The organism is Paenarthrobacter sp., from assembly GCF_031180005.1.
Lineage (GTDB): Bacteria > Actinomycetota > Actinomycetes > Actinomycetales > Micrococcaceae > Arthrobacter.
In genome coordinates this window covers 1-55,792 of sequence record NZ_JAPSHI010000023.1, presented here as the reverse complement: position 1 = coordinate 55,792, position 55,792 = coordinate 1, and the positions used below count along the sequence as shown (strand labels likewise).

The following is a 55,792-nucleotide window of genomic DNA, read 5'->3' as shown; positions in this document are numbered from 1 at the left end:
CCTACCAACCCCGGTGACAACACTCTCAAGATCATCGGATCGACAGAGCGACGCAATCATGCCGGGATCAGCAGGCCAGCACACCCATATCCTGCACCAGGAAACAGGCTACGAAAAAGGTAACGAGAGCGTTCCGCGTTAAGGGTTGTTATGTGCGAGAGGGTCGGGGTGAAAGAGCGGTTCATGGAATGCGATTCACGTCACGACTTCGCTAATCGATGGATTAACCCGGTAGTCTTAGCGTTGTTTGTGTCGTGGATTGCCGTGGGGTTCGGCACCGGCTGCCTCGTGCTGCCTAATTTGTGGGGGAATGTGGATGGTTCTGCCTGACGGGTCCGGGAATCGCCGTGCCAAGAACCGCCGCCGGAAGCTCATCGCGGCAACCGCCCTTTCTGTTGCCGCCGCAGTCCTGGTGACCGGCGCGATCCTCTACCCGGGGTTCAAGACCACCGAGGTGGACCTCAACGATGGCGGCGTCTGGGTTGTTAGCAAGTCCAAGAATGCGGCGGGACGGCTCAACTACCCTTCCAAGTCCCTGGACGGTGCCGTGACGCCGGCGAGCAAGGATTTCGACATCCTCCAACAGGCCGGCGACGTCTTCATTGACGACCCTGAAGGTGGCACCATCAATCCGGTCAGCGCCGCAAACATGCGCCTGGGCGGTGACCAGAAACTGCCCGGCTCCGCGGAAGTAAGTTTCGGCCACAAAGTGCTGGCAGTCACCGACCCCTCCAAAGGTAAGGTCTGGGCGCTGTCGCCTGGCTCAGTGGGCGGCTTCAGCGACGAATCAGAGCCACTGTTCGAGCAATCGCCCGGAATCGTTTCTGTGGTGGGCGCAGACGACACCATTCACACTGTGGATCCGGAGTCCGGGAGCGTGACCGCCACCAAGGTGGACGCCAACGGCAGGTCAGTGGATTCGCAAGTCCGCAAGGATGATGCCCTCAAGGGCGCAGGGGACCTGCAGCTCACCGCCGTGGGTGACAGGTCCGTGGTCCTCAACGAAGCTACGGGAGACATCGTTCTTCCGGGTGGCGCAACCGTTCACCTGGATGACGCCCGCGATGCGAAGCTCCAGCAAAGCGGACCAGCCGCAGATTTTGTGGCTATCGCCACCACCAAAGCGCTCCTGCTTCAGCCATTGGACGGTGGAACAGCCAAAACCGTCCGGCCCGACGGCGAAGGCATTCCCGCAGCCCCCGTGCAGTTGGGCACCTGCACTTACGGAGCATGGTCCGGTGCCAACAAGTACATCCGCGAATGCAGTAACGAGGCTGACAACCGCCGCGCCGACGTTCCCAAGGCGAGTGCGTCGCCGTCGTACGTTTTCCGGGTCAACCGCGATCTTGTGGTTCTGAACGACGTCAATTCCGGCAACGTCTGGATGGTCAACCGGAACATGCAGTTGGTCAACAACTGGGACGACGTCATCCCGCCCCAGCAAACATCGGACGACGCCGACAAGGACTCCGCGGACGAAGTCCAGCAGACGGTCCTCCCGGACCGAAGCAAACCGAACACTCCGCCTGTGGCCAAGCCGGACGCCTTTGGCGTGCGTGCCGGCAAGACGACTCTCCTTCCTGTCTTGGATAACGACGCCGACGCCGATGGAGACGTCCTCACGGTCAGCGCCAGCGAGCCGCTGAAGTCGGGCGCATTGTCCGCCGTGTATGGCGGTACGGGATTCCAGATCACCGTGCCCGCGGGTGCCACGGGTTCGGAAACGTTCAACTACTCCGTGGACGATGGCCGTGGCGGAACAGGTGCCGCAGACGTGGACCTGCGGATCGTCCCTACTGAAGAGAACAACGCGCCGCAACCCAAACCGAACCGCAATAATGCGTTGGTGGTGCAGTCCGGCAAGATCGCCAACCAGTACATCCTCAGTGACTGGATAGATCCCGACGGCGATGACATCTTCGCCGTCGCTGTCTCCAGTAGCGATCCCGCCGACCAAGTACGCATCAGGCCGGACGGGTTACTGACCCTGCAGGATTCGGGCGCGGGTCCCGGGAGAAAGACCCTGACGGTGAGCGTCTCGGACGGGTCGCTCACCACTCAAGGGCAAATCAGCGTGGATGTTCGTGCCCCTGGTGCGTTGCCGCCCATTGCGAATGCAGACCATGTGGTGGCTGTGGCGGGTCAGGACACTGTCATCGCTCCGCTGAAGAACGACACCGACCCGCAGGGCGGCATCCTGCGGCTGGCGCAAGCCCAGCCTGACGAGCAGTCGACGGCAGTAGTTGGACCGGACCAGCAGACATTCACGTTTAACTCCACGTCGGTTGGTGCCCACTACGTCACCTACATGGTGACCAACGGCCCCGCGAGTGCGCAGCAGTTGGTGCGTGTGGACGTAGTGTCCGGCAATAACGACGGCGCCCCTGTAGCTGTCCGCGACATCGCCCTCCTGCCCAGTGGTGGCAGCACAGTGGTTGATGTGTTGGGCAATGACTCGGATCCGGCCGGTGGGGTGTTGGTGGTCCAGTCCGTGACAGCAGTGGATGGGCTTCCCGTCAGCGTCGCCGTGCTGGACCATTCGGTCATCAAGATCACCGACATTCGTGCGCAGGGCCAGCTCTCGCTCAAATACACGATCTCCAACGGCAAGGCCTCGGCAACAGGGGACATCTCTGTCCAAGTAGTCCCGGCACCCACCAAGCTTCAGGCACCCCAGGCCAAGCCCGACGAAGTGTCGGTACGCGTCGGCGACGTTGTGACCATTCCGGTCCTGGAAAACGATTCGGACCCCAACGGCGGAGAGCTCACCCTCGACCCCGCGTTGGCGCAACAGCCCGACGAAGCGGACGGCAGGACGTTTATCGCGGGCAATTCCTTGCGCTTCATCGCAGGCGAGGTCCCCAAAACCGTCTATGCCATCTACAAGGTCAGCAATGCGTCGGGCCAGACCGATTCGCAGCAAGTCACTATCCGTATTCGCGCCAGGGACGACGCCACGAACACCCGCCCCGAGCCACGAAACCTGACCGCACGGGTGGTGGCGGGAATGACCGTCAAGATCCCCGTGCCATTGGACGGCATTGATGCCGACGGCGACTCGGTGCAGCTTATAGGCGTCGACAAGGCGCCCGCACTTGGCACAGCCGTGGTGCGGGATGGGTATATGGAGTTCACCGCTGCCGCCACTTCTGCAGGGACTGACACGTTCAGCTATCGCGTGCGGGACCGCATCGGAGCCGAAAACACCGGCACAGTGATTGTGGGCATCGCACCGGCAGAAGCGAACAACCAAAAGCCGATCGCCGTGGACGACGCCATTGATGTACGGCCCGGCCGTCGGATCGCAGTAAATGCGTTGAAGAACGACTCGGATCCTGACGGCGATCCCATCGGCCTTGTGAATTCGTTCGAAGCCAATCCTGAACTGCAAGTTGAGGCTGCCACCGGCAAGATTCTGTTGACTGCGCCCGGCGTTGCCGGAAATGAAAGCATCAGCTACAGAATTCAAGACGACAAAAAGGCTGAAGCCAGCGCGGTGGTCAGGGTTCAAACGAGTCCGACGGCGGCCCTCCACGTTCCGATTGCGGTCGACGACCGCATCACCTTGGCCGAGACGCTGGGCAAGACTGCAGTCGACGTCCCGGTACTGAAGAATGACTCTGATCCGGATGGCGTTGCGGAAGACCTGACCATCACGTTGCCGGACGCGAATCCAAACGCCCGGGTAGGGACCTCCGGGAACGTTGTGGTGTCTCTTACTCCCCAGGACCAACTGATTCCGTACACCGTGACGGACATGGATGGGCAGTCAGCAACAGCAGTGATGTGGATCCCCGGCCAAGGCCTGCAATATCCAACTCTTGCCAAAACCGAGCCCGTCGAAGTCATGTCCGGCAAGGAAATCACGCTCTCGCTCCAGGAATACGTCCGTGTGCGGGAAGGGCGCCAACCACGGCTTACTGTGGCGGACAAGATCCGTGTCCAGGGAGCCGATACCACCAACGTCATCTCCGGCGATGGGAATGCTCTGCGGTATGCGGCACAGGCGGACTACGTTGGCCCGGGATCCATCACCTTCGAGGTGACTGACGGATCCGGCCCGGACGACCCGCAGGGGCTGAAGTCCACGTTGACCATTATCACCAAGGTGATCCCGGACCCCAACGCGAACCACATCCCCACCTTCAGCGGAGCTTCCATCGAGGCTCCCAAGGGAGAAACCACGGATCTGGAACTGGGGAACCTGGCCAAGGACGTGGACGAGCGCGATCAGGGAAACCTCAAGTTTGAGCTCGACGGACAGCAACCCGCGGGCTTCCAAACCAAGGTGGAAGGAACCGTCCTCAAAGTCACCCCGGACCTTTCTGCTAATCCGGGCGTGGTGGGCACTTTCCCGCTAAAGGTCACTGACGGACGGTCTGACGCTGTCCGTGCAACGGTTACCGCCACCGTAGTCTCGTCCAACAGACCGCGCCCTGCTGCCAACGACGACGCTGTTGAGAAGGCCAACGCCGGGCGCTCCGAGACCGTCAATGTGCTGGCGAACGACTTCAACCCCTTCAACGATTCACCACTGACCATCGAGAGCGCCGCTGTGGAAACGGGCTCCGCGGCTGGTCAGCCGACGATCTCCGGCGACTCGGTGACAGTGACTCCTGCCGACGGCTTCAAAGGCGTCATGGTGGTGAGGTACACCGTGCTGGACAAGACCAAGGATCCATCCAGGCAGGCCGTGGGGCGTGTCCGGATCACAGTCCGGGACAAGCCCGACGCTCCGTCGGCGCCCGTCGCAACCGACGTCCGCAGCCGCACCGCAGTGCTCAAGTGGGCGCCGCCGTCGGACAATGGCGCAGCCATCACCAAATACACGGTGAAGGCGGCCGGCTTTGAACAGGTGTGTCCCACCACTACCTGCACACTCTCGGGGCTGACCAACAATGTGAAGTACGTCTTCACGGTGTTCGCCACCAATGAGGTGGGGGACTCGCCAGCGTCCATCGCGTCCAATGAGATCCGCCCGGATGAGAAGCCGTCACCGCCGGACGCCCCCACGGTCAAAGCCGGGGACAAGAACATGGCTATTACGTGGACCCCCGCGAAGACGGAGGGCTCACCTGTGAAGCACTACAACCTGGAGATCTCTCCGCCTCCGGCTAACGGCATTGCCGTCAAGAACGAGGTCACCGGCCTGAGCTACACGTGGCCCGGACTCAGCAACGGCGTGAAATACAAGGTCCGTGCCCAGGCCGTCAACGAGCTCGGTCCGTCGGACTGGGGCATGTACTCCCTTGAGGACAATCCCGCTGGCCTTCCGGCGGCCCCGGCTGCTCCCACCACCGCTGTGGTGGAGTCCGTGGGAACAAATAACCAGATCCGCGCGGACTGGGTCGAACCGGACATCAATGGTGATCCCATCAAGACGTACTTCGTCACCATGAACGGCGGAAACGGCGTCTCCCAGACCCAAACAATCCCGGGGAACGTCCGCTCAGCCACCTTTACCGCCCAGAACGCCGAAGCCGGCTACACGTTCACAGTGCAAGCTGAAAACAAAGCCGGTAAGGGTGGCGTCAGTGCTGCCTCGGCCCCGCGCCGTGCCACAGGCAAGCTCGGCACCGTTAACAACGTCTCGGCCACACCGGCAAATACCGGGGGAGCGGGCAAACAGGTGACTATCAACTTTGCGGTCCTCACTCCACAACAGCGGAACGGCTCCACCCAAAGTGAAGTCAGCTACCGCTATAACGCCAGTACCGGGCAGTCAGGCCCCATCACCCCTGGTCAGACGGTGGGTGGATTCACCAATGGACAGGCATCCTCCATCACAGTGACGGCGGTTTCCGCAGTCGCGCCAAGTTCAGACGCCAGCGCACCCGCTACTGCTACGCCGTACGGTTCGCCCGGAACGCCGTCCGCTTCCGGTGTCAATGGCGGCCAGAACCAGACCACACTGACGCTGAACTGGTCATCACCCTCCACGGGGAGCAACGACGTTGCTGTGACCAAGATCAGGATCAGTGGCGGTGAAACGGACGGCTGGATCACTGCACCAGCATCCGGCAGCCGAGTGGTCAACACCGGTGGCTACAACCAGACCCGCACCATTGAGGTCCAGACGTTCAACTCCATAGGCCAAGGCGGAGGCGTGGCTTCCGCTAGTGCTCAGAGTGGGCCGCAGAAGACCTCGTGGGATGCGACACTGCCTTCCGGTAGTTACCGTACCTGCACGGACACAGCACCATCGGGCCAAACCTCGTGGGATCCCAATACTCCGGGACACCGCTGCGACGGAAACGTCAATGGTCCGCCATGGCAGTATGAATTCAACGGCGGATTCACCGTTAACTGCTACATCAACCGCAGCACCCCGTACCTGAACTATGCGGCGTGGTACCGCCTGACCAGCGGTCCCAACGCCGGCCGCTTCATTGCCCAAGGCAACACAACCCTGGGAGACCCCGGACCTCATCAGATTCCGCAATGCTAGGCTCATCGACGCCGGGGCGGCGCCGGGCAGTTGTCCCCATCGCGCCCCGGGCCAAAGAGACAGTACGCTGTCAAAGCCAATGGATAGCCCGGTCTCGGGTTTCCTTGGCTGACCGCAGGGCGCGTGGGATAGTCTTAGGGACTGAAAATTCCGCCGCCGTATGGGGGTACTGCGAAATGTACGGCCGCCGGCATCTGTCGGTTGGCTTGGAAGCCACTGTGGGGGCGGCTGAAACAAAGGGAATTCTGGGGCTGTGACAACTTTCTTCGGCAAGCTGGGGCTGAAAAAGCGTCAAAACAAGAAATTCATAGCGGGAACTGCTGCGACTGCGGCAGGCGCTTTGCTGATCACCGGGGCGATTCTGTACCCGGGGTTCAAGACCACCGAGGTGGACTTGAACGACGGCGGCGTGTGGGTGGTGAGCAAAACCAAGAACGCAGTGGGACGGCTGAACTATCCGTCCCGTGTCCTTGACGGTGCCGTGACACCGGCCACCACTACCTTTGATGTGCTGCAGCACGACGGTAACGTCTTCGTGGACGACGAATCCGGCTCCACCATCAACCAGGTTTCCGCCGCAAACCTGAAGCTCGGCGGCGATAAGCAGCTGCCGTCGTCGTCGCAAGTCAGCTACGGCTCCACTGTGCTCTCCGTTACGGACCCGGCCCGCGGCAAGGTATGGGCGTTGTCGCCGTCCACCGTTAACGGCTTCGACGAAGAAGGAACCGAACCCGTACTGACCGGTTCCCCTGGCATGGTCTCCGCAGTGGGATCCGACAACCGGATCTATACGGCGGACCCGGGCAAGGGCGAAATCGCCGTCACCACTGTTGACGCCAATGGTGAGCGGACCGACTCCCAGATCAGCAAGGTGGACGAGCTCAAGGGCGCCGGCGACCTTCAACTGGCTGTGGTGGGCGATAAGCCCGTGGTCCTTGACGCCGCGTCGGGGAACCTCTTCCTGCCGGGCGGGCGCAAGCTGCAACTTCAGGATGCGCGCGAAGCCAAGCTCCAGCAGAGCAGCGAAGACAGCAGTTACGTCGCTATTGCCACACGAAAGGCCCTGCTGAAGCAGCCCTTGGATGGGTCCACAGCCGCAACCGTGAATGCTGACGGTGAAGGCGTCCCCGCAGCTCCGGTTCAGGTCAGCAAGTGTGTCCACTCAGCGTGGTCCGGCGCCAACAAGTACGTCCGCGACTGCGACAACGACGCCGACGACAAGAAGAACGACGTCCCCAAAGCCAGTGCCTCCCCAAGCTACGTTTTCCGCGTCAACAGGGACTTGGTTGTCCTCAACGACGTGAACTCGGGCAGCGTATGGCTGGTGAACCAGAACATGCAGCTGGTCAACAACTGGGACGAGGTTGTTCCGCCCAAGAACCAGTCCGATGACCAGGACCAGGAGTCCGCGGACAACAACACCATCAACGTCCTCCCGGATCGCACCAAGCCCAACCGTCCGCCTGAGACCAAACCGGACGAGTTCGGTGTCCGGCCGGGCAGGACCACCATCCTGAGTGTTCTGGATAACGATTCAGACCCCGACGGCGATGTCCTCACCGCAGCGGTTGGCGCCAACGGCCCCAAGTCCGGTGCCCTCGAAAACATCTACGGCGGCTCTGCCTTCCAGATCAAGGTACCGGCGGATGCGAAGCCGGGCACAGAAGTCTTCGACTACAACGCCTCTGATGGCCGCGGTTTGTCAGCCGGTGGCCGTGTGACCCTACGCGTGGTTGCTCCCGAGGAGAACAAACCTCCGTTCTTCAAACGCGGGGAGCCCACCACCATGCTTGTCGAACAAGGCAAGTCCGTGAGCCAGAACATCCTGACCGACTGGATGGACCCCGACGGCGACGACCTCGTCCTGTTGGATGCAAAATCCGACAACGACCAGGACCAGGTAAAGGTCCGCCGCGACGGACTGCTTACATACCAGGATTCGGGTGCGGCGCCGGGCAAGAAGAACGTCACCATCACCGTATGGGACGGCAAGGCAACCACCACCGGCCGCATCGTGGTAAATGTGCAGCCGCCGGGTGCCCTCGCCCCGGTGGTCAATGCAGACCACGTCACCGCGGTGGTGGGCCAGGATCTGGTCATCGCACCGCTGAAGAACGATGTGGACCCCAACGGTGGGGCCCTGCGCGTCGCTCATGTTGAGGCCGCCGGCCCTGCTGAACTCGGCCCGGTAACCGACGGCGGCACCTTCACCTTCCGGAGCACCACACCCGGCCCGATCTACTTGACGTACATCGCCAGTAACGGCCCCCAAAGCAGTCAGGGGCTGATCCGCGTGGACGTCGAGTCCGGCAAGGATGCGGGAGCTCCCGTTGCCGTTCATGACGTTGCGCTGCTCCCGGTGGGTGGCAGCGTGCTGGTGGATCCGCTGGCCAACGACTCCGATCCTTCTGGCGGCGTGTTGGTACTCCAATCCGTCACCGTACCCGACGGCTCATCGGCATCCGTGAGCGTGATCGATCACAGCGTCCTTCGCGTTACCGATGTGCTGGGAGCCAAGGAACCGTTCGTCTTCAGCTACACGATGTCGAACGGCCGCGCCTCTGCCACCGGCACGGTGGGTGTAGTCCCGGTGCCGGCTCCCGCCGTCGTCGAGGCTCCCCAGCCCAAACCCGACGAAGTCAACGTCCGCGTGAACGACGTCGTGACCATCCCGGTCCTGGACAATGACACCCACCCGCAGGGTGAGGAGCTGTCCGTGGATCCGGTGCTGGCACAGAGTATCCCGGAAGAGGACGGCAAAGCGTTCATTTCCGAGAAGACCCTGCGCTTCATTGCCGGACCCACGCCCAATACCGTGCGCGCCATCTACAACGCCGTGGATCCGCAGGGGCAGAAGAGCGCCGCAGCGGTAACTATCCACATCCTCCCGCTGGAAGGTACCCAGAATTCACGTCCACAGCCGCAAAACCTGACGGCACGCGTTGTGGCGGGCGGCAGTGTCCGGATCCCGGTTCCGCTGGACGGCATAGACCCCGACGGCGACTCGGTGCAGCTCACCGGCATCGATAGCACACCCACCATGGGAACCGCGACGGCGGGTAGCAGCTTCATCGATTTCGTCGCCGCCGGTGACGGCGCGGGTACCGATACGTTCCGGTACAAGGTGATCGACCGGCAAGGTGCTGTCAACACCGGAACGGTGACCGTGGGCGTCGCGCCGCGCGGCGAGGACAACCAGAAACCTGCTCCCGTCGATGACGAAGTCAAGGTCCGCCCTGGCCGCCAGATTGCCGTGGATGCGACCGCGAACGACACCGACCCCGATGGTGACATCATCCGGATCCTGACGGACAGCATCGAAGCCGACGCAGGACTCGACGCCAAGGTCAGCCAGACCAGCGGCCGCGTCCTGGTGACCGCTCCCGCTGCGGAGGGCACCGTCAACGTGCGCTACTCGGTTGCCGACGACCGTGACGCAGTGGGTCAGGCCACCATCCGGGTGGTAGTCCGGAACGATTTGCCATTGCAGGCACCGATTGCCCGCGATGACCGTGTGACCTCGGCACAGACGCTCGGCAAGACCGCGGTGGACGTTCCCGTCCTGAAGAACGACGAGGACCCGGACGGTGTGGGGGAGAACCTCAAGGTGGCTACCGGGTTGGAAACCGCGCGTCCCGGTCCCGAAGGCAACGTCATCGTTGACCTCACGGAGCAGCCGCAACTGGTGCCTTACACCGTGGAGGACGTGGACGGCCAGAAGTCCACTGCCATTATTTGGGTTCCCGGTATTGGCCAGCAGGTTCCTACGCTCGCCAAGGACGACGTAGTGGAACTTGTCTCAGGTCAGTCCGTCACGGTAAACCTCGCGGAGTGGGTCAAAGTCCGTGAAGGACGCTCACCTCGCCTGACCCAAACTGACCGCATCAAGCTCATCGGTGCCGACGGCAGCGATCCCGTGGCCAATGGTGGCACGTCCATCAAGTACACCGCTGGCGCGGAGTATGTCGGGCCCGGATCCATCAGCTTCGAAGTCACCGACGGAACCGGCCCGGACGACCCCAATGGCCTGAAGTCGACTTTGAGCATCCGAACCAAGGTGCTGCCGGATCCCAACAAGAACAACCCTCCCGTTCTGCTGGGTAGCGACGTGGAGGTACCGAAGGGTGACTCCGCGAGCCTTGACCTGGAGAAGCTGACGTCGGATCCGGACTCGGATGACGTGCAGAACATGAGCTACGAGCTTGTGGGCGCAGCCCAGGGCGGTTTCCGGGTGAGTGTCGAGGGCAAGACTCTCAAGGTCTCCGCTGATGACTCCGTACAGATCGGACAGTCGGGCACTGTCCAGGTCAAAGCAAAAGACCGCCGCGGGCTCGAGGCTGTGGCTACCTACAAGCTGTCCCTGTCGGCCTCCAACAGGCCCAAACCGGTGGCCAATGACGACACCGAGCCGGAGGCGCAATCCGGGAAGCCAGTGACGGTCAACGTGTTGGCAAATGATTCCAACCCGTTCCCTGAGACGCCACTGAAGATCGTCTCAGCGGTCACGGAGACGGGCCAGGGCACGGCCGAAGCCGGCGGTGACAGCGTGACCGTCACACCTGCGGGCGGATTCACCGGAACCATGGTTGTTGCTTACACCGTGGAGGACAAAACAGGCGAGATCTCCCGGTATGCCACTGCCCGCATCCGTTTGACGGTAAAGGACAAGCCGGCAGCACCAACGACGCCGCTGGCGCAGTCCGTGGGCGACCAAACTGCCTTGCTCACATGGAATGCGCCAGCTGACCGTGGTTCGCCTATCACCAAGTACACGGTGTACGGAGAGAACGGCTTCAAACAGGACTGCCCCGCGAATACCTGTACGTTGACCGGCCTGACCAACAATGTGAAGTACCACTTTGCCGTCACCGCCACCAATGCGATCAATGAATCCGAGCGCTCTCCGGTGTCTGCTGAGGTCCGTCCGGACGTCAAGCCCGACACCCCTGTTGCACCGACGCTGAAGTTCGGCGACAAGCAACTGTCCGTGGCGTGGGTTCCGCCTGCAAGCAAGGGTTCGCCCATCAAGTCCTACGATCTTGAGATTTCGCCTGCTCCTGCCGGCCAGAACCCGCAGATCCAGAACCTCACGGGAAACAGCCATGTTTGGACCGGCCTGACCAATGGGGTGGCCTACAAAGTCCGGGTCCTGGCCAGGAATGACGCCAAGGAGCCCTCGGAGTGGAGTACCTACTCTGCTGCCGAAACTCCTGCAGGAGTGCCGGCGACCCCTGCGGCTCCTTCAGTGACCGGCGCAGGCTCCGTGGGTACGCAGAGCCAGTTGCAGGTCAGTTGGGCAGCGCCGAATAACAACGGTGACGCCGTATCCGCCTATACGCTGACCACCTACATGGGAGGCGCCGTCGTAGGTACGCAATCTGTGGGGGCGACTTCGCAGAACGTCACAGTTGCGAACTCCGAAGCGGACTACTCGTTCACGGTGTCAGCAACAAACAAGGCCGGCGTCAGTGGTGTCAGCCAACGGTCGGCCCCAATCCGGGCTGCAGGCAAGCCCGGGATGGTGGGGAGTGGATCCGTTAAGGCGACCGGCGACTCTGGTCGGCTGGAGATTGCCTTCACGCCACTTACTGCAGCTGAGCGCAACGGCTCACAGGACAATGAGATCACTTACCGCTGGCAGACCGCTCATGGTTCCGGGCAGATTGCCCGCGGAGGCGGAATCATCGGTGGGCAGCCTAATGGAACCGACGTGGTGGTAAACATCATCGCCACTTCGGTGAAGAATGGCATGGCCGGCGATGCGAAGGCGATCGGCACAGGTAACCCCTATGCGCCCCCGAACGCGCCGAATGTCTCGGGCGGAAAGTCCGCCAAGGGCGACGGCCAGGTGCACTGGAACTGGAATCCACCGAACATGAATGGCCGCCCCCTCGACCACTACGAGGTCAATCTCGACGGCGGCGGCTGGACCAGCGTGGGCAAGGCAACGAGCTTCGACGCCGCAGGTGGCGGGTGGGACAAGACGAGGAAGCTCAACGTCCGGGCCGTCACAGTAGTGGCTGGCGCACATAGCGGCCAAGTCAACGCGACAAGTGGCGACGACCCCACGCCACCGCCGCCCCCGCCGCCTCCGTCCACAACGATTCAGGCCCACAACAACACATGCCCGGGCAAACCGAACCAACCGGACACGTACAACCCAAGCGGGCCGTCGTGTGGAGTTGGCTGGGTCTCCCGCTCTGAAGGACGCCTCAAGATCGATTGCACGAAGAACATTTACGGTGGGAGCACCAAATGGTATCGAGTCACGGAGGGAAGCCACCCCGGATGGTTCGTGAAGGCCATCACCGTGGACCGCTTTGGCAATGAGCCCGGCGGTTGCTGATGCTCCGACAGGCCGTTCAACAACTCCATTCGCACCCATACACAAGGAACAGGATCAACCGATGACCATGACAAACGAGCAGGCCGCGTGGTTTGCAGAAACGTTCGAGAAGCTCGTTGCCAACGTGGGCAAGGCCGTGTTGGGCAAGGAACACGTCATCCGGCTGACGTTCACGGCGATGATGGCGGAAGGCCACGTCCTGTTTGAGGACGCGCCGGGCACGGGTAAAACCTCCCTCGCCCGCGCCTTGGCCGCGACGGTCCAGGGTTCGCACAACCGTATTCAGTTCACGCCTGACCTTTTGCCGTCTGACGTGACGGGTGTGACCATCTACGACCAGAAGACGCAGAAGTTCGAGTTCCACAAGGGCCCGGTGTTCAACAACATCGTCCTGGCTGACGAAATCAACCGTGCTTCTCCGAAGACGCAGTCCGCGTTGCTGGAAGTCATGGAAGAATCCCGCGTGACCGTGGACGGCACCACGTACGAGGCCGGCCGCCCGTTTATGGTCCTGGCAACCCAGAACCCCATCGAACAGGCGGGCACCTACCGCCTGCCCGAGGCTCAGCTTGACCGCTTCCTGATCAAGACCTCCATCGGCTACCCGGATCACGCTTCCACTGTTCGCCTCCTTGGTGGGGCGAATTTGAAGGACCGTTCAAAGGACCTGACGCCGTTGATCACCACCCAGGCAGTGGCTGACATGGCGGACCTGGCGGCCACCACCCACGTGGACACCGCGGTGCTGGAGTACATTTCGCGCCTGTGCGAGGAAACCCGCAATGCCAGCGAAACGCGGCTTGGCGTTTCCGTTCGTGGTGCTCTGGCCATGGTCCGCGCCGCGAAGGTATGGGCAGCCAGCCAAGGCCGCAACTTCGTGCTGCCGGATGACATCAAGGAGCTCGCGCCCGTGGTGTGGACCCACCGCTTGGTGATGGACCCCGAAGCTGAATTCTCCGGCGCAACGCCCGAGGTGGTACTCAACCGCGTCCTCGGCGACGTCGCCGCCCCGCAGCAACGCGCCAGCGCATAAGCACCGCACGCCGCTCCATCGCACCCCAGCTCAAACAAAGGCCCCCACATGTCCTCCAGCACACCCCTGAACAGGGCTGCTGACTCGCTCAAGCGCGCTAAGTCCGCTATTGGCGGCAAGGTGCGCTCCCTTCGCGGCCCTGTCAACGAACCGGGCAAGCGCCCCGGCCGGTCAAGCCAACCCAGCAAGACCAGCAAGCTTCACCCCGCAGCCGTATGGTCGGAAGCAGCCGGAACTGCGGGCGACTTCCTTGCACCAGGGTTGACCAAGGTCAAGGCTGTTTGGTTGAGGTTCGTCTGGCCCGTCCTTGCTGTGGTGAGCCTGCTCGGCTGGGTAGTTTTGGCTGCCTCGATCGGGCTCTGGTGGGCGGGACAGGCGTGGGGTTGGCAGGAAGCCAAGTCAGCTGCCATGGTGGCTTTCCTGCTGTGCCTCCTTGCCATCGGCTTCATCGTGGGCCGCTCGGCCTATGGAGTGGTTCTGGACCTTGCCCGCACGCGGGTGGCAGTGGGGGATGACGCCGTGGGCAGCATCGCCGTGTCCAACGTGTCCACGAGGCCGTTGTTGCCTGCGGCGTTGGAGCTGCCCGTGGGTTCCAACACGGCCGTTTTCCATTTGCCCCGCATGAAGCCGGCCCAGGTGCATGAGGATCTCTTCACCATCCCCACGGCGCGGCGTGCAGTAATTGTTGTGGGCCCGGTCCGCTCTGTTCGCGCCGACCCCCTCCACCTGCTGCGTCGTCGCGTGATGTGGACCGATCCCGTGGACCTGTTCGTCCATCCCCGGACTGTGTCTCTAGGTAGCTCGGCGGCCGGGTTTATCCGCGACCTTGAGGGCATGCCCACTACGGAGCTGTCCAGCGCGGATGTCTCCTTCCATGCTTTGCGAGACTACGTTCCCGGGGATGACCGCCGCCACATCCACTGGAAGACAACGGCCCGCACCAATAAGCTCATGGTTCGCCAGTTCGAGGAGACCCGGCGCGCACACCTGGCCATCTCGCTCTCCATCAACACAGACGAGTATGACTCCGAGCCCGAGTTCGAAATGGCCATCTCTGTGGCCGCTTCCATTGGCAGGCAGGCCATCCGTGAGCAGCGTGAGCTGGACGTCCTGACCCAAAAGGGGCCGCTCCGCTGCGAAACCGGCCGGAACTTGCTCGACGACATGACCCGCATTGTCGGGGCACCCCTGCGGAAGACCGCCGTCGACCTCGCCCGCACCCTTTCGGACACTGTCCCCAACGCCTCCGTTGTGTTCTTCGTAGTGGGCAGCCATGTGACGGCCACGCAACTGCGCTCTGCGGCCTCGTCCGTTCCTCCCGGTGTGCGGAGCCTGGCGGTCCGCGTCCAACCCGGAGCGGCGCCGTCGAGGGCCAACATCGCGGACCTGACGGTCCTCACGGTTGGCGACTTGGACGATCTCGCCATAGTTCTTCGAAAGGCGGCAGCATGAGCACCGCTCCCAATCTCCGCGTGCGTCCCCGCGCAGCCAACGGAAGCCGGTCCGCTTCCCGCGGCACCGGAGGATCGATATTCGACGACGGCCGCCCCCTGTGGCATTTCGCCGTTGACTGCGGGGCGCTCCTGGTTCTGCTCTTCCTCGGCGTCCTCGGTTTCACGCTGAGCTTCGGGGGAGACGCCCACTACCTGGTCGCAGGTCTGGGCGGTGTGCTGCTGGGGCTGGGCATCGCTGTCCTCAACGCGCACTTCCGACTGGGACTGCTTATCACTACAGCCGTGACCTTCGGCGCCTACATGGTGTTGGGCTCTGCGCTGGCTGTGCCGGATTCGGCTGTGTTGGGTTTCCTGCCCAGCCTCGACTCCTTGCGTACGCTCCTGCTGGGCATCGTCTTTGCCTGGAAGGACATGCTCACCGTTGGCGTTCCTGTGGGAACAGCGAATGGCATGCTCATTGTTCCGTTCCTCAGTTCATTGGTGACCGCTCTGGCCGCCGGTCTGCTGACGTGGCGTTTGAAGAGCCCGTATTGGCCGTTGCTGCCGGTGCTGGTCCTCTTCGTCACGGGAATCGCCTTCAGTACCAGCGCGGGCTTCCTCAATGTGGAGCGCGGCGTCTCGCTGACCATCGTTTCCATCGTGTGGGCGACGTTCCGCCGTGACGTGCTCCGGCAGAACAGCACCAAGACCGTTTCGGCCAACAGGCCGGGTTCCGACGCCGCTACAGCCCGACGTGGCCAGCTCCGCCGTCTGGGGACTGCTGCAGCCGTGATCGCTGTTGCGGTGGGCGCCACCGCAATTGCCTCGCCGTTGGTCACCGCCAGCGATGACCGAAAGGTGCTCCGCAACACGATCGTTCCGCCGTTCGACCCCCGGGACTACATCACGCCGCTGGCAAGCTTCCGCAGCTTCGTCAAGGATGAGAAGGACAGCACGCTGTTTACAGTCAAGGGGCTGCCCAAGGATGCCCGCGTGCGGCTGGCTGCACTGGATGCGTTCAACGGCTTGAACTACACCATGGATCCCAACAGCTCCGGCAACTTCAGCAAAGTGGGCGATGCCCGCTCGCTGAACACCCTGGCTGACGCCGGAAGCCCGGTGGAGGGCACGAATTACACGCTGGACATCACCGTGGAGGATTACCAGGGCTACTTTGTGCCGGGTGGCCGGCACACCACGGGCATGAGTTTCGCGGACACTTCCGGTGCCGCTTCCGGTCTCTACTTCAACGCCGGCACGGACACGGCCGTAACCACCAAGGGCCTGGTCAAGGGCGACACCTACACCGTGCAGGTCTCGGACCCCGGCACACTGGAGCACGGCCAGCTTACGCAGTACGACTTCGCCAAACTCACGCTGCCCGAGGCAGAGGAAGTGCCACCCATCGTGGCTTCCCAGGCGAACCAGCTTTCCGCGGATGCTCCTACGGCCATTGACCGTGTCCGGCAGATTGAGGCGCACTTCCAGAAGAGCGGTGCTTTCAGCAACGGCCTGGTGGCCGAGGGGCAACTCCCGAGCCTTCCCGGTCACAGTGCTGCGCGCGTGCGCAACATGCTCTCGGCCAAGCAGATGCTGGGCGACGACGAGCAATACGCAGTGTCCATGTCCCTCATGCTCCGCCACCTTGGTATTCCTTCCCGCGTGGTCATGGGGTTCTATCCCGATCCCAAGAGCCCTGAGAACGGCGCTGGAGATATCAAGATCACGGGTAAGGACGTCCACGCCTGGGTTGAAGTCGCGTTCGACCGAGTGGGATGGGTTGCCTTTGATCCCACCCCGCCCAAGGACAACGTGCCCATCCCGCCCGACCCGGAGAACAAGTCCAAGCCCAAACCGCAGGTGCTGCAACCACCGCCCCCGCCGCAGGAACCCGCGGACCTGCCGCCGGATTCCACCCCGGACGCCCTGGACGCTGACGAGAAGAAGAACAACCCGTGGCTCTTCTGGGGCCCGCTGCTGGCGGCCATCGGCGTGGCGCTGATTCCGCTGGGGATCCTTGCCTTGCCGCTGCTGCTGATCCTCCTGCTGAAATCACGACGCCGGAAGGCGCGTTTCCGTGATGGGCACCCCGCCCAGCGGGTGGGCGGCGGCTGGAACGAAGTGCTGAGCCTGGTCACCGACATGGGTGCCTCGATTGACACCAAGTCCACACGCCGAGAATCGGCCACGGTCATCGCTGACGCATTCCCCACTACCGGGACTGCCACCACGATGCTTGCCCACCGGGCCGATGCTGCTGTCTTCGGCGCTGGTCAGCCCAGCGAGGATGAAGTCAAGGAGTACTGGGAGATCGTTGATACGTCACTGACGGATATCACAGGAAGCGTCGGTTTTTGGAAACGGCAGCAGGCACGGTTCTCACCGCGGTCCTTGCTGTCCGATGGCCGCGCGGCCCTTCGCCGCCGGCAAGAGACACCCGGCGACCCGGCCAAGCCCCGCTTCACGTTGCCGTTCAAGAAGGACACCACCAATGAGTAATGAGGCAGAACTCTGCCCCGCTTGCCGGCACGGGGTCCGTCCTGGCGCGACTTTCTGCACGCAGTGCGGTTCACCGCTGAACAACCGTGGTGCCCGGAAGGAGGGCAACATCAACCATGCCCGGAAGGCAGCGTTGGAGTTCGCCAACCAGCAGGGCTTCTCCGAGCCCGGTAGTATCTCGGTAGTGTCGGCGCCGGCATCGCCGATGCCGCACGGACCAAAAAACACGCCGGACCGTATGCCGGGGCCAGGGGGAGGGACCACGATGACCACCAAGCTTGAGTTGGCGCCCGCCTCTGCCGGGAAGCGCATGGGCGCAGCTGTGCTGGACTGGTTGGGTCCCGTCGCTGTGCTCGCCACCACGTTCGCCATTGGAATTGCGGGCATCACGCAAACCCGACGGAATGGCTTCATCGTCTATGACACCGGCCTTCTGGTCCTCTTGGGCAGCATCGGCCTGGGTGTGACAGTGGTTTACACCTTCGTCCTCCTCGGAATCGAGGCGAAGTCCGGTAACACCATCGGCAACCAGCTCATGGGTATCCGCAGTGCGGACTCGGACGGCTACGCTCCGGGCGCTGGTGTTGTCTTCGTTCGGGGAATACTCACCGGTGGCCTCCTGGTGCTGGGATCCATCGTTGCCGTCATCCTGTCGGCGCTTGGACAAATCGGGCTGGTCCTGTGGATCGCCCTGCCACTGATGTTCCTCGGTGTTGTCTGGGCCTTCCTTGTAGTCGTCTCAAACGTTTGGGACACCAACGGCAAGCTGCGTGGCTGGCACGACAAAGCGGCAAAGTCTTTGGTGTTCGATGTGAACGCCGGTCGTAATCCGGTGACCACGGGAGGCATCCAAGGTCCGTACAGTTTCGCGCCAATGGATCTTCCGCCGGTACAACCCGTTGCTTCCCCGGTGCCTTCCGGGCATGGCCAGGGCGTCCGTCCGAGCGCGAATCCACTGCCGGCTCCGGCGACTGCTGCGGCACCCGCTGTGCAGCCTTCCCACGATCCGAATCAGTGGCGCCCACCCACGGCGCCCTTCACGCCGACGCCCCGCTCACCAGCGGCATCGACCGGGTCAACAGCATCGATCGCATCAGAGTCATCGAACCCCGCCGCGGTCGCACCACAACAAGCAACCGCGCCCGTCGCCCATCCGGACGACGACGTGGAGCGGACCCAGATGCGCCCAGGGGCAGCCCGTGCCCAGGCCGTCCTGCGGATTCGGATCGACGATGGCCAGGACATCCAGTTGGGCGGCTCAGTCCTCCTCGGCCGTAACCCGGCGCCGCAGCCCGGTGAAACCGTGGAACAGTTGCTGCCCGTGTCAGACCCCGGCCGGTCCATCTCCAAAACACATTTACACCTGCGCGTTGATGGCGACGGTGTCTGGGTCACGGACCGTAACTCCACCAACGGCAGTGCTGTCACCACCCCTGACGGCATCCAGACCAGGCTCAACCCCGGCGAAGCCAGCTTCGTCCGTCCCGGTTCCACCGTTCACTTTGGGGACCGTTCCTTCCACCTAGGACAAGCATGAATTCACAGCCGGCCACACCCGCCAACGCCGAACTGGGACCCGCCGCGGGCGGTTCCTCTTTTCGGCTCAGCTACGGGTACGGAACGGACCGCGGGCTTCGCCGCGAACTGAACGAAGATTCGTTCATTGCTTCCGATCCCGTCTTCGCCGTTGCCGACGGCATGGGCGGGCATGAGGCAGGCGAGATTGCCAGCGGCATGTGCGTCAGGGCTTTGGGCGGCGCCCCTGAATTGTCGGCCGGCGTGCGCACCGCTTCAGCGGCCGACCTTCAGTCATGCTTGCTGAAGGCCGATGCTGCCATCCGCAACGCAACCGGAGCCCGCGCCGGGACCACGTTGTCCGGCGTTGTGGTGGTGGAGCAGATGGGCCTGCCCTACTGGCTGGTGATGAACATCGGCGATTCCAGGACTTACCGCCTCAGCCAAGGGGAGTTCGCGCAGGTAAGCGTTGACCACTCCGAGGTGCAGGAACTGGTGGACTCCGGGGATATCACCGCGGAGCAGGCTACCGTCCACCCGCGGCGCCACGTTGTTACCCGTGCCTTGGGCACCGGCGATGAAACCGAGGCCGATTTCTGGTTGCTTCCCATCCAGGAAGGTGACCGGATCATGATCTGCTCGGACGGTCTCAACGGGGAGCTGGGCGATGACCACATGTTCCGCATCCTTAGCACTGTTGCCCATCCGCAGGATGCCGTGGACGCACTGATCCAGGCTGCCCTGAGAAGCGGTGGCCGGGACAACGTGACCGTCATCGTCGTGGACGCCAAGAACGTTTTGAACGACGCCGGAATCGCCACCACTGCGCCGCGCCCTGAAGTTGCGTCCGAGGTTGAAGAAGACACCCTTCCCCGGGCTTGGGTGAACGGCGCCGACGAGGTTACAGGGGCTGAGCAGGAGGAAGGCGTCGATGGCAAGCAGTAACCACCTTTCGCTGACCCGCTATCAGCAGGGTGACTGGATCGGCGTAGTGCGGAGCGGAACCGTGGTGCTTCTTGGCCCGGACACACCGCACGCACTGATTGACACTGTTTGGGAGTTGTTGGCATCCGAGCCCGAGGCCCACGAGGTCCTGCATGAGGTGACGGATGCCTTTGGCGTTTCCCTCAGCCGCATCCCGCCTTTCGGAATCATCGACTCGAAGGACGCACTTCGTGTGTTCCTCCGGGGGGACCTCGAACTCGTGGTGCAGACGCCCGGCGGCGAGGAAAGCCTCACCGGACGCGACGTCACCACTTGGACCGAACGACGGCTCGCTGAGGCCAAGTCCTACAGTGTCCGGATCGGTCGCAACTCTGTCCCCTCTGCGGGTATTCCGACGTCGGGCGGAGGCCTGCCGCTGAACGGCTCGCCCTTGAACAGTCTTCCGCTGGGAGAAGGCGTGGTACTTCTGTCCTCGCTCGAGGCCTCGCCCAATGCTGCCGGTCAGACGGACACTAAACCTGAAGTCCGGCCCGCAACGGTGTCCGACGAAACCATGATCGGCTACACCGAAGCGGACCTTGGCCTGACGATCGCACCAGGTCACATGATTCCCGCCAGCGAATCACCCGCCAGCGAGTCTGCCGCTCCCGAGTCGTCCATTGCCGAGTCGTCAACTGCCCAGCAGCCTGCTGCCGAGGTAGCTGCGTCGGAGGAGCCGCCTGCGCTCGAAGAACCGGAGCTGGAACTCGAAGAACCGGAGCCGGAACCAGTCAGCGAGGCAGATTCGGAAGCATCCGGGATACCCGTCCATACGAGTACCACTGATCCGATACTTCCGTCGCTGGAAAACACCACCAACTATGACCACCTGTGGGACAAGACGGTGATGCGCAACATTGAGGACGCTGCAGTCCGCACGGATGAAGGGTCTGAGGACCACGACTCGCCTGCGTCCACTACACCGGATGCCCCACCAGCTCCGGAGCCGCCGGCGGCACCGGAAAGCCCCCCTCCTGCCCCGTCCGCCGAAGCACCAAGCGGGCTGATTGACTCCGTCCCGTGGCTGCGCAGCAGTTCCTCCGCCCCTGAACCGGGCAGTGACCATCAAACAGTTCCACCGGGGCCCGCACCCGATCCCGCAGCGCAAGTACCGGCCGCTTGGTCATCGGCTCCAGCAGCCATAGCCGCGGACGACGACTCTGACCATGACGGGCAGACCATCATGAAGAGCAGCCTTCCCACCGAGGAGTCCGGCGCAAAAGCTGTTGTTGGACGCGTAGAGACGTCCGCCGTCAACGGTCCGAGCGTTTTGGCGCGGATGTGCTCCCAAGGCCATGCCAATCCGCCCACGTACCCACAATGTTCGGTGTGCGGGGTTGCTGTCTCCGGCGACGCCATCCAGGTCCCACGTCCACGGCTGGGCCGTATGCGGCTGTCTACAGGTGAGTTGATTGATCTTGACCAGTCGCTCATCATCGGCCGCCAACCGTCGGTTTCCCGCGTGCAAGGTGGCATCATGCCGCGTCTGGTTCAAGTGGACAGCCCTGGTGGGGATATTTCACGCTCCCATGTGGAGGTCCGGCTTGAGGGCTGGCATGTCATGTTGTGCGACCTGAAGGCAACCAACGGGACCGTGCTCATCCGGGAAGGCCAGGCACCCCGCCGGCTTGCCCAAAACGAAATGGCCATCCTGCTGGACGGCGATATCGCCGAGCTGGGCGACAACATTTCATTGCGTTTCGAGGAGATTCTTTGAGTTCCAAGAGGCCCCCCGCGCCGCCTCCACCCATCCCGGGTTTCAAGTACATCAGCCTGCTCGGCTCCGGTGGCTTCTCGGATGTCTACCTTTATGAGCAGGACCGGCCGCGTCGAAAAGTAGCGGTCAAAGTGCTGTTGTCGGATCTGAAGACCGAAGGGGCCCGCCGCCGCTTCGAGTCCGAAGCCAACCTTATGGCGCAGTTGTCGTCGCACCCCTACATCGTGACGATTTTCGAAGCTGAGATCACCGAGAACGGGCACTCGTACCTCGCCATGGAGTACTGCTCCCGGCCGAGCCTTGACGTCCGCTATCGTCGCCAGCGATTCAGTGTGGATGAGGTCCTGGCCGTCGGCATCCAGGTGGCCTCCGCCGTCGAAACCGCTCACCGGGCCGGAATTGTGCACCGGGACATCAAACCTGCCAACATCCTGGTCACCGATTACAACCGGCCTGCCCTGACTGACTTTGGCATCTCCGGCACCATCGGCGCCGACGCCGAGGACGACGCCGGCATGTCTATCCCGTGGTCTCCGCCGGAACAGTTCCGCGGAGGCGCCGTGGACGGTGTTCCTGTGGACATCTGGGCCTTGGGTGCAACGCTGTACACGCTGCTGGCAGGTCGTTCTCCGTTCGTCCTTCCGGGACAGGACAACTCGCAGCGGGAACTCATCTCCCGCATTACCAACTCGCCCCTGCCCAGGCTGGGCCGTGCCGACGTTCCGGAGTCCCTGGAACTCGTTCTGGCTACGTCCATGGCCAAGTCAGCAGAATCCCGATATTCGTCAGCGCACGCTTTCGCGCTGGCACTCCAGCGGATCCAAGCTGAACTGAACCTGTCCGTGACGCCGTTTGAGGTTCTTGAAGAACCGGGGCACGGGGACGACCAGCATCCGGACGACAACTTCGAGGAAACCCGGGTCCGGAGCATCGCTTCGATCGATCCCGACGCCTCGGGAACCGCCACCACAGGGTCAGCGCCCACGTTTCCGGCACGAACATTCCCTTCCACCGTTCCTGGCGCAACCCAACAGCCGAAACAACAACCAGCCCAACCCGCCAACCCTCCGCAAACAGTCCAGTCCCATACGGGGCTATCGACTCCGCCGCAGTTTCACGCTCCGGCGTCGGGACACACAGCGTCGGGATACACGGCACCGGGATCGTACACAGCCCCCGGCAGCCACAACGCTCCCGCCGAGCCTGACACCGCAGAGTCCACAGTGCTGCGTGGTTGGCAGCCTTCACGTCCCCAGGACGATCTTGGCGCAACGATCAGCCGTTCCACTGCTGGCTCCACAGGGGCACCCCAAGAGGACGTTTCCCCCGCAGACCACAGCAAGCGCAACCTATGGCTGGCCGCCAGCGGCGCTGCAGTACTGGTAGTGGCCATCGTGGTGGGTGTGGTGTTGGGCGCACAGGCGCAGCCCAAGGTGGCACCAACGGAAACGTCAAGTAAGCCGCCAGCCGATCCCTTGGGGGACGGCGGCGTACCGGATGTGGAGGGCCTCGTTGGCGTCCGGGACACCGAGAAGCCGGAGTTCGCTGATTTCCGCTGGGAGAACCCGCAGCCGAAGCCCGGCGACACGTACATGTGGCGTTACCGGACCGTCCTCATCCCGGAAGGCGAGTATTCCCCCGAAAAGGAGCCTCACGCACGACCCTATTTTGGCGGGGAGGATGAACTCTGCATCCAGGTAATTATTGTCCGTGCTGACGGTACTGCCTCGCCCGGAGGCCCGGGATCCATCGCCTGTACGGATTAGGGGCCCGCATATGAGACTTACTTACCGCCGACTGAGGAGGCACAGATCATGGGGGATCTAGCAATAGATTTCTGTGGGGAATGGTACGAACCATCCGACGAGGACATCTTCGATATTGGACGCGAAGGTGACTTGGAAGTGGACGACAACCCCTATCTGCACCGACGCTTCCTGCAGATCGCCCGCTATGACGGCATGTGGTGGCTCAGCAACGTTGGCAGCATGCTGTCCGCCACCATTGCTGACGGTTCCGGCGGCATGCAGGCCTGGCTTGCGCCGGGGGCGAGGATCCCACTCGTTTTCAGCCACACCAATGTGATTTTCACAGCCGGACCTACCACCTATGAGTTCGCTGTCCACTTGAAGACGCCGTCCTTCCGGCACGAAGCACGCGACGACGACCAAGCGGGCGACACAACCATCGGACCCGTGGTCTTTACTGATTCGCAAAAGGCGCTCATCGTGGCCTTGGCCGAGCCTATGTTGCGACGCGACGGCACGGGATTCAGCGCCATTCCGTCATCTGCCGAGGCCGCGAAACGACTGGGCTGGGCTCTGACCCGTTTCAACCGCAAGCTCGATAACGTCTGCGACAAACTGGACCGCGTAGGGGTAGTTGGACTGCGTGGCGGGGTCGGAAAACTCGCCACCAACCGCCGGGCGCGGTTGGTGGAGCATGCCGTGACATCGCACCTGGTGACTCCGGCTGACCTGCATCTCCTTGAAAAAATGAGTGGAGTCGACGAAGGATGAAGTTCCGCCTGACCTTGCGGCGTGACCCCGCGGAAGCAAAGGACCTCGCCGTAACGGTGGATGGTCGTGCCACCGTGGCCGATATTGCCACCGAACTTTGGGCTGCCGACCCCGCACGAAAGGGGACCGAACCGCCGTCGAACCTGTCCATCAGCGTGGACGAGGCTTTTGTAGGCGGCGGGCTCTCCGGGCACATCCTGCGGCCCATGGACAACCTGCTGGAATCCGGGCTGCGGCCTGGGTCCAAAGTTTCACTCGCACAGGTCAGCGAGCAGTTCGCCTCCAACGGGCACGCCAACGGCAGTGGCAGGGGACCGGCAGCGGCGACGTTGCGCGTGATGTCAGGGCCCGACGTCGGACGGGAATTTTCACTGCCTTTCGGCACCAGCTACATCGGCCGGGACCGGGACGCCGACATCCGGTTGTCGGACCCGCTGACGTCCAAGCGCCATGCGCGGATCACGGTGGGCGAAACCGTGGAAATCGTGGACACGAACTCTGCCAACGGCCTCCTCATGGATGGGTTGCCGGTAACCCGGGCAACGCTCGAATCCTCCGACACCGTCACTTTGGGCGATACTTCCGTAGGCGTCGTCGCCCTGTCCCGTAACCACGGCGGTGGTCCGTCGTCGCCGCTGGTGGATTTCAACCGTTCGCCGCGTGTGGTGCCCAGGTTCGAGTCACCCAAACGCGTGCCGCCAGCCGGACCCAAGCGCCCGGAACACCAGCCCTTCCCGTATATCATGCTGATCGCGCCGCTTCTGATGGGTGGTGTGCTCTTCGCTTTCACGCAGAACCTGCTCTCCGTCATTTTCATGGCGATGATGCCGCTGTTCATCGTGGGGCACTATGTGGACCACAAAATGCAGAGCAAGCGGCAGGCCAAGGAAGGCCACAAACAGTTCAAAGCCGCCATGCTGGCGTTCCGCGAGGACATCGACAAGCAGCAGAACATTGAGCGCGCCGTAAGGCTCCAGGAAGCGCCGTCCGTGAGCGACACAGTGGACGCGATCTACAAACTAGGCCCCCTGCTTTGGACGCACCGCCCGGAGCACCAGCACTTCCTGGGGGTTCGCTTTGGACTCGGCTCCGCACCGTCGCGCATCCAGTTCGACGAACCGGGCGCCAATGAAACTGAACCGCAGTACATGCGGGAAATTCAGGAGTGCTTGCAGCAAGTCCGTGTCATTGAGGGCGTTCCGATCGTGTCGCAACTGCGAATCTCGGGATCCTTTGGCGTTGCGGGGGACCGCAGCGTGGTGGATGACGTGGCCCGCGGCATGGTGCTCCAGCTGGTGGGGCTCCATTCACCGGCCGAAGTTGTCCTCACAGCACTGACCTCGGCACGTTCCCGTGAGCGCTGGGACTGGCTGCAATGGCTCCCGCATGTCGGTTCAGGCCACAGCCCCATCTCCGGCGATCATCTCGCTGCCGGCCCCGGTGCCGGTGCTGCCCTGTTGTCGCGGCTTGAAAACCTCGTGGAAGAACGCGAATCCATGGCCAAGGAGCCGGGCCCGCATCCGCGGCCTGGACTGAAGAACGAGCACGAAGAAGTTCCTGGTCCCGTGGTTCCTGCCATCCTGGTGATCGTTGAAGACGACGCTCCCGTGGATCGCGGCCGACTCACGCGGTTGGTGGAACGCGGCCCAGATTACGGCGTGCACATCATGTGGGTGGCGGCCAATGTACAGTCCCTTCCCGCGGCGTGCCGTGACTTCCTCTCAGTGGACGGCGATCACGGCACCACTACTGGCCAGGTCCGGTTGGGTCGCCACACGTACCCGGTGAGCTGTGAAAGCCTTGACGCGGACCTCGCCACACAGTTGGCGCGCATGATGTCGCCGCTGGTTGATGTCGGTAACCCGCTCGACGACGATTCCGACCTCCCGCGCGCCGTTTCGTACGCCACATTGATCGGCAAGGAACTGATGGACAATCCACAGGCCGTGGCCGAGCGTTGGCAGGAGAACAACTCTGTCCATGCCACGGCTGTGCCCAACCGTAAGGACAACGGCAGCCTCCGCGCGCTGGTTGGTTCCAAAGGTGTGGAACCGTTCTACCTGGACCTCAAGAACGAAGGTCCGCACGCTCTGGTCGGCGGAACCACAGGAGCCGGTAAATCCGAGTTCCTCCAGTCCTGGGTGATGGGCATGGCGGCCGCGTACAGCCCGGACCGCGTCAGCTTCCTGTTCGTGGACTATAAGGGCGGCGCCGCATTCGCCGACTGCCTGCACCTGCCGCACACCGTTGGCTTGGTGACCGACTTGTCCCCGCACCTGGTTCGGCGTGCGCTGACATCCCTTCGCGCTGAGCTTCACTATCGCGAGCGACTCCTGAACCGCAAGAAAGCCAAGGACCTCCTGGCGCTGCAACGCGAAGCCGATCCCGAGGCGCCCCCGTACCTCATCATCATCGTGGACGAATTCGCGGCGCTGGCTACTGAAGTTCCCGAGTTCGTTGACGGCGTGGTGGATGTCGCGGCCCGTGGCCGGTCCTTGGGCCTGCACCTGATCCTGGCTACACAAAGGCCGGCCGGTGTCATCAAAGACAACCTGCGCGCCAATACCAACCTCCGCGTTGCCTTGCGCATGGCCGACGAGGTGGACGCAACGGACATCCTGGGCGTCCCTACTGCCGCCTACTTTGATCCGTCCATTCCCGGCCGCGGTGCCGCCAAGACCGGTCCCGGCCGTATCCAAGGCTTCCAGACCGGGTACGCCGGCGGTTGGACGACGGAAAAGCCGCAGCGACCCCGGATCGACATCGTTGAGATGGCGTTCGGGTCCGGCCCCACATGGGAACCGCCGCTGGTGTCGCAGGTAGAAGAAGAACCCGCCGGCCCCAACGACATTGCCAGGATGACCGGAAACATCATCCGTGCAGCTGATGTGCTGTCTATCGAGCCTCCCCGGAAGCCATGGCTTAACGAGCTCGCCACAACCTACGATTTCTCCAAGCTTCCCAACCCCCGGACCGATGAGCGGCTGCTGCTCGGCGTGGCGGATGACCCCGCACACCAGGACCAGCCCACGGTGTTCTACGAGCCGGACAAGGACGGCAATATGGCCGTCTACGGCACGGGCGGATCCGGTAAGTCGGCGGCGCTCCGCGGGATCGCCATCGCCGCGGCTGTCACGCCGCGTGGTGGGCCGGTTCACGTTTATGGCATCGACTGTGGTTCCTCGGGACTCAAGATGCTCGATGGCCTTCCGCACGTCGGCGAAATCATCAACGGCGACGACGTGGAGCGCGTTGGGCGGCTGCTGCGGTGGCTCAAGGAAGTGGCCGATGACAGGGCAGCACGGTTCGCTGAGGTCCGGGCCTCCACCATTGTCGAGTACCGGCAGTTGGCCAACCGTCCGGAAGAGAAGCGAATCTTTATCCTGGTGGACGGCATGTCTTCCTTCCGCGAATCCTACGAGTACAGCAACTTGTCTGCCCTGTGGGACATCTTCCTGACACTGGCTACCGACGGACGTCCCTTGGGCATCCACCTGGTAGTCAGCGGTGACCGCACAAACTCTGTTCCGGCGTCGCTCCTTGCTTCCATCCAGAAGCGGCTGGTCCTCCGTCTCAGCTCCGAAGACGACTACATGACCCTCGACGTTCCCAAGGACGTGCTCAACGCAGCCTCGCCTCCCGGGCGTGGCCTGTTGGACGGGCTGGAAGTTCAGCTCGCCGTGCTGGGAGGCAACTCGAACCTCGCGCTTCAGGCCCGGGAAGTGGCCAAGCTCAGCCAGGCGATGCTGCGCCAGGGTCTCGAGCAAGCACCGCAGATTCAGCGGCTCCCGGAATTGGTGGACTTGGACATCCTGCCCACCGGTGCCCCGGACAACCCAGTGATTGGTGTCGACGACGAAACGTTGGGTTCGGCGGCCATCGCCGCCAAGGGATCACTCTTGTTGGCCGGACCTCCGGGTGCCGGACGCACAGTGGCTTTGGTCACCTTGGCATACGCCTTGCGGCGTTCCAACCCGCGCACGGACTTGATCTATATCGGTTCCCGCCGCTCCGCCGTGGCGTCACTGAATATCTGGAGCAGGTCTCTGGTGGGGCCGGACGAAGTCTCGGACGTGGTGGATGACCTGATTGACAAAGCCTCGGACAACCCTGGCACTATGGCCATCTTCATCGAGGGCCTCACCGAGTTCACGGACACCTTGGCTGAATCCGGCGTGGGACGTCTGGTCACGGCTGCGATCAAGGCCGATCAGTGGGTGGTTGGCGAGTCGGAGACTTCCACATGGTCTCAAGCCTGGTCCCTTGCGCAGCCGTTCAAATCCGGACGCCGCGGGCTTTTGCTCAACCCCGGAGATGTGGAAGGCGACAGCCTCCTCAACACCTCCTTGGGCCGCATCAGCAAGGACTTCATCCCGGGCCGCGGGTACATCGTGGGACGTGGAAAGGTACGCAAGCTTCAGATCGCCATGCCGCCGGAAAACCGTAGCTAGGAGACTACCGACATGCGACACCCAGTAGTTCCAGCCGTGGTGCTGGCCGTTGGATTGCTGTTTGCTTCCGCTGTTCCTGCACACGCTGCGCCGTGCGATGGGAAGGCCCTCTGCTTGCCTTCGGAGGCACCCACGGAACCGGAACCCACGCAGCCCGGGCTCGCTCCGGAAGCGGACAAGATTCCGTCGTCCAAACCGGAGCCGACACGGGTCAGGGAACCGGAGGTTGCTCCTGCGCCTGCCCCGCCGGTTCAAGCACCGGTGCAAGCCACTCAGCCTGTTCAGGTTCCGCAGCCTGTTCAGGTCCCGCAACAATCCGCGGTGACCCAGTTCGTCACAGTGGCACCCCAGGCGACCGGTGCGGCGTCGAACTCGTCCGAACCCACCGCAACCTCTGGTACGGCGTCGGCGTCAGCAACGCCGTCGCCCTCTCCGTCCACTGGCTCCGCAAGCGCAAGCCCGGGCAAGTCCTCCAACTGGAACACGCCTGTGGACAAGGGCAAGGAGACGGAAGCGGCCGCGTTGGCTTCGAGCTCATTTTCGGGTCCCAACATGCTCGGCCTGTTCGCCCTCCTGGGCGCCGTCCTGGTGGTCGGCCTGGGAGGACTGGCGTTCGCGTTGTGGAGCAAGAACCGGCTGTCGTCCCACTAGCAACTCTTTAATGTCCGTGGGTTACGGCAAGATAGACCTGTGAGCACACCAGAGAATCCGGATCCGGTCGACACCACAACCCAAGACGCAGCTGCGGCAATCGTCGCGGAGGAAGGGACTCCGCCGTCGGAGTCCCTGCGGGATGAGTACGAGCAATTAGCGGACCTGGTCCGCAAGTACCGGTATGCCTATTACCAGGAAGACTCGCCTACGGTTTCGGATGCCGAGTTCGACGAACTCTACCGTCGGCTCGAGGAACTGGAAGCACTGCACCCGGAGCTCGTCTCCAATGACTCGCCCACCCAGGAGGTCGGTGGCGAAGTCTCATCTGCTTTCGCGGCGGTGGAGCATCTGCAGAGGATGTACAGCCTTGACGATGTCTTCTCCCTGGACGAGCTTGAAGCCTGGGTCCGCAAGGCTGAAGCGTCGGTGGCGAAACTCGGCGTTTCCGTCCCGCCCATCGCGTGGCTGACTGAACTGAAGATCGACGGCCTCGCGGTCAACCTGCTGTACCGGGACGGGAAACTGATCCGTGCCGCAACCCGAGGCGACGGCACCACGGGAGAGGACATCACTCACAACGTCCTCACCATCAAAGAGATCCCGCGGCAGCTCAGTGGTTCGGGCTATCCGTCGGAAGTGGAAATCCGTGGCGAGGTGTTCATTCCCTCCAAGGCCTTTGTCGAGTTCAACGAGACACTCGTCGCCGCCGGCAAAGCGCCGCTTGCCAACCCCCGCAACGCCGCCGCTGGTTCGCTTCGCCAAAAGGATCCCGCTGAAACTGCCAAGCGTCCGCTCAGCATGTTCGTCCACGGCATCGGCGCCCGTGAAGGCCTGGAGGCCAAGAGCCAGTCGGAAACGTACAAACTCCTCGAGGAATGGGGGCTCCCTGTCAGCCCGTACCTCAAGGTATTGGACACGTTCGACGACGTCCTGAAGTTCATCGCCGACTACGGTGAGCGCCGTCATAAGCTCCTGCATGAGATCGACGGCATCGTGGTCAAGATCGATGACTTCGCTACCCAACGTGCACTTGGTTACACCTCCCGGGTTCCGAGGTGGGCTGCTGCCTACAAGTACCCGCCCGAAGAGGTCCACACCAAGCTCCTGGACATTGCAGTCAACGTGGGCCGCACAGGCCGCGTGACCCCCTTCGGCCTGATGGAGCCCGTGAAGGTGGCCGGTTCCACGGTGGGAATGGCTACCCTTCACAACCAGGACGTGGTCAAAGCCAAGGGGGTCATGATCGGCGACATCGTCATCCTGCGCAAGGCAGGGGACGTCATTCCGGAGATCGTCGGCCCGGTGCTGGCCCTGCGTGATAAGCAGAATCCGCCGGTGCGCGAATTCGTGATGCCCACGGAATGCCCGTCATGCGGCACGCCGTTGGCTCCGTCGAAGGAAGGCGATGTAGACATTCGTTGCCCCAACGCCAAATCCTGCCCCTCGCAGCTTCGCGAGCGCGTGTTCCACCTCGCGGGCCGCGGCGCGTTCGATATCGAAGCGCTGGGGTGGGAGGCAGCTATTGCCCTCACACAGCCGGCTGAGCCTGAGACGCCGCCCCTCACCAGTGAGGCCGGTCTGTTCAGCCTGACGCGTGAGGACCTGGCGGACGTCAAAATTCGCAGGGAAAAGCGGTCCAAGGGCGTGGGAACCGGCGAATACGAACTCGTCCCGTACTTCTACACCAAGGGAACTGCCAAGTCTCCGTCCAAGCCCACTGCAACAACGGAAAAGCTGTTTGTGGAGCTGGAAAAGGCGAAGACGCAGCCGCTGTGGCGAGTACTGGTGGCGCTCTCCATCCGCCACGTTGGGCCGACTGCGTCACGTGCTCTTGCCACCGCATTCGGGAGCATGGATGCCATTCGCAACGCCACGGAAGAGCAAATGGCTCACGTTGACGGCGTGGGACCCACCATTGCAGTGGCGCTCAAGGAGTGGTTCGCCGTGGACTGGCACAACGAGATCGTGGACAGCTGGGCTGCTGCCGGCGTGCGCATGGAGGATGAACGGGACACCTCGGTGCCGCGGACCCTTGAGGGGCTCACCGTGGTAGTCACCGGTACGCTGCCCAACTTCAGCCGCGACGAAGCCAAGGAAGCCATCATCATCCGCGGCGGCAAAGCCTCCGGCTCCGTCTCTAAGAACACCAGTTACCTGGTGGCCGGTGAGAGCGCCGGTACCAAGCTGGACAAGGCCGAGCAACTCGGCGTACCGGTGCTGGACGAGGACGGCTTCCGCGAACTCCTGGCAAACGGGCCGGCACAGACCGGGACTGAATCAGCGGCAACGGATGAAGCAACCGTAGTGGATGAAGCAGCAGCGGAAATGGCCTCCGAATGATGGACTCCAACGAGTTGCTTGCTGTAGCCAAACGAGCCGCGGCTGCGGGCGCCGCTGTCCTTGCGCAGCGATCCGCAACCGGCACGGGCGGCGACGGCCTGGAAACCAGCAATAAGGGCGAGGCCGGCGACTGGGTCACCGCTTTTGACGTCGCAGCAGAGAACGCGGTCCGTGAAGCGATCATTGCCGAACGGCCCCACGACACCATCACGGGGGAGGAACACGGTACTACCCGGCCCGAACAGCCCTCGGGATACCGCTGGTCCATCGATCCCCTGGACGGGACTACCAACTTCATCCGCAACATCGTCTACTACGCCACCTCCGTTGCCGTAGCAGATTCCGACGGCGTCTGGCAGGCCGGCGTGGTTCACGCGCCGGCGTTGGGGCGCATCTATTCCGCGGCCCGCGGACATGGCGCGTGGATGGAAGCCGGGGGAGAGGCGACGCGCCTGGCGGGTCCGGTTCCCGGGCGCACCGGCCTCATCCTGGCCACCGGCTTCAGCTACGATCCCGCTACCCGGGCCAGCCAATCTGAAGGCCTCGCCGGGCTTATGGACGGATTTGCCGACGTGCGACGCCTGGGATCGGCTGCACTGGACCTCTGCTTGGTGGCGGACGGAACCTTCGACGCCTACGGTGAGCGGGGCCTCAACGAGCACGACTTCGCCGCAGGTGCGCTGATTGCGGAAGAAGCGGGTTGCTGGGTGCGCCGGCCTCGCCTGGAGAGCCCACTGGATGGCGGTCCGAGCACAAAAGACCGATTATCGGCCTGGATGTGCGCAGGGACCTTGGAGCTGTCCGGAAAATTCCCCCTGTGAACATCAGACAGTGACCATTAGCCAGTGATAAAAGCCCTCGCCATCGCCAACTACCGTTCCATCCGGGATCTCGCCATCGAGTTGCATGGCCTGGACGTCGTGACTGGGGCCAACGGCAGTGGGAAGTCCTCCCTCTACCGGGCACTTCGGCTGCTCGCCGAATGCGCCGGCGGTGACTCCGGAAACGTAGTGGGCTCCCTGGCCCGCGATGGTGGATTGGCCTCCACGCTGTGGGCTGGGCCCGAGTCCATCAGCGAGGCCATGCGCCGGGGTGAAGTGCCCGTTCAGGGGACGGTCCGCAGGGAGTCGGTGAACCTGAAGCTGGGCTACTCCAGTGACGACTTCGGTTATCTGGTGGACCTTGGAATGCCGGCATCCAGCGGCGCCGGGTTTGACCCGGAAACCGGCCGTTCCCGGCCTTCGGCCTTCAGCCTGGACCCAGAGATCAAACGGGAACAGATCTTTTCCGGTCCCGTGGCACGGCCCGGTTCGCTGCTGGTGGACCGCAAGGGCAGCCTCGCCAAGCTGCGCGGACCGGATGGCGAGTGGACCGAACTGTCCCGGCGCTTGGACACCTTCCAGAGCATGCTGACAGAGGTCTCGGACCAGGACCGTGCACCGGAAGTCCTGCGGGTCCGTGACTCGGTTCGTTCATGGCGCTTCTACGATCATTTCCGCACTGATGCCGAGGCTCCTGCACGTCAGGCGCAGCTCGGTACACGCACCCCTGTGCTGCATCACAGCGGCAAGGATCTCGCGGCTGCGCTCCAAACGCTGCGCGAGGTGGGCTTCGAGCGGCAGTTGGATGCCGCCGTCGATCACGCCTTTCCGGGGAGCCGGCTGGAGATCGCCGTCAGCGACGGCCGGTTCAGTGTGGAGTTACGGCAGCCGGGCATGCTCCGGCCCATGAAAGCTGCTGAACTTTCGGACGGAACGCTGCGCTTCCTCCTGCTCACCGCAGCATTGCTGACGCCGCGGCCCCCGGAGCTCATGGTCCTCAACGAACCCGAGACAAGCCTTCACGTTGACCTGATGCCGGCACTGGCCGGACTGATTGTCCAGGCCAGTGCCAACAGCCAGATGATCGTGGTAACCCACTCCGAGGCCTTGCTCAAGGCACTTCGCGAAAGCGGAGCCGCCCATGAGCATGAGCTCTACAAAGACCTTGGTGAGACCAGGATCAAGGGTCTGGGACCGCTGGAAGGTCCGGTGTGGAGCTGGCCCAAGCGTTGAAGGCCGGTTCAGAACGCGGAGCCGATGGACGTGAGCTCCTGCGCGGCGCTTCCGGCGTAGCGGTTCTCCGGACGTACGAGCCCGTAGTGTCCACGGAGTGTGGACTCCGTGTATTCGGTCCGGAAGAGCCCACGCCCCTGCAGGATGGGCACCACGTGGTCCACGAAGACTTCGAGGCCCGAAGGAAGCACTGGCGGCATGATGTTGAAACCGTCAGCGGCGCCGGCGTGGAACCAGTCCTGGATAGCATCGGCCACCTGTTCGGGCGTGCCCGAGAAGGTCCTGTGACCGCGTCCGCCGCCCAAACGCCCAATCAGCTGCCGGACAGTGAGCTGTTCACGCCTGGCCAGCTCCACGATCAGCGTGTAGCGGCTCTTTGCTCCCTCGATCTCATCTTCTGAGGGCAGGTCAGCAGGTAGCTGGCGGTCCAACGGAAGGTCCTCAGGGGACAAGCGGAGCGTCTTGGCCAGCTGCTCTCGCGCATATTCGGGCTTGATGAGTTGGTCCAGTTCACGCTCGAGTTTGAGGGCTTCAGCCTCGGTGGAGCCGATGACCGGAACGATTCCCGGCAGGATCTTAATGGTCTCCGGATCGCGTCCGGCAGCCGCCGTGCGTGCTTTCAGGTCGGAGTAGAAGGCTTGGGCGTCGGCCAGCGTTTGATGCGCTGTGAACACGGCTTCCGCATACTGTGCCGCCAGGTTCTTGCCGTTTTCCGAGGACCCGGCCTGCACGATCAACGGGTGGCCTTGCGGGGAGCGGGGGACGTTCAGCGGCCCGCGGACACGGAAGTGGTTCCCTTCGTGGTCGATGGTGCGGATCTTGGTGTCGTCACCCCAGACGCCGCCGGCTTTGTCCGCCAGGATGGCGTCGTCTTCCCAGCTATCCCAGAGTTTTTGGGCCACTTCAATGAACTCGGCAGCCCGTTCGTACCGGACCGCGTGTGCAGGCTGGTCATCCACGCCGAAGTTTCGGGCGGCATCGGGCCCAGCCGTAGTGACAACATTCCAGCCGGCGCGGCCTCCGCTGACCCAGTCAACGGACGCGAAGCGGCGGGCAAGATTGAAAGGATCGTTGTAGGTGGTGGACGCCGTAGCGATCAGGCCAATCTTTTGGGTCGCTGCGGCGAGGGCTGTCAGCAGCACTGTGGGCTCCAACTTCCCGGCCGGACGCCGGCCCACCTCCCCGAAGAGAACGGGGGAGTCCGCGAAGAAGATGGAGTCCAGCTTTCCTCGTTCAGCTGTGCGCGCCAGATGCTGGTAGTGCTCCACTTTGGTAGGGGCAAGCGGGTCGCTTTCAGGGAGACGCCACGATGCTTCGTGATGCCCGGTGCTCATCAGGAACGCGTTGAGGTGCAGTTGGCGGTCTGGAAGGGTCATGGTTTCTCCTCGGAGTCGGGACTGGTTGGGGCCGATGTGTGGCAACTCAAGCACGGGTCCCAAGACGTTTGCCAGCAGCCCGACATTTGCCCGCAACAGCAGGAAACCGGGGTTCACCGCACGCAACGCGGCTCAATTCGACGCCACGGGAGGCAACACAAACGTCAACCCGACGGAACCGAAGAGGTACAGCGGGAGTCAACCACCCGGCGTCGTGCGCTTTTTACATGAGTGATAGTTCCATCACGGAAAGGGGCAAATAGTGCCGTTGGTGCGTGAAGCGCGACTACCATTGGTAGGTGCTTTCGCCGATTACCGTCCGTCCCGCCCTGCCCGAAGACTACGACGCCGTTGCCCGCATTACGCAGGACTCCTACGTCACTGCGGGGTACTACGGTGACGCCGATCACCCGTACCTGCAGAAGCTCCAGGACGTGGCCGGGCGCGCGGAGCACGCAGAGATCCTGGTGGCAGAGCGCAACGGCGAGGTCATCGGCTCTGTGACGGCGGCACCTGCGGGTGGAGGCTTTTCTGACATTGGCCTGGAGGACGAACTGGAACTCCGCACCCTCGTGGTGGATCCGGCAGTCCAGCGCTCGGGTGCGGGCCGCGCCTTGGTGCAGGCCGTCGTCGACCAAGCCAGGGCCATGGATGGCATCAAGGCTGTGTCCCTGACTACGGGCGCCACATGGGAAAGTGCCAACGCGCTCTATGCACGGACAGGTTTTGACCGCGTCCCGCACCGCGACTGGTTCGTTCCCGGCACCGACATAAAGCTGTTCGTTTACCGGCTGGACCTCCCGCAGTCATAAAGTTTCCTTCGTAAACGCCGGTCACCGGACCGTGCGAAAGCGACAGGAAAGGCGCGGCATGCGCAAGACATTCGGCACGGGTTCGGTCTGGGAACAGACATTGGGTTACTCCCGGGCAGTCCAGGTGGACAACACACTTTTCATCTCAGCCACTGCTGCTTCCGGGCCTGACGGCATCGTGGGCGATGACTTCTACTCGCAGACCAAGTACATCCTGGAGAAGCTCGGCGCCGTGCTCGAAGACGCCGGATTCTCTTACGAGGACGTCGTCCAGTCCAAGCTGTACCTGACGGATATCAGCAAGTGGGAAGACGCCGGCCGCGCTCACGGTGAGGTTTTCGGCGAGATCCGGCCCACGCTGGCCCTGGTGCACGTCCTGCCGTTCCTCGATCCCCAGATGCTGGTGGAGATCGAACTCGTTGCCCAGAAGTCCGCATAACCCACCTCCCGCACCCAACTAGGTCGCAGATCAGGCCGTTCTGAGCTGTCAGAACGGCCTGATCTGCGACCTACTTGGGCTAGGCGGGGACGCCGTAGCGGTGTTCAGGGCGGCCTGTGCTTCCGTAGCGCAGTTGAATCTCGACGGCGCCATCATCCGCTAGCGAGGACAGGTACCTTTGCGCTGTGGCCCGGGAGACGCCCACCCTCTCAGCAACCTCGGCCGCCGAATATTGCTCACCGGGAAGCAACGATTCCAGGACCGCCGCCTCCGTCGCGGACCGCGGCTTGGCGGACGGCGTGACGTCGCCCGGAATCAGGGACCGCTTGGCTCGTTCAATGGTGGTCTGGTCAACGGCTGTCTGCTGCCCCAGGATCCGGCGATAGCGGGCGTAGGACCGGAGCTGCTGGGACAGGGAATCGGCGGTGAACGGCTTCAGCATGTAACCCAGGGCGCCGCGCCGCAGTGCAACCTTGATGGATTGCGCATCCGAGGCAGCAGTAAGCATGATCGCGTCAACGTCCAGCTGACCCAGCAGGTCCAAGCCGGAGCCGTCCGGCAAATATACGTCCAGCAGCACCAGATCGGGACGCAGGCTGTGGATCGCCTGCAGCGCTTGGGAAACCGAACCTGCCGGGGCCAAAGCCATGAAGCCGGCCACGGAATCCACATACGCTGCATGGAGTCTTGCCACGTGGAAGTCATCATCCACGATCAACACCCGCAAGTCTTCAGCCATTGCTGTCCTCCCTCAACGTTGAGTCGGCCCCGGTGCCCGCGTGCTCCACGGAATCCATGACGCCAGGGATGGTGGCCATGAACACTGCGCCAGGACCTCCGTGCCTGCCGGACTCCAAGACGCGAACATCACCGCCGCGCCGCCGCGCAAGCTGCCGGACCAGCGCCAGCCCTAAACCTTGTCCAGCCCCTGAGCGTACCGGTTGATCCGACGTCGTAAATCCTTCGGCGAAAACCTCTTCCGGTTCCAGGCTCCCCAAACCGTCGCCGGAATCACCCACCACGATGTGCAGGGTCCCGCCGTTTTGGGTGACATCATCCAGCAGTTCAACCTCCACCCAACGTTCCGCCGAAAAGCCGGCGACGGCGGCGCTCACGGCGTTGTCGATCAGGTTGCCAAGCACTGTGGTGACGTCCTGCGGATCGGCCACGTGTCCACGGACCAGCGTTTCGGGGCCGATACGGAGGGCTACCCCGCGCTCGGATGCTTCCACCCCCTTGGCGCCAATGAACGCCTGCAAATACGTGTCCTGGAGCAGTTCGGCCTGCTCTACGGGGAACTTCAGCGGACCGGTGGCCGAGATCCGCGCCAGGTACTCCTTGGCGGCATCGTGCTGGTCGATGCTCATGAAACCGGCGATGGTGTGCAGCTGGTTGGCGAATTCGTGACGTTGGGCGCGGAGGGCCGTGGACATGGTTCCCACGGCGTCGAGCTGGCGGGTGAGTTGCTGCAATTCCGTGCGGTCACGCAGCATGACCACCCAGCCGAGGTCCTCTTGCCGGTGCCAGGCTTTGCGCGCGCTGGCCACCAGAACTCGTCCGCCCGCCACGATTTCCACGGCTTCAGCGTCACGGGCTGCCGGTTGGGTGAGGTGCTTGAGCTGCTCCGGCACGGCAGCGGAAGCCCAGTCCTGGCCGGTGGCGTCGGGGATGTCCAGGAGTCTTGCCGCGGCGGCGTTGAACACCGAGATGCGTCCGTCCGCGGAAATGCCAATGACGCCGTCATCCACGCCTTGGAGCACGGCAACCTGGTCATGGACCAGCGTGCTGATTTCCTCAGGTTCCAGGCCGAGCGTGAGCCGCTGCAGCCTGCGCCGGAGCAGGAAAGACGCAAGGACACCGGCCAGTAGTGCGCCGCCAGCTGTGAGGGCAATGGGGACGATGTCCCGGACCAGGCTTTTGCTAAGGGACTCAACGGAATAGCCGACGCTCACCTCGCCCACAATTGAGTCGGAGCCCTCCGGCGCGTACACCGGCACCTTCGCCCCCGCCGAGGGCCCCAGCGTTCCCGTGTTCCTGGTGGTAATTTCCTGCCCGCCCAGAGCAACTGATGGATCCGTGCTGACGCGTTCGCCCAACCGTGCCGTCTCCGGGTGGGCCAGCCTCAGTCCCGTTTCGTCGGTAATAACCACGAACAGGGCTCCGGTCCGGAGCCGCACCGCTTCGGCTGCGGCTTGAAGCGTGCCGCTGGCGAGGACATCCGGGGGAGGCGTTCCCTCTTCTTTGCTGATGGCATGGACGCCGGACCTGATATCGGGGTCGGCGGCCACTGTCCTGGCAAGGGTGAGGGCTTGGTTTTCGGCTTCGGTGCCGATCCGTTCGTACACCAGCCAAGCGTGGACCGTGGCGCTGAGCAGGACCACCAGCAGGACAACCCCTAACTGGAGGAGAAGGGTTTGGGTGGAGAAACGCATGCTGACCCGGCTTTTGCGCGGCACCTTTGCTCCTTTCCTCCTGATCCATTGAATCACTGAGCACAATGCGCAAAACATTCGCAATGAGCAGTATTCCCAACAATTCCCGGAAACCCCTGCCCGTGACGGACGCCACCATATTGTCTGTAGTGCGCATCACACCGACGTGGCGCCATTCACAGTAGTAAGGAGCCGGCCGTGCTGGTTTTGCTTGGATTCGCAATGATTGCGGTATTCATGGTCCTGATCATGACCAAAAAATTGACGCCAGTACTGGCGCTGATCATCGTCCCCACCGTCTTCGGCCTTTTCGCCGGAGCGGGCCTCGGAATCGGCGACATGGTGATGGACTCGATGAAGTCCATGACATCCACGGCCGCGCTCCTCATGTTCGCGATCATCTACTTCGGCCTGATGATCGACGTCGGACTGTTCGACCCCTTGGTGAAGTTCATCCTGCGCAAACTGGGCAATGACCCCGCCAAGGTTGTCCTCGGCACCGCCATCCTGGCTGCGGCAGTCTCCCTTGACGGCGACGGGTCCACCACCTTCATCCTCACCACGGCTGCAATGCTCCCGGTCTACCTGCGTCTCAAGATGAGCCCGGTTGTCCTCACCTGTGTGGCCGGCCTCGCCAACGGCACCATGAACATCCTGCCTTGGGGCGGCCCCACTGCCCGTGCAGCAACCGCGCTTAACCTTGATGTGAACGACGTCTTCATCCCCATGGTCCCGTCACTGATCGTAGGCCTGATCGTGGTTATGGTCTTCGCCTGGCTGCTCGGCCTGCAGGAACGCAACCGCCTCCGCACCACTGCTCCCGAGATCTGGGGCGACGTCGCCGATCCTTCGGAAGCGTTCGACGGCGGCACGGGCCGCGGCGGTTCGCTTGCCGCGGGGTCAGGCTTCGGTGTTGGCCGCTTTGGCCGCAACGGCTCAACTGCAGGCAAGCCTGGCACTGGCGGAGGCTCCGGCGTCGCGGTTCTTGAAGACCCGGCCACGCTGGTGGACGACCACGACACCGCCATGGCAGACACTGCCCTTGACCCCAACCGAACAACGTTGCGTCCCAAGCTGTTCTGGTTCAACCTTGGCCTGACCGTAGCGGTCATGGTGGTCCTCGTGGCCAACATCGTCCCACTGCCGTTCGTGTTCATGGTGGGTTCGGCCATCGCCCTGCTGGTCAACTTCCCCAAGGTCAAGGACCAGGGCGCACAGCTGATCGCACACGCACCGTCCATCGTCGCCGTCGTCAGCATGGTCATGGCCGCCGCCGTCCTCACCGGTGTCCTCAACGCCACGGGCATGGTCAAGGCAATGTCCGAGTGGCTGGTCCAGATCATTCCCGCGGACATGGGTCCGTTCATGGCAGTCATCACCGGACTGCTCAGCATTCCCATGACGTTCTTCATGAGCAATGACGCCTTCTACTTCGGTGTCCTCCCGGTCCTTTCCGAGACCGCCGCGCACTATGGCGTAGATGCAGTGGATATGGCCCGCGCCTCCATCACCGGGCAGCCCTTCCACCTGCAAAGCCCCTTGGTTCCCGCGATCCTCCTGCTGGTTTCCCTCGCCAAGGTAGACCTGGGCGACCACCACAAGAAGGTCCTCTGGCGCACGGCAGTCATCTCGGTAGTCATGTTGGCAGTCGGAGTCCTGACCGGAGCCATCGGCATCGGCTAGGCTGCCGTTCCCAAAGCACCCGTCTGCACCTGAGGTGCAAAACCGGGCCAGACATCCTCCGCGTGCTGCTCCTTCGTCGCTTTGACGCACGCTTCCGGATGCCTGGCCCGGTTTTGCGTAGGAGGCACATCGGCGGTGGGCGGGACCTCCCGTAGGCTGCGTCTAAGCGAGGCACGAGCGAGCGACCAAAGGATCGTCTGCGGCAAGCCGCCGAACGCAACCACCCGCCTTGCACGCCAGCGCATCGTCCGGCAGGTGCGCACAGCCAAGTAGACTGGTTCGGAAAACCATTTGAACTTTGCAGGGGAGATCCATGGCTGCGATCAACCGTGACGACGTCGCGCATCTTGCGCGTCTGGCTCACATTGAAATGAGTGCCGATGAACTGGACAGGATGGCTGTTGAGCTTGCTGTCATTGTGGATTCGGTGAAAAGCGTGAGCGAAGCTGCGGGGGAGGACGTCCCGGCGACGTCGCACCCGATTCCGTTGACCAACGTGTTCCGCGAGGACGTTGTAGGCCACACGTTCACGGCTGAGCAGGCGTTGTCCGGCGCTCCGGATGCTTACGAGAACCGTTTCAAGGTCCCGGCAATCCTGGATGAGGACTAATCACTATGACTGAGCTGAAGAACGAACTCATCCACCACTCCGCTGCCGATCTCGCTGCGAAGCTGGCTGCCCGCGAGGTGACCGCCGTCGAGGTGACGCAGGCGCATCTTGACCGCATTGCCGACGTCGATGGTCAGGTTAACGCCTTCCTGCACGTCAATACTGAAGAGGCTTTGGCCGTTGCCGCCGAGGTTGACGCTGCCCGCGCCGCCGGTGGTTCCGCTGCCGAGGAGCTGCATGCCCTCGCTGGTGTGCCGATCGCAGTGAAGGACCTCATTGTCACGATCGGCCAGCCCACCACGGCCGGTTCGAAGATCCTTGAGGGCTGGCACAGCCCGTACGACGCTACCGTGGTGAAGAAGCTGCGCGCGGCTAGGATGCCCATCCTGGGTAAGACCAACCTGGATGAATTCGCCATGGGTTCCTCCACGGAGCACTCGGCGTACGGCCCCACCCGGAATCCGTGGGACCTGGACCGGATTCCCGGGGGGTCGGGCGGTGGTTCTGCTGCCGCCGTCGCCGCTTTCGAAGCGCCGCTGGCGCTCGGTACCGATACCGGTGGCTCGATCCGCCAGCCGGGTGCCGTCACCGGAACCGTCGGCGTTAAGCCGACGTACGGTGCTGTTTCGCGTTACGGTGCCATTGCCATGGCGTCGTCGTTGGACCAGATCGGCCCGGTTTCCCGGACAGTGCTGGACTCGGCCTTGCTGCAGGAAGTCATTGGCGGCCACGATCCGTTCGATTCCACGTCGCTGACCGATCCGTTCAACGATCTTGTTGCTGCCGCCCGCGTGGGCAACGTTGCCGGCATGAAGATCGGCATCGTCAAGGAACTTCACGGCGAGGGCTACCAGGCCGGCGTCGAGAACCGTTTCAACGAGTCCCTTCAGCTGTTGAAGGATGCTGGCGCTGAAATCGTCGAGGTTTCCTGCCCCAACCTGAAGTACGCCCTGGGCGCTTACTACCTGATCATGCCGTCTGAGGTGTCCAGCAACCTGGCCAAGTTCGATGGCGTCCGCTTCGGCATGCGCGTGCTGCCCAAGGATGGTCCCATGACCATCGAGCGCGTCATGGGTGCTACCCGTGCTGCCGGCTTCGGCGACGAAGTGAAGCGACGCATCATCCTGGGAACCTACGCGTTGAGCGCCGGCTACTACGACGCTTACTACGGCTCAGCACAGAAGGTCCGGACGCTGATCCAGCGCGACTTCGACGCCGCTTTCGCGAAGGCCGATGTCCTGATCTCCCCGACGGCGCCCACTACGGCGTTCAAGCTGGGGGAGAAGCTGGACGATCCGCTGGCGATGTACCTGAACGACGTCGCCACCATCCCGGCCAACCTTGCTGGTATCCCGGGCCTGTCCCTGCCTGGCGGCCTGGCTGACGAAGACGGCCTGCCCGTCGGCATCCAGCTGCTGGCTCCTGCCCGCCAGGATGCCCGCCTTTACCGTGTGGGTGCTGTCCTCGAATCCATCCTTGAAGAGAAGTGGGGCGGCCCGATGCTTGCGCAGGCGCCTGTTCTTGGTTCTGCCACAACCACCGCCGGAGGTTCCAACTAATGTCCGTCGATGCAACCCTGAGCTTCGAAGAGGCCATGGAGAAGTACGATCCTGTCCTGGGGATCGAGGTCCACGTGGAGCTCAACACCAAGACCAAGATGTTCTCCTCCGCACCGAACGTCTTTGGCGACGAGCCGAACACCAACGTCAATGAGGTGGACCTCGGCATGCCCGGCGTCCTGCCCGTGGTGAACAAGACGGCGGTGGAGTCCTCCATCAAGATCGGCCTTGCCCTTAACTGCAAGATCGCCGAGTCCTGCCGCTTCGCCCGGAAGAACTACTTCTACCCGGACACCCCCAAGAACTTCCAGACCTCGCAGTACGACGAGCCGATCGCGTACGACGGTTACCTGGACATCGAGCTTGAGGACGGCACGGTCTTCCGCGTGGAGATCGAGCGCGCCCACATGGAAGAGGACGCCGGCAAGCTGACCCACATGGGTGGTGCTGCGGGCCGTATCCAGGGTGCCGACTACTCACTGGTGGACTACAACCGTTCCGGTGTGCCGCTGGTTGAAATCGTCACGAAGCCGATCGAGGGCGCCGGTAGCCGTGCGCCTGAGCTGGCCAAGGCGTACGTCGCCGCGGTACGTGAGATCGTGAAGAACCTTGGTGTTTCCGATGCCAAGATGGAGCGCGGCAACGTCCGTTGTGACGCCAACGTTTCCCTGCGACCGCACGGCCGGGAGCGGTTCGGAATTCGTTCGGAGACCAAGAACGTGAACTCGCTGCGCGCCGTCGAGCACGCGGTCCGTTACGAGATCCAGCGCCACGCTGCCGTCCTCGATTCCGGTGAGCCGGTTATCCAGGAGACGCGACACTGGCACGAGGACACGCGTTCGACGACGTCGGGCCGGCCCAAGTCCGACGCCGACGATTACCGCTACTTCCCGGAGCCGGACTTGGTTCCCGTCGTCGCCTCCCGTGAGTGGGTAGAGGAACTCCGCGCCACCCTTCCCGAGCCTCCGGCTGAGCGCCGCAAGCGCCTCAAGGAAGCTTGGGGCTACTCGGATCTGGAGTTCCGCGACGTTGTGAACGCCGGCGTCATGGATTCAATCGAGGAAACCATCTCAGCAGGTGCGTCTGCGGATGTCGCCCGCAAGTGGTGGATGGGTGAGATCGTGGGCCGCGCCAAGGTTGCCGACGTCGATCCTTCCGAGCTTGGCGTCACGCCGCAGGTCATCGTCGAGCTGAACAAGCTCGTTGAAGACGGCAAGATCAACAACAAGATGGCCACCCAGGTCCTGGACGGCGTACTCGCCGGCGAAGGTACTCCTGAGGAGATCGTGGAGAAGCGCGGCCTCGCGGTTGTCTCCGACGACGGCCCGCTCCTGGAAGCCATCGACGCCGCGCTCGCAGCACAGCCGGATGTGGCGGAGAAGATCCGCGGCGGCAAGGTCCAGGCCATTGGCGCAATTGTTGGCGGCGTCATGAAGGCCACCCGTGGCCAGGCCGACGCCGGACGCGTCCGCGAACTCATTTTGCAGAAGTTGGGCGTAGAGGGCTAACAGAGGCTCTTTCTCCATAAAGTAGGCCGCAGTTATTACTGCGGCCTACTTTGCTTTTTGGGCGCACAATGGATGCATGGCCACTCTTAAACCAGGCCTTCGCAAGGGCCTTCTTGCCGGCGGGATCGCCGTCGCCTTGACCGAGCTACCGCACGGTTCTGACGCAATCCGGAACCATCGACTCGGTGAGTGACACCGAGGTGACCGTGAAGAGCGAAGACAGCTTCACGCAACGCTATTCGATCACCGCGGAGACGCGGATCACCAAGGTTCCCGCCGACCTTTCCGAACTCAGGAACGGCACGGGCAGGCCTTCGCTACCTGCGGCCACGGTTGCCGACCTCAAGGCTGGCGACACAGTTCGCATCAGCGGCACAAAGGATGGCGACGCCGTGACAGCGACAAAGATCGTGGCAGGAGAACTGCCAGCGGGCGTCAAGGGTCACGGACTAAAGCGTGGTCACGGACCCAAGTAGTTAGAGCGCCACTGTCCTAAAGCCGAGGTTGGCGCTGGCCGAGTCAGCTGTGTTTGAGCTCCGGGCTGCGAGGCGGTAACGGTTGCAGTAGGAGTCGTGGCAGAGGTACGAGCCGCCGCGCATCACCCTGCCGCGGCCGATGGAAGGTCCTTGCGGGTCCTCCACCGTTCCTTGTGCGAGGCAGGTTTTGTAGTACTTGGGCAGGAACCAGTCGCTGCACCACTCCCAGACATTTCCGCTGGTTTGGTACAGCCCGTATCCGTTGGGGCGGAATGATGTGGCGGGCGCGGTGGTGAGGTAACCGTCGTTGATGGTGTTGCGGGAAGGAAATTCGCCCTGCCAAATATTGCAATTGTGGGCGGCTCCGGCGGGGGCATCGTTGTGGAGCTCATTGCCCCAGGGGTAGCGCTGTCCGGGCAGTCCGCCGCGTGCCGCGTATTCCCACTCGGCTTCGGTGGGTAGTCGGCGGCCGGCCCATTCGCAGTACGCCAAAGCATCGTTGTAGGACACGTGGGTGACGGGATGGTCAGGGACGTCTGACCAACTCGAGAGGGGTCCGGCCGGGTGGGCCCAGTCGGCTCCACGGACGTTGAGCCACCAAGGAACGTTGTTGACCCGGTTGAGGATGTCGCTCGCGTGTGCTTTCACGGCAAGGTGGAACACCGCCGATGTTCCGTAGGTTTCCGACTCGGTGCGGTGACCGGTGGCCTCGACGAACTCAGCGAATTCTTCATTGGTCACGCTGGTGGCGCTGATCCGGAATTTTGAGACCGACACTTCGTGCACGGGGGACTCGCCGTCGCTCTTGTAGCCCTCGTTGAAGGGATCGCCCATGGCGAAGGTACCTGCGGGGATCTCGACGTCACCTGTTCGGTTAGAGTTCGAGGGAGCCTTGGCGGAAGGGCCGACGACGTGGCTCGCCTTCGGATGTTCTCCGACCGTGCGCAGGGGGAGTGTGAGCCCGGGCCTCGAATGTTCCCGGGTACCGGCGCCTGGGCTGCAGCAGTCTGCCATGTCAACCTTCTGTCGAAATTCCACTTGCTAGTACTTTAGCGGGGCACGGGTTGCCTGCTACACGCCGCACCCTTCCCGCGTCCCGTCGTACGGGGCGTTCGACGGGAACGGGTGCGAGGCCTTCGGCAATCCCCACATCCGCAGTGTGATGCAAAGTGATTTCTTTGCTCAGTTTCGATCATGATCTTGCAAAAAAAGATGCTGATCACTTATCGTTTGTTAAACGGTTAACGAGCGTGGCCTGAATCACATTGGTGGTTTCGGCTCAGCACTTGAGGAGACAGCATGAACTCGACGACGGAACAGGCTCCGGCATTGCCCGAAGCCCGCCGAGTCCCGGGTCCACCCGGCGGACACGCCTCCGGATCCGGTCCGAAGAAGCGGAAGAGGAACAAAGTCCCGCAGCAGAGTTTCCGATCGCGCCTGCGCCGCGACAAGCAGATGCTGCTCATGATGCTTCCGGGTGTGGCCTTCCTGCTGCTCTTCTTTTACATCCCCATCCTGGGCAACGTCATCGCGTTCCAGGACTACCAGCCCTATCTGGGCATCGGCGACAGCCTGTGGGTCGGTTGGCAGAACTTCGTAGACCTTTTCGGCAATCCCGACTTCATCCATGCCTTCTGGAACACCCTGTACCTCGCCGCCTGGCAGCTGGTCTTCCTCTTCCCGGTGCCGCTGGTATTAGCACTGATTGTGGATTCACTGATCAGCACCCGGGTTCGGCGGATCTTCCAAAGCATCGCTTACCTGCCGCACTTCCTTTCCTGGGTGCTGGTGATCGCGTTCTTCCAGCAGATGCTCGGCGGTGCGGGCTTCGTGAACAACCTGCTGAGGGACTGGGGCATGGAGCCGATTCCCTTCATGACCAACCCGGAGACTTTCCCGGTGATGGTGGTGGTCCAGATGATCTGGAAAGACGCTGGCTGGGCAATGATCATCTTCCTGGCAGCACTTGCCAGTATTGATGCCTCGCTCTACGAAGCTGCAGCGGCTGACGGCGCGGGACGATGGCGCAGGATGTGGCACATCACCCTGCCCGGCCTCAGGCCCGTGATTGTCCTCCTCCTGATTCTGCGCATCGGCGACATTCTTTCCGTCGGATTTGAACAGTTCATCCTGCAGCGGGACGCCGTGGGAGCAGGAGCTGCGGAAGTGCTGGACACCTTCACTTACTACACGGGCGTAGTGGGAGGCGGCTGGAGCTCGGGCGCGGCAGCCGGCTTGGCCAAGGGCGTAGTAAGCGCCCTGCTGATCTACGGCGCCAACAAACTTGCCCACCGCTTCGGCGAAGACGGAATCTTCGCAAAACAAGTGCGCTGACAGCCACGCTGACCCGCGCGCCTGCCGCACAAGGAGAACCCCATGGCAACAACACTTTTCACCAGGAAACCCCGGGAGCTTAGTTACAACCCCAAGCGCCCCGTGTGGAAGGAAAAGCCTTCCGCCCTGTATCAAACGGTCAAAGCGGTAGTCCTGATTGTTTTCAGCTTGTCTATCCTCACGCCCATTCTGCTGGTGGTCTCAACGTCCCTCGCTGACACCGAACAGCTCGTCGAAGCCGGGGGCTTCGTCCTCTGGCCCGAACGTCCAACCTTGGAGGCCTATGCCACCATCTTCAAGGGCCCCATGGTCCTCCAGTCCTTGGGCGTCAGCATGCTCGTCACGGCAGTGGGTACCATTTTGGCGCTGTTCGTGACCATCACCATGGCCTATGCCACCAGCCGAACAGTCCTTTTTGGCCGGCCCGTGATCCTCGCTGTCCTGTTCACGCTGCTGTTCGCCCCGGGCCTGATCCCTTCCTTCCTCATGATCCGCCAACTCGGGCTGCTGGACTCTTTGTGGTCGCTGATCCTGCCGGGCATCTTCGGGGCCTTCAACTTTGTGGTCATGCGCTCGTTCTTCATGAACATCCCGGGGGAACTGATCGAAAGCGCCCGGATTGATGGCGCCAACGACTGGCAAATCCTGTTGCGCATAGTGATGCCGCTGTCCAAAGCCGTGATCGCCGTCGTCGGGCTGTTCTATGCGGTCGGCTTCTGGAACTCGTTCTTCAACGCTTTGCTCTACATCAACGATCACAGCAAGTGGCCCATCCAGTTGCTGCTCCGCAACTTCGTGGTCCAAGGCAGTGGCGCAGCCGACCAACTGGGAATCACTACCACTCCGCCGCCACAGTCCATCCAGATGGCCGTGGTGGTGGTGGCACTTCTCCCGATCCTGATGGTCTACCCGTTCCTCCAAAAGCACTTTGCCAAGGGCGTCATCACAGGTGCCGTCAAGGGCTAGACACACGCCAAGAGCATGCAATCCCCAAAGAAGTCCAGCACTCAAAACTCAGAAACGAAGCAATTAACCAGAAAGGGTTATGCCATGACGAGCACTACCTCTCAGGCTGGATTCAGCCGCCGCGGCTTCCTTGGCCTCGCGGGACTGGCCGTGACCGCTGCAGGCTTGTCCGCCTGCGGTGGTGGCGGAGCCGCGAGCAACGGGGGCGCTGCTGCCTCCGCGTCGGTCAAGTTGCCCACGTACAAGGAATTCACCGGCGTCACTCCGGACATCGCCGGTAATGCAAAAGGCCTCCAAGCCGGCTACTTCAAACTGCCCACTGCTGTGCAGTCCGTGAAGACGCCGCCGCTCAAGGGCACGGTGACAGGCCTGACCGAAACCTTCGACACCATGAGCCCGGGCCTGAAGGACAACCCCTTCTGGCAGCGCCTCAACGCCAAGCTCGGCGGCGACCTGGAGCTCCAAATAGCCGAAGACATCGGAGACGGCTATCCGGCAAAGTTCGCCACTGTCCTGGCCAGCAACGATCTTCCGGACATGATGTGGGTTCCGCCGAACCAAGGCATCCCTAATGTCGGTCCAATGCTCGAGGCCAAGTTCCAGGACCTGACGCCATACCTTTCCGGTGACGCCGTCCTTGAGTACCCCAACCTCGCCGCACTGAAGCCCGATTCCTGGAAGACCGCCGTTGTAAACGGCAAGATCTGGGGCGCACCCATCCCCAGTACCCCGTTCGGTCAGGTGTACCTTGGCAACCACGATATGTGGGCACAAGTGGGTGGTTTCGAGGCTGCCAATGCCGAGGAATTCCTGGAAAAAGCTAAGGAACTGACCCGCCCGGGTGACCAGAAATACGCGCTGGAACCCGCCTACATCAATGCCCTCCACATGGTCACTGAATGGTTTGGTGCCCCGAACAGCTGGGCCGTCAACAAGGACCGCACCCTCACCCACCTGTACGAGACCGACGAGTACCTGGCCGGCGTCGAGTTTACCGCGAAGATGTTCGCAGCGGGCGTCTTCTACCCGGACTCCAAAGCAACTGATATCCGTTCGCGTGTAGCCAACGGCAGCGTGGCAGCCCAAGTTGTGGTAGGCCCGCACGATATCCGCAGCTACCGTGCCCTGAACAAGAACACAAAGTTCGACATCCTGATCCCCTTCAGTGCAGACGGCAAGGTCAGGCCCGTCTACGACATGGGCTACGGAACCGTGGGCTTCACCCCGTTCAAGAAGGCTGAAGAGGGCAAAATTCGCGAGCTGTTGGCCCTGATCAACTACCTGTCGGCGCCGTTCGGCACGGTGGAATACATGCAAAAGAACTTTGGCGAGCTGGGCCAGGACTACACCATCGACGCCTCCGGCAACCCGGCGCGCACCGAGACGGGAAGCATCAACGCGCCTGGCTTGGTCTCTGCGTTGAACATCATGTCCAGCCCCGAAAACGTCATCTTCAACCCCGGTTTCGACGACGACACCCGGTACGTCAGTCAGCAGGAAGAAAAGCTGCTCGAATTCGCGTGGCGGAACCCCACCAACGGATCTTACTCGGACACCAACGCCAAGGTAGGCGCCAAGATCACCAAGCCGTTGCGCGACAAGGTGGTTGACATCATTACCGGCCGCGCCAAGATCGACGAACTCAAGGATGCGGTCAAGCGCTGGAAGAGCGAAGGCGGTGACAAGATGCGCGAGGAGTACCAGGCCGCGTTGGACCCCAACGCGCCGGTATTCAGGAGTTAGCCTCAAACCAACAACGAACCACCACGCAAATACGAACAACACAGCAGGGGGAACCATGGCAAAAGCGGGCAGCACGGGAGTCAGGCCCACCATCCGCATGGTGGCCGAACTGGCGGGAGTCTCTACGGCCACGGTTTCCTACGTGTTGTCGGGTCGCCGCGGTGATGGCGGACCAGGAGTGTCGGATCCGACGGCGGAAAAGGTCAAGGCCGCTGCGGAGCGGCTCGGCTACCGCCCCAACCAAGCTGCCCGAGCCATCCGGACGGGCCGGACAAATACTGTGATCCTGTCATTGACCATGCTGTCCGATCCGTGGTCGCTGTCCGTCATTGAGGCTGTTCAGAAGGCGGCCGGCCCGCTGGGCATCACACCGATGATCCTGGGTGACGCCGATTGGGTCAAAGTTCTGGGCACCCACAACGCCGATGCCGTGTTCGTGGATGCGGTCCGTCCGGACCAACGGGATGACCTGCGCAAGCTCGCCAAGCACGGCACCACGCTGGTGGTCTTTGATGAAGAGGTACAAGCGGAAGGCTTCGATGTCATCCGTTCCATCGCCGGACCCGGCTGCCGTATGGCCGTGGAGCATCTGCTCCACGGTCATCGGAGGATTGCCTGCCTGACCCCTGCTACCTCAGAGGCGACATCCGGCGGCACCCGCTACAGGGCATATGCGGACGTCTTGTCCCGGGCCGGGATCCCCGAGCGCGAGGACTATGTAGGCCTCTTTGATGGCACCAGCGCCGGGGCATACGCTGCGGCAACCCGGCTGCTCAGCATGCCCGACCGTCCCACGGCCATCTATGCCACCACGGACTACGCAGCAGTAAGTGCCATCAACGCAGCCCAGCGCCTGGGCCTCGCCGTGGGCGCCGACGTGGACATCATCGGTGTTGGCAACACCGTTGAGGGCGAACGGATGTCACCGTCACTGAGCACCGTGGGCCCTGTTGACTTCTTCGACAAACTCGCCCGGCTGCTCCTACGGCGGGCAACAGGTCACCCCGCGCCGGAGTCACCCGGAGTCCTCGACTTCCCCTGGCACTTATTCGTGCGCGAATCGGCGCCGCACCGCAGCGCTGCAACCAAGCTTTACTAGGAATCAGCAGAAGGAAATTGCACATCATGGAAAAGGATTTGAAGGTCGGAATCGTGGGTTTCGGCCTGCGTTCAGGGCTGTGGAAACACGCCCATAAGCCGGGCCACGGCTCGGAGGTTGCCATTGTTTGTGACCTCAGCGAACGTGGCCGGGCAGACGCTGCTGAACGCATCCCGTCGGCCCGCGTCACGGGAGAGCTTGAGGAACTGCTGAGGAGCGGGATCGACGCCGTCCTGGTACTGACCCCCGATAACCAGCACGCCGCCGTCGCTGTCCAAACGCTCAAGGCGGGCATCCCCACCTTCTGCGAGAAGCCACTGGACATCACGGTGGAGGCTGCGGACCTGATCCTGGAGACGGCCTACGAGACTGGGACCCGCTTGTACGTGGGCCACAACATGCGCCACATGCCCGTTGTGGTCCAAATGCGCAAACTGATCGAGGACGGCAGGATCGGCGACGTCAAAGCGGTCTGGTGCCGCCACTTTGTGGGTCATGGGGGGGACTACTACTTCAAGGACTGGCACGCCCAGCGCGCAAACGTCACGTCCCTTCTCCTCCAAAAAGGTGCCCACGACATCGACGTGATCCACTGGCTGGCCGGCGGGTACACCAAGCGAGTTGCCGCCGTCGGAGATCTCGCGGTCTACGGCGATGTGGCCAACCGCAGCAACAACGCCGGCAAGCGTATGGGCGACTGGTTCTCCATGGACAACTGGCCGCCCACCGAGCAGAAGGACCTGGCGGAGGTAATCGACGTTGAGGATATTTCCATGATGAACATGGTGCTGGATAACGGAGTCCTCGCCTCGTACCAGCAATGCCATTTCACGCCGGACTATTGGCGCAACTACACCGTCATAGGCACCAAAGGCAGGATCGAGAACCTTGGCGATGGACCAGGGGAAACCATCAACGTGTGGACCAGCCGGACGTCCGGCTACGCGGCGCCGGACGAGGTCATCACCATTGAGGACGGCGAAGGTGGCCACGGCGGTGCGGACCCTCGCCTGATCGAGGAGTTCCTGCGCTTTGCCTCCGAAGGCGGCCGGACCCAGACAAGCCCGATCGCAGCGCGACAAGCGGTAGTGGCGGGCATCCTTGCGGCAGAGTCGCTACGCAGTGACGGCTCAGCTCGGGAGGTACCGGAGCTCCTGACCGAACTGGTGGAGTACTTCGACGCCGGCCAGCCCGCCCTGGTCCGCGACTGACCCAAGTAAGTCGCAGATGAGGCCGTTCTGACAGCTCAAAACGGCCTGTGCTGCTACCTAGTTGGGTGAGCGGGGGCGGATAGCTCGATAAGCTCGGTCATGACGGTTTGAAGTGACTCGCAAACCGTCATGACCGATTTCCGTTTGAGCGTTTCAGGCCGGGCCAGGATGTCGATCTTGCGCACCGAATTCACGCCGGACAACGGACGCAGCACCACTCCGGCGTCCAGCACGCGGCGCGCCGTGAACCGCGGCAGCAGCCCGATCGCGCCACCGGCAGACACCAGCGCAGCCACGGTCGAGTAGTCGTTAATGCGGTGCAGTACTTCTGCCGGCCGTCCGCTCACAGCAACGACGGCGGCCAGCACGTCAGCGGGGGAGTAACCATCGCGGCTGGTCACCCAGGATTCATCCACGACGTCGGACGGCTCCAGTTCGCGCCGGGATGCCAGCGGGTGATCCGCGGGGAGCGCAACGTCCAGAGGCTCATCGGCGAGTGGAATCACCGCTACCTTGTCTTCCGGCCAGGACGGGCTGTTGTCCATTCGGTGTGCCAAAACGAGGTCGTACCGCGCGGCCAACCCAGGGAAATCCTCCTGGGCCACATCCTCATCGGACAGCAGCAGGCGAGGCGACTTCCCGCCGTCGGACGCCAACAGTGCCGCCAAAGGCGCAAACAGCGCCTGCCCTGCGCTATGAAAAGCGCTGACGCTCACCGGCGCGTCCGGAGCGTCGTGATAGGCGCCGATCGCAGCCCGCGCATCTGCCATGGCGTTCACGACGGCGGCACCCGCCTCTGCGAGGACGCGGCCTGCGTCCGTGAGCACCAGAGCCCGGCCTTCTTTGCGGGTCAACGGCACGTCCACAGATTTCTGCAGCAGTGCTAGCTGTTGGGAAACTGCCGACGGAGTCACCATCAATGTCTCAGCGACGGCCTTGACGCTTCCCAAGTCTCCGAGTTCGCGAAGCATCTGTAACTGATGAATTTCCATTAGCAAATCCTAAATCGTTGATTGAGAAGATTCTAGTTGTGCTAAATCGTACCCGGGGCTCTAATGGAGTCAGCAGCATTGAAGCAGCCCCGGCAGTGAGGAATTCCATGAAGGCTCTCTACAAATCCGGACCCCATGCAGGGTTCGAACTCGTCGAACGTCCAGAGCCCGAACCAGGCCCCAGCGACGTCAAGATCCGTGTGATGACCACCGGTATCTGCGGCACCGACCTCCACATCCAGAGCTGGGACGCCTGGGCCCAAGGCATCATCGAAACGCCCCTCATTGCCGGCCACGAGTTCTATGGCGAAGTAGTGGAAATCGGAGAGGCCGTCCGCGACGTCAAGGTAGGGGACAGGGTCTCCGGCGAAGGCCACGTGGTGTGCGGAATCTGCCGCAACTGCCGTGCCGGACGTCGTCAGATGTGCATCCACACTGTCTCCGTCGGCGTGCAGCGCGATGGTGCCTTCGCCGAATTCGTCGTCATCCCGGAAACCAATGTCTGGGTTCACCACGATGAGTCAGTTACCCCTGAGCTCGGCGCCATCTTCGACCCCTTCGGCAATGCCGTCCACACCGCACTGAGCTTCCCGCTGGTCGGCGAAGATGTGCTCATCACCGGTGCAGGTCCCATCGGCCTGATGGCCATCGCCGTCGCCCGCCATGCAGGTGCCCGCAAGATCGCGATCACAGACGTGTCCGCACCTCGCTTGGAACTGGCGCGCCAGATGGGCGTGGACCTCGCCGTAGACGTTTCGAAGATGCGCGTTCGCGAAGCGCAGCAGGAACTGGGCATGCGCGAAGGTTTCGACATCGGACTGGAAATGTCGGGACACCCCACAGCGCTGCCTGAGATGATCGACAACATGAACCACGGCGGCCGCATCGCCATGCTTGGCCTGCCCAGCCAGTCCATCGACATCGACTGGGGCAAGGTAGTGACCCACATGCTCACGCTCAAGGGCATCTACGGCCGAGAAATGTTCGAGACCTGGTACGCCATGAGCGCCATGCTGTCCTCCAACCCCGTGCTGCACCGCAGCATCTCCGCCGTAGTCACAGACAAGCTATCCGCAGCGGACTGGGAAAAGGGCTTCGAAATAGCACGCAACGGCACCGGTGGCAAAGTGGTCCTCGACTGGACCGAACTCTAACCCGAGCCAACCGCAACCGGACCCTGACCTTCAGCAGCATAAGGAGCACCCCATGTACTCAGCCATCAAAGACCAACTACAGGGCGAACTGGACGAGATCCGCAGCGCCGGACTCTTCAAGACAGAACGCCACATCGATTCCCCGCAGGCCAGCCACATCGCAGCGGGCCAGCTCGGCGAGCCGGCCAACAAGGTCCTGAACTTCTGCGCCAACAACTATCTGGGCCTGGCCGACCACCCCGACATCATCGCCGCCGCCAAGTCCGCGATGGACGAGCGCGGCTTCGGCATGGCGTCCGTACGCTTCATTTGCGGAACGCAGGACCTTCACCTGGAGCTTGAGACCCGAGTCTCCGAGTTTCTGGGGACTGAGGACACTATTCTCTTCTCCAGCTGCTTTGATGCTAACGGCGGCGTGTTCGAATCCCTCTTCGGTCCAGAAGACGCCATCATCTCGGACTCCTTGAACCACGCGTCCATCATCGACGGCATCCGACTGAGCAAGGCCAAGCGCTTCCGCTACGCCAACCAGGACATGGCAGACCTCGAGGCCAAGCTGGTTGAGGCCGAAGGCTCCCGCCGGAAGATCATCGTCACCGATGGTGTGTTCTCCATGGACGGGTACCTCGCTCCGCTTGAGGCCATCTGCGACCTTGCCGAGAAGCACGACGCCCTGGTCATGGTGGACGACTCCCATGCCGTCGGCTTCATGGGCCCCACCGGCGCCGGCACCCCGGAGCACGCCGGCGTTTCGGAGCGCGTGGACATCTACACGGGTACGTTTGGCAAGGCTCTCGGCGGCGCCTCGGGTGGTTACGTGTCGGGCCGCGGCGAAATCGTGGCGATGCTCCGCCAGAAGGCGCGCCCGTACCTGTTCTCCAACTCGCTTGCCCCGGCCATCGTTGCCGCTACCATCAAGGCGATCGAGCTCGTCCAGGAATCCGGCGAACTCCGCACCCGCCTCTTCGAGAACGCAGCCCTGTTCCGTCGCCGTATGAGCGAGGAAGGCTTCGAGCTCCTCGATGGCGAGCACGCCATCATCCCTGTGATGTTCGGTGACGCCGTGATGGCCGCCAAGGTTGCTGACGAAATGCTCAACAACGGTGTTTTCGTCACGGCCTTCAGCTTCCCGGTGGTCCCCAGGGGCGCAGCCCGGATCCGCGTGCAGCTCTCCGCTGCGCACAGCGCGGACGACGTCGAAGCGTGCGTTCAGGCATTCGTCAAGAGTCGCGCCGCGGTCGCCTAAGCAACGCTCGCTCACCTCACGCGGGTTTCCAGCCGACGCTCGTTACCTTTTTCGTAGCCTGTTTCCTGGTGCAGGATATGGGTGTGCTGGCCTGCTGATCCCGGCATGATTGCGTCGCTCTGTCGATCCGATGATCTTGAGAGTGTTGTCACCGGGGTT

At 62.8% G+C, this 55,792-nt stretch carries 34 protein-coding genes; 29 read left to right on the top strand and 5 right to left on the bottom strand.

The window, feature by feature from the left end; genetic code table 11:
- Nucleotides 1-316: 316 nt before the first annotated feature.
- From RIF72_RS15705 to RIF72_RS15635, 15 genes are all read left to right on the top strand, one after another.
- A complete protein-coding gene (locus RIF72_RS15705; protein ID WP_309075772.1) occupies nt 317-6,448 on the top strand; it encodes an Ig-like domain-containing protein in 6,132 nt (2,043 codons plus the stop codon).
- Nucleotides 6,449-6,701: 253 nt separating this feature from the next.
- Nucleotides 6,702-12,794, top strand: a complete 6,093-nt coding sequence (locus tag RIF72_RS15700) for an Ig-like domain-containing protein (RefSeq protein ID WP_309075771.1) — start codon at nt 6,702-6,704, stop codon at nt 12,792-12,794.
- Nucleotides 12,795-12,855: 61 nt separating this feature from the next.
- Entirely contained in the window at nt 12,856-13,827 is a 972-nt protein-coding gene (locus RIF72_RS15695; RefSeq protein WP_309075770.1) for a MoxR family ATPase, read from the top strand.
- A gap of 48 nt (nt 13,828-13,875) precedes the next feature.
- Complete coding sequence (locus tag RIF72_RS15690; protein ID WP_309075769.1) at nt 13,876-15,279, top strand: DUF58 domain-containing protein; 1,404 nt, start codon at nt 13,876-13,878, stop codon at nt 15,277-15,279.
- The gene (locus RIF72_RS15685) at nt 15,276-17,759 is read left to right on the top strand and encodes a transglutaminase domain-containing protein (protein ID WP_309075768.1); all 2,484 of its coding nucleotides are present in this window, start codon (nt 15,276-15,278) and stop codon (nt 17,757-17,759) included. The genes RIF72_RS15690 and RIF72_RS15685 overlap by 4 nt, the downstream gene beginning before the upstream one ends.
- Nucleotides 17,752-19,296, top strand: coding sequence for an RDD family protein (locus RIF72_RS15680; protein ID WP_309075767.1), 1,545 nt, complete (start codon nt 17,752-17,754; stop codon nt 19,294-19,296). The genes RIF72_RS15685 and RIF72_RS15680 overlap by 8 nt, the downstream gene beginning before the upstream one ends.
- Complete coding sequence (locus RIF72_RS15675) at nt 19,293-20,219, top strand: protein phosphatase 2C domain-containing protein (protein ID WP_309075766.1); 927 nt, start codon at nt 19,293-19,295, stop codon at nt 20,217-20,219. Before RIF72_RS15680 ends, RIF72_RS15675 begins: the two co-directional genes overlap by 4 nt.
- Nucleotides 20,206-21,975: an FHA domain-containing protein gene (locus RIF72_RS15670; protein ID WP_309075765.1), complete on the top strand. Its 1,770-nt coding sequence runs from the start codon at nt 20,206-20,208 to the stop codon at nt 21,973-21,975. The genes RIF72_RS15675 and RIF72_RS15670 overlap by 14 nt, the downstream gene beginning before the upstream one ends.
- A complete protein-coding gene (locus RIF72_RS15665) occupies nt 21,972-23,741 on the top strand; it encodes a protein kinase (RefSeq protein ID WP_309075764.1) in 1,770 nt (589 codons plus the stop codon). Before RIF72_RS15670 ends, RIF72_RS15665 begins: the two co-directional genes overlap by 4 nt.
- Before the next feature lie 48 nt (nt 23,742-23,789).
- Nucleotides 23,790-24,494 carry a hypothetical protein gene (locus RIF72_RS15660; protein WP_017199350.1) on the top strand — a complete coding sequence of 235 codons (705 nt, stop codon included), beginning with the start codon at nt 23,790-23,792 and terminating at the stop codon, nt 24,492-24,494.
- On the top strand, nt 24,491-28,945 hold the full coding sequence (locus RIF72_RS15655) for an FtsK/SpoIIIE domain-containing protein (RefSeq protein WP_309075763.1): 4,455 nt from the start codon (nt 24,491-24,493) through the stop codon (nt 28,943-28,945). Before RIF72_RS15660 ends, RIF72_RS15655 begins: the two co-directional genes overlap by 4 nt.
- Nucleotides 28,946-28,957: 12 nt before the next feature.
- A complete protein-coding gene (locus tag RIF72_RS15650) occupies nt 28,958-29,596 on the top strand; it encodes a hypothetical protein (protein WP_309075762.1) in 639 nt (212 codons plus the stop codon).
- Between the two features lie 39 nt (nt 29,597-29,635).
- Nucleotides 29,636-31,939 carry an NAD-dependent DNA ligase LigA gene (gene ligA, locus RIF72_RS15645; protein WP_309075761.1) on the top strand — a complete coding sequence of 768 codons (2,304 nt, stop codon included), beginning with the start codon at nt 29,636-29,638 and terminating at the stop codon, nt 31,937-31,939.
- Nucleotides 31,936-32,760: an inositol monophosphatase family protein gene (locus tag RIF72_RS15640; RefSeq protein ID WP_309075760.1), complete on the top strand. Its 825-nt coding sequence runs from the start codon at nt 31,936-31,938 to the stop codon at nt 32,758-32,760. The genes ligA and RIF72_RS15640 overlap by 4 nt, the downstream gene beginning before the upstream one ends.
- Nucleotides 32,761-32,784: 24 nt before the next feature.
- On the top strand, nt 32,785-33,993 hold the full coding sequence (locus RIF72_RS15635; protein ID WP_309075759.1) for an AAA family ATPase: 1,209 nt from the start codon (nt 32,785-32,787) through the stop codon (nt 33,991-33,993).
- Between the two features lie 8 nt (nt 33,994-34,001).
- Here the strand turns inward: RIF72_RS15635 and RIF72_RS15630 are convergent, their stop codons facing one another.
- Entirely contained in the window at nt 34,002-35,369 is a 1,368-nt protein-coding gene (locus RIF72_RS15630; RefSeq protein WP_309075758.1) for an LLM class flavin-dependent oxidoreductase, read from the bottom strand.
- A gap of 299 nt (nt 35,370-35,668) precedes the next feature.
- On the opposite strand from RIF72_RS15630, the gene RIF72_RS15625 reads away from it, so the two are divergent.
- Complete coding sequence (locus RIF72_RS15625; RefSeq protein ID WP_309075757.1) at nt 35,669-36,181, top strand: GNAT family N-acetyltransferase; 513 nt, start codon at nt 35,669-35,671, stop codon at nt 36,179-36,181.
- A gap of 58 nt (nt 36,182-36,239) precedes the next feature.
- On the top strand, nt 36,240-36,620 hold the full coding sequence (locus RIF72_RS15620) for a RidA family protein (protein WP_309075756.1): 381 nt from the start codon (nt 36,240-36,242) through the stop codon (nt 36,618-36,620).
- A 79-nt stretch (nt 36,621-36,699) separates the two neighbouring features.
- Here the strand turns inward: RIF72_RS15620 and RIF72_RS15615 are convergent, their stop codons facing one another.
- The gene (locus RIF72_RS15615) at nt 36,700-37,359 is read right to left on the bottom strand and encodes a response regulator (protein WP_309075755.1); all 660 of its coding nucleotides are present in this window, start codon (nt 37,357-37,359) and stop codon (nt 36,700-36,702) included.
- Complete coding sequence (locus RIF72_RS15610) at nt 37,352-39,052, bottom strand: ATP-binding protein (RefSeq protein ID WP_309075773.1); 1,701 nt, start codon at nt 39,050-39,052, stop codon at nt 37,352-37,354. Before RIF72_RS15610 ends, RIF72_RS15615 begins: the two co-directional genes overlap by 8 nt.
- Before the next feature lie 198 nt (nt 39,053-39,250).
- Here RIF72_RS15610 and RIF72_RS15605 point away from each other — a divergent pair, with 198 nt between their 5' ends.
- From RIF72_RS15605 to RIF72_RS15585, 5 genes are all read left to right on the top strand, one after another.
- Nucleotides 39,251-40,735, top strand: a complete 1,485-nt coding sequence (locus tag RIF72_RS15605; protein ID WP_309075754.1) for a CitMHS family transporter — start codon at nt 39,251-39,253, stop codon at nt 40,733-40,735.
- A gap of 313 nt (nt 40,736-41,048) precedes the next feature.
- Complete coding sequence (gene gatC / locus RIF72_RS15600) at nt 41,049-41,345, top strand: Asp-tRNA(Asn)/Glu-tRNA(Gln) amidotransferase subunit GatC (protein ID WP_309075753.1); 297 nt, start codon at nt 41,049-41,051, stop codon at nt 41,343-41,345.
- Between the two features lie 5 nt (nt 41,346-41,350).
- Nucleotides 41,351-42,904: an Asp-tRNA(Asn)/Glu-tRNA(Gln) amidotransferase subunit GatA gene (gene gatA, locus RIF72_RS15595; protein WP_309075752.1), complete on the top strand. Its 1,554-nt coding sequence runs from the start codon at nt 41,351-41,353 to the stop codon at nt 42,902-42,904.
- A complete protein-coding gene (gene gatB / locus RIF72_RS15590) occupies nt 42,904-44,412 on the top strand; it encodes an Asp-tRNA(Asn)/Glu-tRNA(Gln) amidotransferase subunit GatB (RefSeq protein WP_309075751.1) in 1,509 nt (502 codons plus the stop codon). Before gatA ends, gatB begins: the two co-directional genes overlap by 1 nt.
- 185 nt (nt 44,413-44,597) lie before the next feature.
- On the top strand, nt 44,598-44,888 hold the full coding sequence (locus RIF72_RS15585; protein ID WP_309075750.1) for a hypothetical protein: 291 nt from the start codon (nt 44,598-44,600) through the stop codon (nt 44,886-44,888).
- Here RIF72_RS15585 and RIF72_RS15580 read toward each other — a convergent pair whose 3' ends face one another.
- Nucleotides 44,889-45,902: a formylglycine-generating enzyme family protein gene (locus tag RIF72_RS15580; RefSeq protein ID WP_309075749.1), complete on the bottom strand. Its 1,014-nt coding sequence runs from the start codon at nt 45,900-45,902 to the stop codon at nt 44,889-44,891.
- Between the two features lie 285 nt (nt 45,903-46,187).
- Between RIF72_RS15580 and RIF72_RS15575 the strand changes: the two genes are divergently transcribed.
- The 5 genes from RIF72_RS15575 to RIF72_RS15555 all read left to right on the top strand — a co-directional run bounded on the left by RIF72_RS15575 (nt 46,188) and on the right by RIF72_RS15555 (nt 52,241).
- Nucleotides 46,188-47,222, top strand: coding sequence for an ABC transporter permease subunit (locus RIF72_RS15575; RefSeq protein WP_309075748.1), 1,035 nt, complete (start codon nt 46,188-46,190; stop codon nt 47,220-47,222).
- Between the two features lie 42 nt (nt 47,223-47,264).
- Complete coding sequence (locus RIF72_RS15570; protein ID WP_309075747.1) at nt 47,265-48,188, top strand: carbohydrate ABC transporter permease; 924 nt, start codon at nt 47,265-47,267, stop codon at nt 48,186-48,188.
- 84 nt (nt 48,189-48,272) lie between these two features.
- Nucleotides 48,273-49,931, top strand: a complete 1,659-nt coding sequence (locus tag RIF72_RS15565; protein ID WP_309075746.1) for a sugar ABC transporter substrate-binding protein — start codon at nt 48,273-48,275, stop codon at nt 49,929-49,931.
- 55 nt (nt 49,932-49,986) lie between these two features.
- Nucleotides 49,987-51,030 (top strand): LacI family DNA-binding transcriptional regulator, encoded by a 1,044-nt coding sequence (locus RIF72_RS15560; RefSeq protein WP_309075745.1) that lies wholly within the window; start codon nt 49,987-49,989, stop codon nt 51,028-51,030.
- 17 nt (nt 51,031-51,047) lie between these two features.
- Nucleotides 51,048-52,241 carry a Gfo/Idh/MocA family oxidoreductase gene (locus RIF72_RS15555; protein ID WP_309075744.1) on the top strand — a complete coding sequence of 398 codons (1,194 nt, stop codon included), beginning with the start codon at nt 51,048-51,050 and terminating at the stop codon, nt 52,239-52,241.
- 53 nt (nt 52,242-52,294) lie between these two features.
- On the opposite strand, the gene RIF72_RS15550 is transcribed toward RIF72_RS15555, so the two are convergent.
- Nucleotides 52,295-53,233, bottom strand: a complete 939-nt coding sequence (locus RIF72_RS15550; RefSeq protein ID WP_309075743.1) for a LysR family transcriptional regulator — start codon at nt 53,231-53,233, stop codon at nt 52,295-52,297.
- Nucleotides 53,234-53,340: 107 nt separating this feature from the next.
- Here RIF72_RS15550 and tdh point away from each other — a divergent pair, with 107 nt between their 5' ends.
- Nucleotides 53,341-54,387, top strand: coding sequence for an L-threonine 3-dehydrogenase (gene tdh, locus RIF72_RS15545; RefSeq protein WP_309075742.1), 1,047 nt, complete (start codon nt 53,341-53,343; stop codon nt 54,385-54,387).
- A 52-nt stretch (nt 54,388-54,439) separates the two neighbouring features.
- The gene (locus tag RIF72_RS15540; RefSeq protein WP_309075741.1) at nt 54,440-55,633 is read left to right on the top strand and encodes a glycine C-acetyltransferase; all 1,194 of its coding nucleotides are present in this window, start codon (nt 54,440-54,442) and stop codon (nt 55,631-55,633) included.
- Nucleotides 55,634-55,792 lie beyond the last annotated feature (159 nt).

Coding starts and splice junctions, on each gene's coding strand:
- RIF72_RS15705 (WP_309075772.1), top strand. CDS start 317: ATGGTTCTGCCTGACGGGTCCGGGAATCGCCGTGCCAAGAACCGCCGC.
- RIF72_RS15695 (WP_309075770.1), top strand. CDS start 12,856: ATGACCATGACAAACGAGCAGGCCGCGTGGTTTGCAGAAACGTTCGAG.
- RIF72_RS15690 (WP_309075769.1), top strand. CDS start 13,876: ATGTCCTCCAGCACACCCCTGAACAGGGCTGCTGACTCGCTCAAGCGC.
- RIF72_RS15685 (WP_309075768.1), top strand. CDS start 15,276: ATGAGCACCGCTCCCAATCTCCGCGTGCGTCCCCGCGCAGCCAACGGA.
- RIF72_RS15680 (WP_309075767.1), top strand. CDS start 17,752: ATGAGTAATGAGGCAGAACTCTGCCCCGCTTGCCGGCACGGGGTCCGT.
- RIF72_RS15675 (WP_309075766.1), top strand. CDS start 19,293: ATGAATTCACAGCCGGCCACACCCGCCAACGCCGAACTGGGACCCGCC.
- RIF72_RS15670 (WP_309075765.1), top strand. CDS start 20,206: ATGGCAAGCAGTAACCACCTTTCGCTGACCCGCTATCAGCAGGGTGAC.
- RIF72_RS15660 (WP_017199350.1), top strand. CDS start 23,790: ATGGGGGATCTAGCAATAGATTTCTGTGGGGAATGGTACGAACCATCC.
- RIF72_RS15655 (WP_309075763.1), top strand. CDS start 24,491: ATGAAGTTCCGCCTGACCTTGCGGCGTGACCCCGCGGAAGCAAAGGAC.
- RIF72_RS15650 (WP_309075762.1), top strand. CDS start 28,958: ATGCGACACCCAGTAGTTCCAGCCGTGGTGCTGGCCGTTGGATTGCTG.
- RIF72_RS15640 (WP_309075760.1), top strand. CDS start 31,936: ATGATGGACTCCAACGAGTTGCTTGCTGTAGCCAAACGAGCCGCGGCT.
- RIF72_RS15630 (WP_309075758.1), bottom strand. CDS start 35,369: ATGACCCTTCCAGACCGCCAACTGCACCTCAACGCGTTCCTGATGAGC.
- RIF72_RS15620 (WP_309075756.1), top strand. CDS start 36,240: ATGCGCAAGACATTCGGCACGGGTTCGGTCTGGGAACAGACATTGGGT.
- RIF72_RS15615 (WP_309075755.1), bottom strand. CDS start 37,359: ATGGCTGAAGACTTGCGGGTGTTGATCGTGGATGATGACTTCCACGTG.
- RIF72_RS15610 (WP_309075773.1), bottom strand. CDS start 39,052: ATGCGTTTCTCCACCCAAACCCTTCTCCTCCAGTTAGGGGTTGTCCTG.
- gatC (WP_309075753.1), top strand. CDS start 41,049: ATGGCTGCGATCAACCGTGACGACGTCGCGCATCTTGCGCGTCTGGCT.
- gatA (WP_309075752.1), top strand. CDS start 41,351: ATGACTGAGCTGAAGAACGAACTCATCCACCACTCCGCTGCCGATCTC.
- gatB (WP_309075751.1), top strand. CDS start 42,904: ATGTCCGTCGATGCAACCCTGAGCTTCGAAGAGGCCATGGAGAAGTAC.
- RIF72_RS15580 (WP_309075749.1), bottom strand. CDS start 45,902: ATGGCAGACTGCTGCAGCCCAGGCGCCGGTACCCGGGAACATTCGAGG.
- RIF72_RS15575 (WP_309075748.1), top strand. CDS start 46,188: ATGAACTCGACGACGGAACAGGCTCCGGCATTGCCCGAAGCCCGCCGA.
- RIF72_RS15570 (WP_309075747.1), top strand. CDS start 47,265: ATGGCAACAACACTTTTCACCAGGAAACCCCGGGAGCTTAGTTACAAC.
- RIF72_RS15565 (WP_309075746.1), top strand. CDS start 48,273: ATGACGAGCACTACCTCTCAGGCTGGATTCAGCCGCCGCGGCTTCCTT.
- RIF72_RS15560 (WP_309075745.1), top strand. CDS start 49,987: ATGGCAAAAGCGGGCAGCACGGGAGTCAGGCCCACCATCCGCATGGTG.
- RIF72_RS15550 (WP_309075743.1), bottom strand. CDS start 53,233: ATGGAAATTCATCAGTTACAGATGCTTCGCGAACTCGGAGACTTGGGA.
- tdh (WP_309075742.1), top strand. CDS start 53,341: ATGAAGGCTCTCTACAAATCCGGACCCCATGCAGGGTTCGAACTCGTC.
- RIF72_RS15540 (WP_309075741.1), top strand. CDS start 54,440: ATGTACTCAGCCATCAAAGACCAACTACAGGGCGAACTGGACGAGATC.